Genomic DNA, 57671 nt, shown 5'->3' on the forward strand with positions numbered 1-57671 from the left:
AGTTCTCAAGGAACGGACGCTCACCTCAACCAGACCAACCGGCCTGCTCTCGGGGCAACCTCTCCAGCCTAACCGAACCAACCCCCGCTGTCCAACCCCGCCCTCCCGGACCGAGCCACACACCGAAGACCACCTCAGCGGCCACTTCCGACCCGAACCCCATCCGCTCATCCTCACGGACAACCGAACACCAGTTCGAACCAGAACCCCACACTACAACACCCGCGAACCACGTCCGCGCGCACCATCACCATGTGGGTACCAACCCCGGGACCAGCCACTTCGCCGGCTCGTAACGAGCTTCGCAGTGGTGTCTGTTCCTCCCAGTCGGGCTGACGTCCAGAACATTACGTCGACATGAACGCGATCGTCAAGCGAGGTCCCGGGTGATCCGCCCCGGCGCCGGGGCGGATCGCCGTCGGGCGGCGCTCCGCGCTCGGGCGCCAGCGACGAAGCGCTGGCGCACGCGCCCGGTCCTAAGCGCTCGTTATCCCGCCACGGCGACCGCGAGCGTGCGCTTTCCGCGTCGCAGCACGGCCCACCGACCATGCATGAGGTCCCCCGCCGCGACGGTAGCGTCCGCGTCCTCGACCTTGACGTTGTTGACGTACACGCCCCCCTCGGCCACGGCGCGCCGAGCCGCACCCTTGGAGGCCACGAGGCCGCTGGCGACCACCGCGTCGACCACGAGGTCTCCGACCTGCACAGGAGCTGACGGCAGCTCCGCGACCGCCGCACCGAGCGTGGCCTCGTCCAGCTCGGTGAGATCACCCCGACCGAAGAGCGCCTGGCTCGCCGCGATCGCGGCGTCCGTGGCCTCCTTGCCGTGGACGAGCTCGCACACGTCCCGCGCCAGGACGCGTTGCGCCTCCCGGGCAGCCGGGCGCTCGACGACAGACGCTGCGAGCGCCTCGATCTCCTCAGCTGAGCGGAACGTGAAGATCTTCAGCCACCCCACGACGTCGGCGTCGTCGGCGTTGACCCAGAACTGGTAGAAGGCGTACGGACTCATCATCTCGGGGTCGAGCCACACGGCTCCCCCCTCCGACTTGCCGAACTTCGTCCCGTCGGCCTTGGTGATGAGCGGGGTCGCGAGCGCGTGAACCGTGCGCTGCTCCGACTTGCGGATGAGCTCGACACCGGCGAGCAGGTTGCCCCACTGATCGTTCCCGCCGGTCTGCAGCGTGCAGCCGTGCCGCCGGTTGAGCTCGAGGAAGTCCATGCCCTGGAGGATCTGGTAGCTGAACTCGGTGAAGGAGATCCCCTGCTCGCTGTTGAGCCGCCGGGCGACCGTCTCCTTCGCGAGCATCGTGCCGAGACGGAAGTGCTTGCCGACGTCCCGGAGGAAGTCGATCGCCGACAGGGAACCCGTCCAGTCGAGATTGTTTGCCATGACCGCAGGGTTGTCACCCTCGAACGACAGGAACCGGGAGATCTGCGCCTGCAGGCGCCCGACCCACTCGGCCACGGTCTCGCGGGAGTTGAGCACACGTTCCCCCGACATCCGGGGGTCGCCGATCAGCCCCGTCGCGCCACCGACGAGGGCGATCGGGTGGTGCCCGGCGAGCTGGAGATGCCTGAGCACGACGAGCTGCACGAGGTGTCCGTGGTGCAGGCTCGGCGCCGTGGGGTCGAAACCGCAGTAGTACGTCACCGGCCCGGCCTCGAGAGACTCACGTAGCGCCTCAAGATCCGTGGTCTGACTGATCAGACCACGCCACGTCAGCTCGTCCAGCACGTTGCTCACTGCTTCTCCTTCGGTTCCCACGGCGCCATCTCGTGCGACGCACCCGCCTAGTCTGCCGTGCCGACCCGCTCCGGGAGAACGCGCGCCCTCAGGCGCCGCGCCCGGGGGCGGCCGGCCGTCGACCGCCGGGGCGGAAGACGGAGACCGTCGGGTCACCCGCGAGCCAGAAGCGCCACGGATAGACCGCACCGTCCCCACCCGGACCGGCGACACCGACCCGCGGGCCGGTGTCGATCGTCGAGCCGGGCAGGACCCGCCCGGCCCGCACCACCACGCTGCCGCGGGGATCCGTCACATCGACCCCGTCGAGCTCGTGGGAGATGCCCAGAGCCACCGTGAGGCGCGCTGGACCGCTCGCGAGCATCTCGGGCCGACGGACCACCCCGCGGCGGAGCCGACGTTCCGTCGCCACGTCGGCCCCCTCGACGATCTCGCCGGCACGCAGCAGGACCGCGGAAGCGGCGCCGACCTCTCCTGCCACGACGTTCATGCACGAGTGCAGACCCATGTGCCGGTAGACGTAGAGGCGTCCGGGCTCACCGAACATCGTCGCGTTGCGGGGCGTTCGACCGCGGAATGCGTGCGAACCCGGGTCCCGGTCGCCGCGGTACGCCTCCACCTCGGTGATCCGGGCCGTCACCGTGCCGTCGGGCCCCGTCGTCGTCACGAGCGCGCCGAGCAACGCGACAGCGAGCTCCAGGGCGTCGCGCTCGTACCAGGACCGGGGTAGGACACCGCTCATTCGCGCACCTCGGCGTCCGGCCAGCCGCAGACGGCCCCCGCACCGTCGAGACGCACATGTGCCCGCTGCGCGGTCGCGTTGGCGGCGTAGTGTGCTCGTTCGACGACCATGAAACGCTCCCAGTGGCTCCGCGCGGCGTCACCGTCACGGGCGAGCCCGCGCCGCAGGCGCAGGGCATCGTCCGCCTCCACCCAGACGATGAACGGCGCGAACACGTCGACGGCACGGGACGCCGATCCGCAGCCCTCGACGACGAGGTGCTCGGCGGGCAGCACGGTGTGGCGTTCGGCCCGCCGGCCGGTCGACCAGTCGTAGCGCGCGTAGGTCCCGGGCCGGTCGCGCGCGAGGGGCGCCAGCACCTCGTCGCACAGGATGCGGACACCCTCGTCCATGCCGGTCCATCCCTCGTAGAGGTCGTCCATGTGGACGACGGACGCGGGCAGCACCGCACCGAGCTGCGCGGCGAGGGTGGTCTTGCCTGAACCCGCCGGACCGTCGACGAGCACGAGCCGCGTCGAACCCAGGCCTGCCGGTACAGAGCGCAGGACCGCGACGAGCCGTTCGAGGACGCCGGAGGGGACGGTCACGCCGCAGCTCCGCGCGCCGTGCCCGCCCCCAGCAGCGACACCGCGGTCAGCTGTTCGCCCAGAACCGGAACTCTGCGGCGCGGACCTTCGCCTCGTCGAGCTGCTCGGCGACGCGCGCCGGTGCCGTCCCGCCGACGGCGTCCCGGGAGGCGAGCGACCCCTCGACCGTGAGCACGCTGCGCACAGCGGGCGTGAGGTGCTCCGAGATCGACGCGAGGTCGTCGTCGCTCAGGTCCCACAGCTCGATGCCGCGCTCCTCGCACACCCGGACGCACGCTCCGGCCACCTCGTGCGCGACGCGGAACGGGACACCGGAACGCACGAGCCACTCGGCGATGTCCGTCGCGAGGGAGAAGCCCTGGGGCGCCAGCGCAGCCATGCGCTCGGTGTCGAACGTCATCGTCTGCACCATCCCCGCGAACGCCGGCAGCAGCACGGTGAGGGTGTCGACCTGGTCGAAGACCGGCTCCTTGTCCTCCTGCAGGTCACGGTTGTATGCGAGCGGCAGGCCCTTGAGCGTGGCGAGCAACCCCGTGAGGTCGCCGATCACTCGTCCCGCCTTGCCGCGCGCGAGCTCTGCCACGTCCGGGTTCTTCTTCTGCGGCATGATCGAGGAGCCCGTCGAGAACGCGTCGTCGAGCCGGACGAAGCCGAACTCCTTCGTGTTCCAGATGATGATCTCCTCCGCGAACCGCGAGAGGTCCACGGCGAGCATCGCGGAGACGAACGCGAACTCCGCGACGACGTCCCGGCTGGCGGTCCCGTCGATCGAGTTCTCGACAGAACCGTCGAAGCCGAGCTCGGCCGCGACGGCCTCGGGGTCGAGCCCGAGCGACGATCCTGCGAGCGCACCCGATCCGTACGGCGACCGGGCGGCACGCACGTCCCAGTCGATGAAGCGGTCGACGTCGCGCAGCAACGGCCAGGCGTGAGCCAGCAGATGGTGCGCGAGCAGCACGGGCTGGGCATGCTGCAGGTGGGTGCGGCCCGGCATCGGTGCCCCGGGGTGCGCCTCGGCCTGTGCCACGAGTGCGTCGACGACGTCGAGCACGAGGCGCGCGATCGTCCGCGACTCCTCCCGCAGGTACATCCGCACGAGCGTCGCGATCTGGTCGTTGCGTGACCGCCCGGCGCGCAGCTTGCCCCCGAGATCTGCGCCGGCCCGCTCGATGAGCCCACGCTCGAGAGCCGTGTGCACGTCCTCGTCCGCGGGGACCGGGAGGAACGCGCCGGACTCCACGTCGGCGGACAGCACGTCGAGGGCGGCGAGCATGTCCGTCAGCTCAGCCTCGGTGAGCAACCCCGCTGCGTGCAGCACGCGGGCGTGCGCGCGGGATCCCGCGATGTCGTGCTGCGCGAGCCGCCAGTCGAAGTGCGTGGACAACGACAACGCCTGGAGGGCCTCGGCGGGGCCGCCGGCGAACCGGCCGCCCCACAGGCTCACCCGGGTCGCGTCCTGCTCAGGCACCGGTCGACCCGAGGTTGCCCGCACCGAGGTCGACACCGTTGCCGAACCTCACGTCGCGTGCCGCGGAGAGCTTCGCGGTGAGACCGAAGATCTCGATGAAGCCCTTCGCCTGGGACTGGTCGAACGAGTCTCCCTCGTCGTACGTCGCGAGGTTGAAGTCGTACAGGCTCGACTCGCTGCGTCGGCCCGAGACGGTCGCCCGGCCACCGTGGAGCACGAGGCGGATGTCGCCCGAGACGTACCGCTGCGTGTCGTCGATGAAGGTCTCGAGCGAACGCTTGAGCGGGGAGAACCACATGCCGTCGTAGACGAGCTCGGTCCAGCGCTGCTCGACCTGGCGCTTGAACCGCGCCTGCTCGCGCTCGACCGTGACGTTCTCGAGCTCCTGGTGCGCCGCGATGAGCGCGATCGCACCGGGCGCCTCGTAGATCTCCCGCGACTTGATGCCCACGAGACGGTCCTCGACGATGTCGATGCGCCCCACACCCTGCGCACCGGCACGCCGGTTCATCTCCTGGATGGCCTGCAACGGCGTCACGGCCACACCGTCGAGAGCGACCGGGATGCCCTTGTCGAACGTGATGATGACCTCGTCCGCGACCGGCGGGAACGTGGGGTCGTCCGTGTAGTTGTAGACGTCCTTCGTGGGCGCGTTCCAGATGTCCTCGAGGAAGCCCGTCTCGACAGCACGGCCCCAGACGTTCTGGTCGATCGAGAACGGGTTGTGCTTGGTCGTCGCGATCGGCAGGTTGTTCTGCTCGGCGTACGCGATGGCCTTCTCACGGGTCAGCGCGAGGTCACGGACAGGTGCGAGGCACTTGAGGTCCGGGGCGAGCGACGTGATGCCCACCTCGAAGCGGACCTGGTCGTTGCCCTTGCCGGTGCAGCCGTGCGCGACGGTCTGCGCGTCGAACTGCCGGGCGGCGCGGACGAGGTGCTTGACGATCGTCGGACGCGACAGCGCCGACACCAACGGGTACCGGTCGAGGTACAGCGCGTTGGCGCGCAGCGCCGGCATGCAGTACTCCTCCGCGAACTCGTCGCGGGCGTCCGCGACGTACGCCTCGACGGCGCCGCAGTCGAGGGCACGCTGGCGGATGACCTCGAGGTCCTCCCCGCCCTGGCCGACGTCGACGGCCACGGCGATGACCTCGGCGCCGGTGCGGTCGGCGATCCAGCCGATGGCAACGGAGGTGTCCAGGCCGCCCGAGTAGGCGAGCACGACGCGTTCAGTCATGGCACTTCTCTTTCTCAACGATTGTGTACTGGTCAAGTGTGTCATCCACCGGTGCGCCCTCGGCGCCCGGCGGTCGGTCGGGGAGGATCAGGGGGCGTCGCTGGCGAGGGCGACGAAACGGGCTGCGAGCTCGTCACCGCCGTCGACGGCGCGGGCGATCACGAGGACGGTGTCGTCCCCGGCGATCGTGCCGAGGACGCCGGCGAGGACCGAGTGGTCGATCGCCGACGCGAGGTACTGTGCGGCACCCGGCGGGGTGCGGAGCACGACGAGGTTGCCCGAGCTCTCGGCGGAGACGAGGAGCTCTCCGCACAGGCGCGCGAGCCGGGCGGCGAGGTACTCCGCGTCGGTCGTCGCCTGCACCGAGCGGTCGCCCCCCTCCCCCGGCACGGCGTACACGAGCACGCCTGACGACGTGCGCACCTTCTCGGCGCGGAGCTCGATGAGATCCCGGGAGAGCGTGGCCTGGGTGACGTGCAGGCCGTCCTCGGCGAGCGCCCGTGCCAGCTCCGCCTGGGAGTGGATCTGCTCGCGCAGGAGCAGGTGCACGATGCGCGCGTGGCGGGCGGCCTTGGTGGCGGGAAGCGAACGCACCGGGCCGGGGCCGAGGCTCACGACCGCTCCAGGAGCCACGAGAGCAACGCCTTCTGGGCGTGCAGGCGGTTCTCGGCCTCGTCCCAGACGGCTGACTGCGGGCCGTCGATGACCTCTGCGGTGATCTCCTTGCCACGGTATGCCGGCAGGCAGTGCAGGACGATCGCGTCCGGCGCCGCGAGCGCGAGGAGCGTGCCGTCGACCTGGAACGGCACGAACGGGGCGTTGCGGTCCGCAGCCTCGTCCTCGTCCCCCATCGAGATCCACGTATCCGTCGCCAGGGCGTGCGCGCCTCGTGACGCCTCGGCCGGGTCGTCGGTGACGAGCACCGAACCACCGGTGAGATCCGCGATGCGCTGGGCGTCGGCGACGACGGACGGGTCGGGGTGGAAGCCGACGGGCGCGCCGATACGCACGTGCATCCCCGCCACCGCGCACCCCAGGAGATAGGAGTGCGCCATGTTGTTCGCGCCGTCACCGAGGTAGGCGAGCGCCAGGCCGGGCAGCGCGCCGACACCGCCCCTGCGCTGGGCGAGGGTGAGAAGGTCAGCGAGGATCTGGCACGGGTGGAACTCGTCGGTGAGGGCGTTCACCACGGGGACGCTGCTCGCTGCGGCCATCGCCTCGACGCGCTCCTGCCCGAAGGTCCGCCAGACGATGGCGGCCACCTGCCGGTCGAGGACCCGCGCCGTGTCGGCGACCTCCTCGCCGCGACCCAGCTGGGACCCGACCCCGTCGATGACGAGGGGGTACCCGCCCATCTCGGCGATCCCCACGGAGAAGGACACCCGGGTCCGGGTCGACGGCTTGTCGAACAGCACGGCGACGGCGCGCGGGCCGCTGAGCGGAGTCCGGGCGAACCGGTCCCGGGAGAACTCGAGCGCGAGCTCGAGCACCTCGGCCTGCTCCGCCTGCGAGAGGTCGTCGTCGCGCAGGAAGTGGCGGGTCATGACGCTTCACCGGGGAGCAGCTCGGACGCGGTCGCGGGCAGCGAGCCGAGGAAGGCCACGAGGTCGTCGGCCTGTTCACGCGTGAGGATGAGGGGCGGGGCGAGACGCAGCGCCGTGGGGCTGACGGCATTGACGATGAAGCCGGCATCCAGGGCACGGGACGCGACGGCGGGCGCGACCGGGTCCGTCAGCTCGATCGCGACGAGCAGGCCGACCCCGCGCGCCGACGAGACGAGGGGGTGCCCGAGCGCGCCGACCGCTGTCCGCAGGTGCTCACCGACGGCCGTGACGCTCGCGAGCAGGTCGTCCCGCTCGATGACACCGATCGTGGCGAGCGCGGCAGCCGCTGCGACGGGGTTCCCGCCAAAGGTGGTGCCGTGCTGCCCACGCGCCAGGAGCGTCGCCGCGCGTTCGCCGAACGCGACGACGGCGCCGATGGGGAACCCGCCCCCGAGACCCTTGGCGAGCGTGACGACGTCAGGGACCACTCCCTCCCCGACGAGCGGGAGCTGGTGAGCGAACCAGGCACCGGTACGGCCCATACCCGTCTGCACCTCGTCGAGGACGAGGAGCGCACCGTGCTCGGCCGTGAGCTCCCGCGCACGGGCGAGGTAACCGGCGGGCAGCGAACGCACCCCGGCCTCACCCTGCACAGGCTCGATGAAGAACGCCGCGACGTCCGCACCGGTACCGTCGGCGAAGGCTGCCTCGAGAGCATCCAGGTCACCGAAGGGCAGGAACTCGACCCCACCCGGCAACGGCTCGAACGGCTCCCGGTACGCGACCTTCGAGGTGAGCGCGAGCGCCCCCATGGTCCGTCCGTGGAACGCACCCTCGAGGGCGAGGATGCGCGGACGTCCGGTGCGACGCGCCATCTTGAACGCTGCCTCGTTGGCTTCGGTACCGGAGTTGGTGAAGAAGACCCGGGAGCCCTCGGACGCGCCCGCCAGCTCCAGGAGCCGCTCAGCGAGCGCAACCTGTGTGGGCGTGGCGAAGAAGTTCGAGACGTGCCCGAGGGTGCCGAGCTGTGCGCTGATCGCGGCCGTGAGCGTCGGGTGCGCATGGCCCAGGGCGTTGACGGCGATGCCGGCGAGGAGGTCGAGGTAGCGCTTGCCGTCGGCGTCCCACACGTACGCACCCTCGCCGCGCACGAGGATCCGCTGCGGAGGACCGAAGGTGTCCATGACGGACGCGGTGTACCGCTGGGTCCACGCGGTGCTTGCCCCGCCGTCGGCCGCCAGGGTGGACGTGGTCGTCCGGATGGTCTCGGTCATGACGTCGTTCCGTCCGTGCTCGGTGGTGCGGGGGGTGCGGGGGGTGCAAGATGCTCGCCTGCGGGCGCAGGGACCGTGGTGCTCGGGGCGCGCACGACGTGTGCGGGGACGATCGGGATGGAGCTCGTCGTCGTCCCGGCGAGGCGCCCGTCGCTGTCCGGGACGACCATGGTGCCGATCCCCCGGGCCGTGAAGACCTCCATGAGGACGGCGTGGGCCACCCGACCGTCGATGACGTGCGCCTGGCGCACACCACCACGCACGGCCCGCAGGCACGCCTCCATCTTCGGCACCATCCCCGACTCGAGGCTCGGGAGGAGCTCCGCGAGCGCAGACACGGTGATCCGGCTGGCCAACGAGGACCTGTCCGGCCACGACGTGTACAGGCCCTCGACGTCCGTGAGCACGATGAGCTTCTTGGCCCGCAGCGCCACGGCGAGCGCCGCCGCCGCCGTGTCCGCGTTGACGTTGAGCACCTGGGTCGGGTCGGCGATGTCCGGGGCGATCGTCGAGACGACAGGGATGCGCCCGGCATCGAGCAGGTCCTGCACCGCACGGGGGTCGACCTCGACGACGTCGCCCACGAGACCGACGTCCACGGCCTCGCCGTCGACCGTCGCGTGCCGCCGGCGTGCGCGCAGCAGGCCGCCATCCTCGCCGGAGAGCCCCACCGCGTGGGGACCGTGGGCGTTGAGCAGCCCGACGAGCTCACGCGAGACCTTGCCCGTGAGCACCATCCGCACGACGTCCATCGCCTCAGGGGTGGTGACGCGCAGACCACCCTTGAACTCGCTCGCGATCCCGAGCCTGCTGAGCATCTCCGAGATCTGGGGACCGCCGCCGTGCACGATGACGGGGTGCAGCCCCACCTGGCGCAGGAAGACCATGTCCTGGGCGAACGCCGCCTTGAGGCGCTCGTCGATCATCGCGTTGCCGCCGTACTTGACGACGACGAGGGCACCGTTGAACTGCTGCAGCCATGGCAGGGCCTCGAGGAGGACCTCGGCCTTCTGCGCGGGGTCGAGGTCCGCGGTGTCGATGTGGCTGAGGTCGGTCGTGGATGTGCTCATGAGGAGTACGCGCTGTTCTCGTGGACGTAGTCGTGCGTGAGGTCGTTGGTCCAGACGGTCGCCTCGGCAGGTCCCGCGTGGAGGTCGACGAGGACGTGCACCTCGCGCCCCGCGGACAGGTCGACGAGGTCACGGTCGTCCCCGACTCCCCCTGCACGGCAGACCATGACGCCGTTGATCGACACGTCGAGCCGCGCAGCGTCGAACGCCGCCACGGACTCGGGAACGGTGCCGACCGCGGAGAGCACCCGGCCCCAGTTCGGGTCGTTGCCGAAGACGGCGGCCTTGAAGAGGTTCGAGCGGGTCACGGCGCGGGCGACCGCGACCGCGGCGTCCTCGTGCTCAGCACCCACGACGCGCACCGCGATGTCGTGGCTCGCACCCTCGGCGTCCGCGACGAGCTGACGTGCGAGGTCCGCGCAGACCTGGGTGACGGCGCGGGAGAGCTCCTCGAGGCCCACGGTCACGCCGCTCGCACCGGAGGCCAGCAGGATGACGGTGTCGTTCGTCGACATGCAGCCGTCGGAGTCGACGCGGTCGAACGTCGACCGTGTCGCTGACCGCAGCGCGGCGTCGACAGTCGCGGCATCGGCCACGGCGTCGGTCGTCAGGACGCTGAGCATGGTCGCGAGCCCGGGCGCGAGCATCCCCGCTCCCTTGGCCATCCCGCCGACCGTCCATGTCGCATCCCCGTCGCCCGCACTGACGACGGCGGTCTTGGGCACGCTGTCGGTCGTCATGATCGCCCGTGCGGCGTCGGCGCCACCGTCCACGGAGAGCGCGCCGACCGCGGCGTCGACCCCGGCGAGCAGCGCGTCCATGGGCAGCCGCGTGCCGATGAGTCCCGTGGAGCACACGAGCGTGTCACCCGCCGAGACGTCGAGCGCTCCGGCGAGATGCTCGGCGGTGCGGTGGGTGTCCCCGAAGCCCTCCGGGCCGGTGCACGCGTTGGCCCCGCCGGAGTTGAGGACGACGGCGCTGGCCCGGCCGTCGGCGACCACCTGGCGCGACCAGGCCACAGGGGCGGCGAAGACCCGGTTCGTGGTGAAGACGGCCGCGGCCGCGTCGAGAGGGCCGTCGTTGACGACGACCGCGACGTCCGGCAGCCCGGTCGACTTGAGCCCGGCCGCGACCCCTGCCGCCCGGAACCCCTGCGCTGCGGTGACACTCACGGGGCGACTCCCACCGTCGTCAGGCCGAGGGTCTGTGGCAGGCCCAGGGCGATGTTCATGGACTGCACGGCGGCACCCGCCGTGCCCTTGACGAGGTTGTCGATCGCCGTGACGGTGACGACGCGACCGGCACGCTGGTCGAGCGCGACCTGGACGAGGGCGGTGTTCGCGCCCGTGGTCGCCGCGGTCGTGGGCCACTGCCCCTCGGGCAGGAGCTCGACGAAGGGCTCCCCGTCGTAGGCCTGCTGCCAGGCGAGGCGCAGGTCGGCCGGACTGATCGCGTCGTGCTCGGGCAGCAGACGCGCCGTGGCGGTGGCGAGGATCCCGCGGGACGTCGGCACGAGGACGGGCGTGAAGGAGATGCTCACGCCGTCCCGGGCGCCGGCGGCGCGGAGGTTCTGCTCGATCTCCGGCACGTGCCGGTGCGAGCCACCGACCGCGTACGGCTGGAGAGAACCGAGCGCCTCGGATGCCAGGAGGTGCGGCTTGAGGGTGCGCCCCGCCCCGGAGTACCCGACCGCGAGGACGGCGACGAGGTCCTGGGGATCGAGGATCCCCGCAGCGACCCCGGGCTGCAGCCCGAGGGTGACGGCGGTGACGTTGCACCCGGGTACCGCGATGCGGCGCGCGCCGACGAGCAGCTCGCGCTGCTTGGTGTACGGCCCGTCGCCCGGGGCGACGTGGAGGAGCTCCGGGAGCCCGTACGGCCACGTGCCTGCGTGCTCCGACCCGTAGAAGTCCGCCCACGCGGCGGGGTCCACGAGCCGGTGGTCGGCTCCGAGGTCGATGACGAGGACGTCGTCGGGGAGCTGGGCGGCGATCTCACCGGACGCGCCGTGCGGCAGCGCGAGGACGACGACGTCGTGACCGGCGAGGTGCTCTGCGGTCGTGTCGAGGAGCACCCGGTCCGCGAGGGGCCGGAGGTGGGGCTGGTGCGCCCCGAGCGGGGTTCCCGCGTTGGAGTGGGCGGTGAGCGCCCCGATCTCTGCGTCGGGGTGCGCGAGCAGGAGCCGGAGCATCTCGCCCCCCGCGTACCCGCTGGCACCCGCCACCGCTACCCTGAACGTCATATGCATAACCATACACAGACCCGAGTTCTATACCAACAACAGGGGGCGGGCGTGCCGCTACCCTCGTGCCATGAACCACTCCTGGGCTGACGGCGGGTACGAGAACCAGGGACCGGGGCCGTCCCGAGGAGCTCGGGTCGCCCTGACCGTGCTCATCCTCGTCGTCTCCGCGCTGAGCGCCGTCGTGTACGCCAAGATCGGGATGGACCAGTCCAGGGCGCAGTGCTACGCGGACGCCCCTGCGGGCTCGCGGGTCGACGACGTCACGACGACCCTGCGATGGTTCCCACCCGGGTACGACTGCAGCTACACGGACTGACCGCTGCCGGCCACCGGAGGCTCCGCGGGCAGCAGGTGGTGGAAGTGGTCGATCGGCCCCCGGCCGCCGCCCACCTGCAACGCGTCCGCCGCGGCGAGCGCCCCCCCGAGCCAGTCCTTGGCGGCTCGGACACTGTCCTCCCACGTCGCGCGGCGCGGCCGCAGCGCGGCGACCGCCGCAGACAACGAGCATCCCGTGCCGTGCGTGTTCTCCGTGACGACCCGGGCGCCGTCGAGCTGCACGACGCCGTCCGCGCTGACGAGCGCGTCAGGGCTCGCGCCACCCTCGAGGTGCCCGCCCTTGACGAGGACCCTCGTCCCGCAGCGCTCGAGCAGCCGTCCCCCCTGCGCCACCGCCGCGTCCCACGTCGTGGCACAGGACTCACCCAGCAGCGCCGCGAGCTCGTCGAGGTTGGGTGTGACGAGATGGGCATGCCCCAGGAGTGCCCGGAGCGCGTCCTCACCGTCCGGGTCGAGCAGGCGATGTCCGCTCGTGGACACCATGACGGGGTCGACGACGACCACCGGAGGACCGACCTCACCGAGCCACTCGGCGATCACCCGTGCGTTCGCTGCCGTGGCGACCATGCCGATCTTCACGGCGTCGACGATGACGTCGTCGCTCACCGCGGTGAGCTGGTCCGCGAGCAGCTGTGCGGGCGGGACGTGCGAGGACCGCACACCTCGCGTGTTCTGCACGACGAGCGCCGTCACCACGGCCATGCCGTACGCACCATGGGCGGCGAACGACTTGAGATCAGCCTGGATCCCCGCGCCGCCCGTCGGGTCGGTGCCCGCGATGCTCAGCACCCGTGGCCGTGACCCGACGAACGACACCTCGGGGCCCTCAGGCCCGCAGCGTCGCGCCGACGCGACGGGCCGCTTCCGCGACCGCTGCGTCCCGGACCGCTGCTGTGTCCTGCGCCGTGAGCGTCCGGTCAGCCGCCCGCAGCCGGAGCGAGAACGCGAGCGACTTCTTGCCCTCGCCCACCTGCTCGCCGGTGAAGACGTCGAAGAGCCGAAGCTCCTCGAGCAGGTCTCCCGCACCGTCCCGGACGGCGTCGAAGACCGCACCCGCGGTGACGCTCTCGTCGACGACGAGCGCCAGGTCCTCCTTCGCGAGCGGGAACGTCGAGACCACCGCACCCTGGCGGGGCTCGAGCGGCGCTGCAGCGAGGAGCGCGTCCAGGTCCACCTCGAACGCGACGGTCCGGGCGGGGAGGTCGAGCTGCTCGACGACCTTCGGGTGCAGCTCCCCCGCGTGCCCGACGACGGTGCCGTCAGCGAGCGTGAGACGAGCACACCGCCCGGGGTGCCACGGCGCCCGCTCGGTGTCCCGCTCGACGGCGACGTCGACCCCCACGCGCTCGGCGACGAGCCTGGCTGCCGCGAGCGCGTCCGTCCAGTCGGCCTGACGCGCCGGGCCCCACCAGCTCGCCCGTTCGCGCTGGCCGGCGAGGACACCCGCGACGTGACGGGGCTGGGCGGGCACGGCGGCGTGCAGAGCAGCGAGCTCGGCGTCCGACGGGCGCGCGCCACCCGGCAGCTGAGGCGCCACGCTGGCCCCGTCCCGCGGGAGCGTGACGAGCCCGAGCTCGAAGACCGCAAGGTCGGTCGTACCGCGCGCGACGTTGCGCCGCGCTGTGTCGAGGAGCGTCACGAGGAGGTTCGTCCGCATGCGGGACCGCTCCGCCGACAGCGGGTTGGCGAGCGTCAGGGCACGGCGTCGCTCGTCCTGCGGAGGCAGGCCGAGCGCATCGTCCTGGTCGGTCCCCACGAACGGGTAGCTGAGGGTCTCGACGAACCCGTCCTCCGCGAGGGCGCGCGCGACCGAGCGTCGTGCCGTCTGGCCGCGGGTCAACCCGCGGCCGGGGGGTGCCACGGGCAGGATCGACGGGATCTGGTCGTACCCCGTGATCCGCGCCACCTCCTCCACGAGCTCAGCAGAGCCGACGAGGTCCGGGCGCCACGACGGCGGGACGACCTCGACGGTTCGCGTCGCCTCGTCGGTCACCGGACCCACGACGCAGCCGATCGTCTCGAGCGTCCCGACGACGACCTCCTCGGGGTACGGGACCCCGACGAGGCGCTCCGGGTCGGTGAGGGAGAAACGGATGGTGGACGCAGGCGTCACGGCGTCGAGATCGCTCACGGCATCGTCGACGACACCTCCACCGAGCTCGACGAGGAGCTCCACCGCGCGCTGCGCGGCCACGGCGGGCAGGCGCGGGTCGACACCCCGCTCGAACCGCTTGGCGGCCTCGCTCGGGAGCTTGTGCCTGCGCGCGGTGCGCGCGACGGACACCGGGTCGAAGTGGGCGGCCTCGACGAGGAGGTCGGTCGTCGTGGCCGAGACCTCCGTCTCGGCCCCACCCATGACGCCCGCGAGACCCAGCACGCGGGCACCGCGCCCCCCGGCGCTGTCCGTGATGAGGAGGTCCTCCTCGCTGAGCGACCGGTCGACGCCGTCGAGCGTCACGAGGTGCTCCCCCGGTGCGGCGCGCCGCACGACGAACGGCGCGACGAGCGTCGCGAGGTCGTATGCGTGGAGGGGCTGGCCGAGGTCGAGCATGACGTAGTTCGTCACGTCGACCGCGAGCGAGATGGGACGCATCCCCGCCTGGGTGAGACGGCGCTGCATCCAGGCCGGCGAGGGACGTGCGGCGTCGACACCACGGACGATCCGGGTGACGAACCGGTCGCACCCCACCTCACCGCGGACGGGAGCCGTGTCGTCGACCTCGACGACGAAGCCGGACGGCGTCGCCGTCGGGACGTCCGGACGTCGGCCATGATCGGTGAACGCCGCACCCGTCGAGTGGGAGAACTCGCGGGCCACACCGCGCATGGAGAAGCAGTACCCGCGGTCCGGGGTGACGTTGATCTCGAGGATCTCGTCGCCCAGCCCGAGGAGGGCGACCGCGTCCGCGCCCGGCTCCAGCTCGACCCCGCTCGCCGCGTACGCCGCCGGGTCCAGGACGAGGATGCCCTCGTGCCCCTCCCCGAGGCCGAGCTCGCGCTCCGAGCAGATCATGCCGTCCGAGACGTGCCCGTACGTCTTGCGTGCGGCGATCGGGAAGGGACCGGGCAGCACGGCGCCCGGCAGCGCGACGACGACGAGGTCACCCGCCACGAAGTTGTGCGCCCCACAGACGATGCCCCGCGGGACGGTCGGCGCCCCGGACTCGTCACGGTCGTTGTGCGTACCGACGTCGACCTGGCACCAGTTGATGACCTTGCCGTTCTTCTGCGGCTCACCCACGAGCGAGACCACCCGGCCCACGACGAGCGGGCCGGTCACGGCAGCACCGTGGACCGCTTCCTCCTCGAGCCCGACGCGGACGAGGTCGGCGGCAAGCTGCTCGGCGGTGAGGCCGTCCGGGAGCTCGACGTGCTCAGCGAGCCAGTCGAGGGCGATGTACGGCATCAGAGCTCCATTCCGAAGTGCTGGGAGAAGCGGACGTCGCCCTCCACCATGTCGTGCATGTCCGCGATGCCGTGCCGGAGCATGAGGGTCCGCTCGATGCCCATGCCGAACGCGAACCCGGAGTAGACCGTGGGGTCGATCCCGGCGGCGAGCAGCACGTTCGGGTTGACCATCCCGCAGCCGCCCCACTCGATCCAGCCGGCGCCACCCTTCTTCTGCGGGAACCACAGGTCCATCTCGGCGCTCGGCTCGGTGAACGGGAAGAAGGACGGACGCAGCCTCGTGCGCGCTTCGGGCCCGAACATCGCCCGCGCGAAGTGGTCGAGCGTGCCGAGGAGGTGCGCCATCGTCAGGCCCTTGTCGACGGCGAGGCCCTCCACCTGGTGGAAGACAGGGGTGTGTGTCGCGTCGAGCTCGTCCGTGCGGAACACCTTGCCGGGGCACGCGATGTACACCGGCAGCTCACGCTCGAGGAGTGTCCGGGCCTGGACCGGCGACGTGTGCGTGCGCAGGACGAGGTGCGGGTCCTGCGGCTGCGAGCCGTCGTCCCCCGGGGTACCGGCGACGAAGAAGGTGTCCTGCATCTGGCGGGCGGGGTGGTCCGGCCCGAAGTTCAGCGCATCGAAGTTGAACCACTCGGCCTCGACCTCGGGGCCCTCGGCGATCTCCCAGCCCATCGAGACGAAGAAGTCGCTCACGCGCTCCTGCAGCGCCTCGAGCGGGTGGCGCGCGCCCGCAGCCCGTCGTTCGACCGGCAGTGTCACGTCCACGGACTCCTCGACGAGCACCCGGGCGTCACGCTCCGCCTCGAGCTCGACCTGCCGGGCAGCGAGGGCCTTGCCGATCCGTCCGCGCGCGGGTCCGAGGAGCTTGCCGGCCGCCGCCTTGTCGGCCGGGGCGAGCCGGCCGATCTCGCGGTTGGCGAGGGCGAGGGCACTGCGATCGCCCGTGTGCGCGATCCTCGCGGCCTTGAGCGCATCGAGGTCCGCGGCGGCCGCGATCGCGGCGGTCGCCGCGTCCACCGCGGCGGCGACGGCGTCCGGGTCGAGCGGCGAGAGCGGCGCTCCGGACGTGGCGGACGGATCTGCGGGGGCAGGGGTAGACATACGTGCCTTCAGCTCCAGGCTTGTGCGGACGGGCGACCGAGCGGCCACGACGATTCTAGCCAGCGTGGCCCGCCGGTCCCCGACGCGCAGACCTAGCGCTGAGCGCGGGAGCTCGCGTACAGGCAGACCGTCGCTGCCGCCGCGAGGTTGAGCGACTCCGCACGTCCGCGCAGGGGCACCCGCACGACGGCGTCGGCGAGGGCGCGGTCCTCAGGACGCAGGCCCCACGCCTCGTTGCCGAAGACCCACGCAGTCGACGCGCCCAGGTCCGGGAGGGCGCCGGACGGTTGGGCGCCACCGACACCGTCGGGGCCCGGTCCGCCGGTCCGGCGGTCCACCGCGTCGAGCAGCTCGTCGAGGTCGAGCTGACCCGATCCGTCGGCCGCAAGGATCGTGATGCCGGCGCCGCGCAGCGCGGTGCACGCCTCGTCCAGCGTGACGCCCGCGACCACCGGCAGGTGGAAGAGCGAGCCCGCCGTCGACCGGACGACCTTCGGGTTGTGGATGTCGACGCTCTCGGACGTCACCACGACGAGGTCGGCGCCCGCTGCATCAGCCGCCCGGATGACTGTCCCCGCGTTCCCGGGGTCACGCACGTGTGCGAGCACCGCGACGAGCCGGGGCGCACCCACGAGCACGGCATCGAGCCCGGCCGCCCCGTGCCGGGCCACGTCGAGGACCGCGACGAGGCCCTGGGCGTCGTCGCTCATCGCGGACAGCACCTCGTCGGTCGCCTCGTGCACGGCGAGCCCGGCACCGCGTGCCTCGCGGACGATCTCCGCGTACCGGTCCCGTGCCGTCTGCCCGACGTACACCGCGCGGGTGCGGTCTGCGGCGAACCGCACGGCCTCGCGCACGCTCTGCGGTCCTTCGACGAGGAAGCGCCCGGCCCGGGCACGCGCAGAACGCCCGGCCAACGAGCGCACTGCACGGACCCGCTCACTGCGGGGGTTCGTCAGCTCGATCATCGTCCGGGCGTTCTGTGTGTGTCGTCGCGTCCCGCCGTACCACGGCGGTCCCGCTCGTCGTCCGACAGGGTCAGACCGCGACCCGGGGAGCGTTGACGTCCTCGGGCAGGGCAGCCTTGGCGACCTTGACGAGAACGTTGAACGCTGCGACATCGCTCACCGCGAGCTCCGCGAGCATGCGGCGGTCGGTCTCGACGCCGGCAGCCTTGAGGCCCTGGATGAAGCGGTTGTAGGTCATGCCCTCGGCGCGTGCCGCAGCGTTGATGCGCTGGATCCACAGCCGACGGAAGTCTCCCTTGCGCGCCTTGCGGTCACGGTAGGAGTAGACGAGGGAGTGGGTGACCTGCTCCTTCGCCTTCCGGTAGAGACGCGAGCGCTGGCCGCGGTAGCCGCTGGCGCGCTCGAGAGTTGTACGACGCTTCTTCTGGGCGTTGACCGCCCGCTTCACGCGTGCCACGTGATGCTCCTTGCAGTTGGGGTCGGAAGGTGAATCGGTCGGCGCAGGCCCTCACGGGCCCGGCCGGGACGAGTCACTTGCCGAGCATCTTCTTGATGTTCTTGACGTCTGCGGGGCTGACGACCTGGTCGGAGGACAGTCGGCGCGTGACCTTGCTCGACTTGTGCTCGAGCAGGTGGCGCTTGCCGGCCTGCTCGCGCATGATCTTGCCGGTGCCCGTGGTTCGGAATCGCTTCTTGGCGCCGGAGTGCGTCTTGTTCTTCGGCATGGCTGCCGTTTCTCCTCAGGTCGGGTCGGGTGTCGTGTCGACATCCGACGTCGTGCGGGCGGAGCCGGTGGGCTCCAACCGGTGAGGTCCAGGACCTCGTCAGGTGGTCGTTACTCGCTCGGCTTCGGAGCGGGCTTGGGTGCTGCCGGCCGTGGGGCTCCAGCAGGCTTCGCAGCAGCTCCCGGCTTGGCGGTCGGACGCGGCGTTGCAGGCTTGGGAGCCGCCGCCGGCTTCGCTGCCTCTGCCGGCTTCGCTGCCTCTGCGGGCTTCGCTGCCTCCACGGGCTTCGCGGGGTCAGCAGCAGCGGGTCGAGCAGCAGGCCTCGACGCAGGCGCAGGACGTGAGGCCGGCGCCGGACGCGAGGCAGGAGCGGGACGCGAAGCAGGTGCGGGACGCGAGGCCTGGGCCGGACGCGACGCGGGCGCGGGACGCGACGCAGCAGCGGGTGCTGCGGCTGGCGCCTCGGCGGGCGCGGCGCTGGCGACAGGCACCTCCGCCTGGGCGACGGCGACCTGTGCCTCGAAGTCCGACGGTCCGGACTCCTCGGCAGGCTCGGGCGCCGGACGCTCAGGACGCTCCGCCTTCGCGGGCTGCGCCTCCTGTGCGCGACGGCGCTGCTCGTTCTTGGCCTCGGCCTTCTTCTTCGTCGGGCCGAGCACCATGATCATGTTGCGCCCGTCCTGCTTGGGCATGGACTCGATGAAGCCGAGCTCCGAGACGTCCTCGGCCAGGCGCTGCAGGAGCCGGACACCCATCTCCGGACGCGACTGCTCACGCCCGCGGAACATGATCATGACCTTGACCTTGTCGCCGGCGCTGAGGAAGCGCTCGACGTGGCCCTTCTTCGTCCCGTAGTCGTGCGGGTCGATCTTCAGGCGGAACCGGATCTCCTTGAGGACGGTGTTCGCCTGGTTGCGGCGCGCCTCACGGGCCTTCATGTCCGACTCGTACTTGAACTTGCCGTAGTCCATGAGCTTGCACACCGGCGGGCGTGCGTCAGGGGCGACCTCGACGAGGTCCAGGTCCGCGTCCTGGGCAAGGCTCAGGGCGACCTCAATGCGGACGACGCCGACCTGCTCCCCTGCGGGGCCGACGAGCCGGACCTCGGGGACACGGATCCGATCGTTGATGCGAGGCTCGCTGATGTGATGCTCCTCAAGACTTGTGGGAGTTCCGTCGGGAATGAGAAAGGCCCCCATCCCTGAGCACAGGGTGGGGGCCAGCAATCCGATGCCCGAGCGTCCCGCACGCTCACGCGTACGTCGATGCTCGACGCGGTCGCTCGGACGCGCGAGCGTCCGGTCGACTCGGACCGGAACCCGGACTCTGTTGTCACCATGGGTGAGCGATCGAGACTCGGGTGGGATGGACTCCACTTGTGCACCGCTCATCCGTTCTGACGCCTTCCCGGGAACTTCCGGGCGGGCAGCAGGTGGTCGAGCGGTCGGTCGACTGCTGACTCTAGCACGACCGGCGGGTCGTCATCATCCTCATGCGGCACGGAGCAACGTCGAGAGCCTCGTCGGTGTCATGCCGTCGTCGAGAGGCGTGTAGACGACGATGTGCAGCTCGGGGTGGTCCGCCGGCGTGAGCGTGTGCTGCTCGAGGTGCAGGTGCCCCACGCGGGGGTGGTGGAACAGCCGCTCGCGCGAGGCGAAGCCCTCGATGTCGTGGCTGAGCCACCCCTCGCGGAACTCCGGGCTGGCGTCGTGCAGCCGCGCGACGAGCCGGGCCACCGCAGGGGCGCCGAGGTGAGGCCCCACCTCGGCACGGAACTCGGCGAGGAACCGTCGGCTGTCGACGTCCCAGGCGGGCAGGAGCTCACGGACGTACGGATCCGTGAACACGAGCCAGAGGAGGTTGCGCTCGCCCGGAGCCACGACCGCGACGTTCGGGTACAGCGCCGCGTAGGCAGGATTCCATGCGGCGATGCTCCAGTCCGGGGCGATCGCGAACGCGGGTGAGGAGTCGAGCGAGTCGAGGAGGCGCCGGACGTGGCCCGGCGCGGTCGCGTCCACGGCATCCGGCACCGCGGAGGGTGCGGCATACCCGGCGAGCGACAGCACGTACGTGTGCTCGGCCGCTGACAGGCGCAGGGTGCGCGCGACGGCGTCGAGCACCTGCCGGGAGGGACGGATGTCGCGGCCCTGCTCGAGCCAGGTGTACCAGGTGACCGAGACTCCGGAGAGGTAGGAGACCTCCTCGCGCCGCAGGCCCGAGGTGCGTCCGCGTCCGACCGCCGGCAACCCCAGGTCTGCCCGGGCGAGCTGCCCCCGCCGGGCCCGCAGCAGCGCTCCGAGCTCGTGGCGCTGCTCCTGGGTGGTCACGCGCTCATGCTAGTAGTGCCAGTACTAGCATCCGGACCGTCTTCCCGGGCATGCCCGCCGTCGGGGAGACTGCGAGCATGCCCACACTCCGCTCCCGCACAGTCACCCACGGCCGCAACATGGCCGGCGCCCGCGCCCTCCTGCGCGCTGCCGGCGTCGAGCGGGAGGACATCGGCAAGCCGATCATCGCCGTCGCGAACAGCTTCACCGAGTTCGTGCCCGGCCACACCCACCTGCAGCCCGTCGGACGCATCGTCTCGGACGCCATCAAGGCGGCGGGCGCGGTGCCGCGCGAGTTCAACACCATCGCCGTCGACGACGGCATCGCGATGGGCCACGACGGGATGCTCTACTCGCTCCCGTCGCGCGACCTCATCGCCGACTCCGTCGAGTACATGGTCGAGGCGCACCGCGCGGACGCGCTCATCTGCATCAGCAACTGCGACAAGATCACCCCCGGCATGCTCATGGCAGCGCTGCGGCTCAACATCCCGACGGTCTTCGTCTCGGGCGGGCCCATGGAGGGCGGCACGGCCGTCCTCGTCGACGGCTCCGTGCGGACCCGGCTCAACCTCGTCTCGGCGATCGCGGACGCGGTCGCCGACGACGTCTCGGACGCCGACATCGCCCGCATCGAGGAGGCGGCCTGCCCCACGTGCGGCTCGTGCTCCGGCATGTTCACCGCGAACTCGATGAACTGCCTCACCGAGGCCCTCGGCCTCGCGCTCCCCGGCAACGGCTCCGTCCTGGCGACGCACACCGCGCGGCGCGGCCTCTACGAGGACGCGGGACGGGCCGTCGTCGACATCACGCGCCGGTACTACGAGGACGGCGACGAGTCGGTGCTGCCCCGGAGCATCGCCTCGCGCGCCGCGTTCGACAACGCGATGTCCCTGGACATCGCGATGGGCGGCTCGACGAACACCGTCCTGCACCTGCTCGCAGCCGCCCAGGAGGCCGGGCTCGACTACACGCTCACCGACATCGAGGAGCGCTCCCGTGCGGTGCCGTGCCTGAGCAAGGTCGCACCCAACGGGATCTACCTCATGGAGGACGTGCACCGCGCCGGCGGTGTGCCCGCGATCCTCGGCGAGCTCTACCGTGCCGGGCTGCTCGACGAGGACGTGACGACCGTCCACTCGTCGTCGATGAAGGAGTGGCTGACCGCGTGGGACATCCGCAGCGGCTCCCCCTCCCCGGAGGCCGTCGAGCTCTTCCACGCCGCGCCCGGCTGCGTCCGCTCCGCGACCGCGTTCTCCCAGTCGGAGCGGTGGCACTCCCTCGACACCGACGCCGCGAACGGGTGCATCCGCGACGTCGCGCACGCCTACTCCGCGGACGGCGGGCTCGCCGTCCTGCGCGGGAACCTCGCGCCCGACGGCGCCGTCGTGAAGACCGCGGGCGTCGACGAGTCGATCTGGACGTTCAAGGGCCCGGCGGTCGTCGTGGAGTCCCAGGAGGACGCCGTCGAGGCGATCCTCTCCGGACGGATCGTGCCCGGAGACGTCGTCGTCATCCGGTACGAGGGCCCCCGTGGCGGACCGGGCATGCAGGAGATGCTCTACCCGACGTCCTACCTCAAGGGTCGGGGCCTCGGCGCAGCCTGCGCGCTCATCACCGACGGACGCTTCTCCGGCGGGACGTCGGGGCTGTCGATCGGCCACGTCTCCCCCGAGGCGGCGTCCGGCGGAGCGATCGCCCTCGTCGAGGACGGGGACACGATCGTCATCGACATCCCCTCGCGCACCATGCACCTCGACGTCCCGGACGCCGTGCTCGACGAGCGTCGAGCAGCGATCGAGGCGGGCGCTGGATACGTACCGCGGACCGTGCGGCCACGACGCGTCTCGACCGCACTGCGGGCGTACGCCGCGCTCGCGCTCTCCGCCGACAAGGGCGCCGTGCGCGACGTCACGCGGCTCGGCGGGTAGCCGCAGGTGTTCACGGTCGACCGCAGCACCCCGACTTTGTGACAATGGGGCCATGACCTCCGAGCAGACCGACCCCCGCCAGCCCGCACCCCACGAGCACAGCGCGCCGCAGGCGATCCGTGACATCGCGGACGTGGCGGCCGTCGAGGTCATCACGACCGCGGCCGTGCACCTCATGAGCGCCGCCGCGGTCAAGTGCGGGCTGGCCGACGAGGCGGACGCCGGACGGCATCTCGACCTCGACGAGGCACGCAAGCTCATCAACGCCCTCGCCGCGCTCGTCACGACAGCGGCGCCGGACATCGGCAGCCAGCACGCACGCTCGCTCCGCGACGGGCTGCGCTCGCTCCAGCTCGCGTTCCGTGAGGCGTCGATCTACCCGGACGCTCCGGGTGAGGGCCCGGGCGAGAAGTTCACCGGGGCCGTGAGTTGACCGACCCCTCGCCCTGGGCCGGCGAGCGCCCCGCCCGGGACCACGGCGACGACGGGGCGAGGGACGTCCCGGCGGACTATCCTCCTGCGGCGAGACCGAGCTTCGACATCCCGGTGTCCGCGCCCGTGAGCGTGCACCTCGGCGGGACCGACCCCGCCCTTCCCGTGCCTGTCCACGCTCCGCGGCCCGAGGATGCCGCACGTGCCGGGGCGGACGGACGCCGCGACGCCGGGGATCTCGGCGTCCGGGCGCGCCGCGTCCGGCGACGGCCAGGTGCACGTGCCGGGCTCTGGGTGCTGTCGGTCCTTCTCGTGCTCGCCCTCGCCGGCGGCGCCTACGTCGGATACCTCGCGGTCCGGTGGGCGGACCGCAGCGACGCGTGGGAGGCGGAGTCGCGGGCCCTCGGCGCCGAGGTCGCGGAGCTCACCGGCGACGTGAGCGGCATGACGGCGGAGCTCACGACGGTGCGGGACCAGCTTGCGACCGCGCAGACGAGGATCACCGAGCTCGCCGACGAGAAGGCCCAGGTCGGAGACGACCGGGAGAGCCAGAAGATCATCGCCGAGGACGTCCAGGAGGTCGCTGAGACCGCGCTCGACGTCTCGGCCGCCCTCGGTGACTGCATCACGGCCCAGAACACGCTCCTCAACCTCATGGCGGAGCCTGACGCGACGACCCCCGAGGCCGTCCAGACGGCCGTCGACCAGGCGGAGTCGGTGTGCTCAGCGGCGGTGGACGACTACAACTCGCTCCAGGACGACCTGGCGGAGCTGTGACAGTCACCGCGCGCCGTACCGGCGCCGCCGCTCTCCCCCGGGCCGTCCTCTCGCGTGCAGCAGCGGTCGTCGCACTGGCCGCCTGCACCGCGTGCGGCATCCTGCCCGACGCGCCGCCGCCGATGCCCGAGACCGTGGTGCCGAGCCTGGCCCCCGGGGCTCCTGAGGGCCAGGGCAACCTCTCGGCCGACGGGTTCGACGCTGCGCAGCAGATGGCCGTGCGGATCCGCAACGTCAGCTGTGACGGCGTCGTGCGCGGGACCGGCTTCGCGATCGACGCCCGCACCCTCATCACGAACAAGCACGTCGTGGAAGGCAGCACGCAGATCCAGCTGAGCACGTACGACGGGCGTGACGTCGACGTGACGAACTCCGGGACGGCTGATCTCGCCGATCTCGCGATCGTCCGCACGACCGAAGACCTGGACGCGTACCCCGACCTCGCGGTCGAGGACCCGCAGCCCGGTGACGACGTCACCGTCGTCGGCTATCCCAACGGGGGGCAGCTCACTGCGACCAAGGGCGCGGTCATCGCCTACACGTCGGACCCGCTCAACGCCAACCTCGGTCAGGTGCTCCTCACGGACGCGCCGGTGGAGCCAGGCAGCTCGGGTTCCGCGGCGCTCGACGAAGAGGGGCGGGTCATCGGAGTCGTCTACGCGAAGAACGGCCAGGGTCAGAGCTACGTCGTCCCCGTGAGCACCCTGCGCGGCCTGCTGGACGACGACGCCGGATTCGCAGCACAGACCCCACCGACCTGCTGAGGCAGCCGGTCAGGCGCGGTCGGCACGCCCGACGCGCAGCTCGAGCGAGTCGACCCGCTCGCTGATCACCGTGCTCGCGCCGAGCGCCTGGTTGACCTCGGCGAGCACGGCATCGAGCTGCCCCCGGGTGAGGCCCCCGTCGATCCCGAGCACCACCGCGACCTCGGCGCCCCGCCCGACGTCGGCACGCACGCGGACGACCGAGGGCACGGCACCGACGGCCTCGGCGATCGCGGCAGCGACCTCCGGGTCCACGACCCCTTCGGCGACGGCCGGCGTCCACCGCTGCCCCCGGGCGATGGCCCACACCGCCGGACGCGGCACGACCACGCTCACCGGCCCGCCCGGATCGAGGACGAGCAGCGCCCAGCCCTCCTCCACCGCGGACAGCGCGGCACGCGCGGCGTCCGCCGGAACGGGACGTGCCGCAGGGCTCCAGGCGGCCATCGAGGCGACGCTCGAGAACACCGGCAGCGCCTGACGACCGTCTGCGGACTGCAGCGCGACGACGCCCGCTGACGCCTCCTTGTCCACCTCGAAGCCGTGGTCACCGGCCCCGCTCGCCTCGAGCTCGGCCAGCACGGGGACGAGCACGCGGGCAGCAGCGAGCCGCGTCACCACCTCGGCGAGCGTCGCCTCGCCCCGCGCGTAGTGGTCGAGCGTCGCGGCGAGTGCGGGATCAGCCGACCCGTCGTCACCGGCGAACGGTGAGGCGCCGGGCAGCGCCCGGCCGGAGGGCTGTGCGTCGTCGGTCACGGACGCCCTGCGACGTCGAGCGCCTGCGGAAGGGTGAACGCGCCCGCGTAGAGCGCCTTGCCGACGATCGCGCCCTCGACCCCCGCGGGGACGAGCTCACGCAGCGCCTCGAGGTCGAGCAGGCTGGAGATCCCGCCGGACGCGACGACCGGGGAGCTCGTGCGGCTGCTGACGTCGCGGAGCAGGTCGATGTTGGGGCCGCGCAGGGTCCCGTCCTTCGTCACGTCGGTGACGACGTACCGGGGGCACCCCGCTGCCTCGAGGCGGTCGAGCACCTCCCAGAGGTCTCCACCCTCCTGGGTCCAACCACGGGCGGCAAGGGTCGTGCCGCGGACATCGAGACCCACGGCGATCGCGTCACCGTGCTCGGCGATGACCCGTGCGGTCCACTCCGGGTTCTCCAGCGCCGCCGTGCCGAGGTTCACGCGAGCGCATCCCGTCGCGAGTGCGCGCGCGAGCGACTCGTCGTCGCGGATACCGCCGGACAGCTCGACCTTGACGTCGAGCCGGCCGACGACCTCCGCGAGCTGCTCCGCGTTCGACCCACGGCCGAACGCGGCGTCGAGATCCACGAGGTGCACCCACTCCGCCCCGCCGTCCTGCCAGTCGAGCGCCGCGGTGAGCGGGTCGCCGTAGCAGGTCTCGGAGCCGGCCTCCCCCTGGACGAGCCGGACGGCCTGTCCGTCGGCGACGTCGACAGCAGGGAGCAGGATGAGGCGGTCTGACATGGTGGGTGGATCCTCTCGGGGACCGTGGGTACGGGCTGGACGGAGACGAGCGGTGGCGGCCCGAGGGGGCACACCGGGGGAAGAGCCGCGGGGCCGAGGACGGACGGTCGCCGGGCCGGGTGCGGCTCACGGTCGGGTCAGAGCGTGCGGATCCAGTTGCGGAGCAGCTGCGCGCCGGCGTCCCCCGACTTCTCGGGGTGGAACTGGGTCGCCGACAGCGGGCCGTTCTCGACGGCCGCGACGAACCGACCCCCGTGGTCGGACCACGTGACGAGCGGAGGGCGGAACCGGTCGTCGTGCGCGGCTCCGGCGCCCAGCGTGAAGTCGCGCGCCGCGTAGGAGTGGACGAAGTAGAACCGCTCCTCCTCGATGCCCTCGAAGAGGACCGAGCCCTCGGCCACGTCCACGGTGTCCCACCCCATGTGGGGCACCACGGGCGCTTCGAGGCGGTCGACGACCCCGGGCCACTGGGCGAGGCCGTCCGCGTGGACGCCGTGCTCCTCGCCCGCGTCGAACATGACCTGCATCCCGACGCAGATGCCGAGGACGGGACGTCCGCCAGCGAGCCTGCGCTCGATGATCTGCCCGCCCCTGACGGCATCGAGGCCCCGCATCACCGCCGCGAACGCCCCCACCCCGGGAACGACGAGGCCGTCGGCCTCCCCTGCGGCACGCGGGTCCGCGGTGAGCTCGACGGTCGCTCCGGCACGCTCGAGCGAACGGACAGCGGACCTGACGTTGCCGAAGCCGTAGTCGAGGACGACGACCTTCTTCCCTGTCACGTTCACCGCTTCCCCCGGGCTGCTCGTGCGGTGGCGGTCAAGGACCGCATCGCCTTCCAGCGGGACATCCCGACGCTCGACACGACACCCTCGACGTCGTGGACCGAGACGGCACCGAGGAGCAGGTCCTCGAACTCGTGGGGGGCGCCGTCGAGCACGAGTCCCGGCGCGAGGTCACCGGTCCGCGTGCCGTCGAGCCACTGGCCCGCACGGATCTGGCCGCCCTCGGCCTCGACGAGGAGGAGGGGGACGGATCGCGCCACGGTCGAGACAGCCGCCGCGATCGCGGGCGCGCTCTCCGGGTCCCGGCAGACCGCGTACGCGCCGATCGGGGACGTGACGGCATCCACCTGCGCCTTGTGCACGGCGCAGGCGGCAGCGAGCGCCTCGGCGGTCGCGATCTGGGTGAGCAGGATCGCGATGCGTGGGCTGGCCTCGGGCCGGTCCGGCGTCGGGGCGCTCATAGCGCGCCCTTCGTCGACGGGATGCCGACGACGCGTGCGTCGGGCTCCACCGCGGCGCGCAGAGCGCGCGCGAGGGCCTTGAACTGGGCCTCGACGATGTGGTGGGGGTCGCGGCCGGCGAGCACGCGCATGTGGATGCAGATCCCCGCGTGGTGCGCGATCGACTCGAGGACGTGCCGGGTGAGCGATCCCGTGAAGTGGCCGCCGATGAGGTGGTACTCCTGACCAGCCGGCTCGCCCGTGTGGACGAGGTAGGGGCGGCCCGAGACGTCGACGACCGCCTGCGCGAGGGCCTCGTCGAGCGGGACGGTGGCGTCGCCGAAGCGTCCGATGCCGCTCTTGTCCCCGAGGGCGACACGGAGCGCCTCGCCGAGCGCGATGGCGACGTCCTCCACCGTGTGGTGGGCGTCGATGTGCGTGTCGCCCGTGGCGCGGACCGTGAGGTCGACGAGGGAGTGCTTGCCCAGCGCGGTGAGCATGTGGTCGTAGAACGGGACCGACGTGGAGATCTCCGTGCGACCCGTCCCGTCGAGGTCGATCTCGACGAGGACGCTCGACTCGCTCGTCGTGCGCTCGATGCGCGCAGCGCGCCGGGCCGTCTGGTCAGCGGTCACAGTCCTGCTACCTCCACGAGTGCTTCCTTGAATGCGGTCATGTCCTGCGGGGTTCCGACAGAGACGCGGAGCCAGCCCTCGGGCCCGGTCTCACGGACGAGCACGCCGCGGTCGAGAAGACCCTGCCACACGGCGTGACGGTCGTCGAACCTGCCGAAGAGCACGAAGTTCGCGTCGGTGTCCGCCACGACGAGCGGCTGCCCGCCGCGGCGCTGGGCCCGCAGCCACGCGACGGTCTCGTCGCGCTCGACCCGCAACGCGTCGACCTGGGCGAGCAGTGCCCCGGAGTGCTTGAGTGCCGCCCGCGCCACCGCCTGGGTCACCGCGGACAGGTGGTACGGCAACCGGACCACGCGCAGGGCGTCGACAAGGTCCGTGGACGCCGCCAGGTACCCCAGGCGCGCACCCGCCAGCGCGAAGGCCTTGGACATCGTGCGGCTCACGGCGAGGTTGGGGTAACGGTCGAGGAGCTCGAGCGCCGACGGCACGCCCGAGCGACGGAACTCGGCGTACGCCTCGTCGACGACGACGACCGCTGCCGCCCCGTCGAGGTCCACGGCGAGCGCCGCCTCGCAGACCGCCTCGACCGTGGACAGCGGCAGCGTGGTTCCCGTGGGGTTGTTGGGGCTCGTGAGAAGGATCACGGCGGGCTGGTGCTCGGCGATCGTGGCGACGGCGACCTCGGGGTCGACCGTGAAGTCGGGCTCGCGCGGGCCCGCAACCCACGCCGTGAGGGAGTCTCGTGCATACTCCGGGTACATCGAGTAGGTCGGCGCGAACGACAGCGCCGTACGTCCCGGACCCCCGAACGCCTGCATGAGGTGCAGCATGACCTCGTTGGACCCGTTGGCCGCCCACACCTGCTCCGGCGCCACCCGGACGCCGGACTCGGTCGCGAGGAAGTCGGCCAGGTCGCCGCGCAACCCCAGGAACTCGCGGTCCGGGTAGCGATTGAGGGTGCCGGCCGCGACGGCGACGTCGCGCGCGATGGTCTCGATGACGTCGGGCGCCGGCGGGTACGGGTTCTCGTTGACGTTGAGCAGGTGCGCGACGTCCAGCTGCGGGGCTCCGTAGGGCTCCATGCCGGCGATGCCGTCACGGACGGGCAGCCGGAAGGGTCGCTCGGCTGCAGGACGCGCGGAGGCGGCTGACGAGAGGGAGGGCGGGGTCACCGTCCCAGTCTACTGAGCGTGTCGAGGCGATAGCTGCGTCCACAGCCTGCGCGGCGGGGTCGTCGACCAGGGCGCACGCTCCGTAGGCTGGAGACCATGACCTCACCCGGTGAACCGACCCCTGCGGACGACGCCGAGACTCCCCCGGCCGCCTCGTCGCCGCGGCAGCGCGGGCCGAAGCGGTGGGGGATCGAGCCCGACTGGTCGAAGCTCCCGTCGACCCCCCGGCGCCGGCCCATGATCGACGACGGGCCGGGGTGGGGGGCGTCGTCGTTCGACGCCCGGGCCTCGGACGACGAGGCGCAGCACAGGGCGTCGCCGGCGCCCGCCTGGCAGACGCCGGGCTTTGTCACCCCCGAGCCCACCGAGCCTGCGCCGAGCACACCAGCACCCGCAGCAGACCCGGCTCCGCGCCGGGAGCCGGCCGCCCCCACGACTCGTCCGGAGACAGACATGACGGCACGACCGACCCACGCCCCCGACCCGGCGACGGACCGACGACGGACGACGGCCTCCGACGACCCGTACGCGGACGTCCCGTACTTCGACGAGCCCGCTCTCGAGGACCCCGACGACCACCGTCCGGGGGACGTGTCCGGCCAGGCACGCACCACCGGACCGTCCACGCCCGGGACAGATCGACCGACGGTGCGAGCGACAGCCGCCCGCCCCCGGGTCACGGTGGGTCCGGACGAGGACCTGCGGGGCGAGGCCGAGGCTGCCCTGCAGCGCCTCGTGGGGCGCAGCGACGCAGTGCTGCGGGACGACCAGTGGACCGCGATCGACGCCCTCGTGCGAGAGCAGCGACGAGCGCTCGTCGTCCAACGCACAGGGTGGGGCAAGTCCGCCGTGTACTTCGTCGCCACCGCGCTCCTGCGCGCTCGCGGCGCAGGGCCGACGATCATCGTCTCGCCCCTCCTCGCGCTCATGCGGGACCAGATCGCGGCGGCGGAGCGGGCGGGTATCCGCGCCGCGACGATCAACTCAGCGAACGTCACCGAGTGGGACGAGATCCACGAGCGGATCGCCGCGGGTCAGATCGACGTCCTGCTCTGCTCCCCGGAGCGGTTGAACAACCCCGCCTTCCGCGACGAGGTCCTTCCACGCCTCGCGGCCGACGCCGGTCTCGTCGTCATCGACGAGGCGCACTGCGTCTCGGACTGGGGGCACGACTTCCGCCCCGACTACCGCCGCATCCGCACGCTGCTCGCCGAGCTGCCGGAAGGCATCCCGGTGCTGGCCACGACCGCCACGGCCAACGCACGCGTCACCCAGGACGTCGCCGAGCAGCTCGAGATCGCCGGCGACGACGCCCGGACCGAGGTCCTCGTGCTGCGAGGCGGTCTCGACCGCGAGTCGTTGCACCTTGCCGTCCTGCGGCTGCCGGACCAACCCAGCCGCGTCGCGTGGCTCATGGAGCTGCTGAGCTCGACGACGGGCTCCGGGATCGTCTACTGCCTCACCGTGTCCGTCGCCGAGCAGGTGGCGTCCCAGCTCAAGGAGGCAGGCATCCCGGTGGCGGCCTACACCGGCCGGACGGACCCGACGGAGCGCGAGGCGCTCGAGGCCGACCTCAAGGCGAACCGGGTGAAGGCGCTCGTCGCCACCTCCGCGCTCGGGATGGGTTTCGACAAGCCGGACCTCGCGTTCGTCGTGCACATGGGGGCACCGAGCTCCCCCATCGCCTACTACCAGCAGGTCGGGCGCGCCGGCCGTGGCGTCGACGAGGCACTCGTCGTGCTGCTGCCCGGCGAGGAGGACCGGCGGATCTGGGAGTACTTCGGGTCCCTCGCGTTCCCCCGCGAGGACCAGGTCCGCGCGACCCTCGACGCACTGGCCCGCGGCGGCACCCTGTCGGCACCGTTCCTCGAGACCCAGGTCGACCTCACACGTTCCCGCCTGGAGATGATGCTCAAGGTCCTCGACGTCGACGGGGCGGTCAAGCGCGTCAAGGGGGGGTGGGAGTCCACCGGCCGGGGATGGACGTACGACGCGGAGCGGTACCGCAGGGTCGAGCAGGCGCGGCTCGCCGAGCAGGCCACGATGGTCGACTACGTGACGACGGACGAGTGCCGCATGGCGTTCCTGCGGGCCACCCTCGACGACCCGGAGCTCGTCCCGGGCACCCGGTGCGGGCGGTGCGACACCTGTGGTGGGGTGACCCTGCCCGCTGCTCCCTCGACCGACCACGTCGCACAGGCCCGCAGGGCCATGGACACGCCCGGCGTCGTCGTGGAGCCGCGCAAGATGTGGCCGTCCGGGATGGCCTCTCTCGGCATCGAGCTCCAGGGGAAGATCCCGCCCGCCGCCCAGCACGCAGCCGGTCGCGCGGTCGCGCGCCTCGACGGGCTCGGCTGGTCGCAGCCCCTGCGCGAGCTCTTCGCTCCCGAGCGCGCGGACGGCGAGGTCCCGGTGGCGCTGCGCAGGGCCGCCGTCCAGGTGCTCGACGCCTGGCCCGAGGGCACCGCCGTCGACGGGGTGGTCGCCCTGCGGTCCGTCACCCGGCCCGTGCTCGTCATACACCTCGCGCAGGGCCTCGCGAAATACCTCGGCAAACCGTTCGTCGGGACGGTGGGACCCGTTCCGGCGCACCAGGATCCTCCACGGCACGACGTGAACTCCGCCATGCGCCTCGCAGCGGTGCACCAGCGCCTCGCGCTCGAGCTCGCCCCCGCCGCGCTCGCCGGGCTCGCGGGCCGCTCGATCCTGCTCGTCGACGACTACGTGGACTCCGGATGGACGCTCGCCGTCGCGACGCGACTGCTGCGCGACGCCGGTGCCGCGAAGGTCGTCCCGCTCGTGCTGGCGCAACGGTGACCCGCGGCGCACCATAGCAGGGGGGCAGCACCCGACCGTCCGACGGGAGCCACGGCATGACCGAGCACAAGATCCGTCTGCCCGACGGGCGCGTCCTGCGGGCGCACGCCGCGGGGCCGCAGGATGCGACAGCAACCATCCTCTGGCATCACGGCTCGCCCCAGACGGGTGCCCTGCTGCCGCCCGTGGTGGCCGCGGCCGAGGCCCTCGACGCGCGGGTCGTGTCGTACGGGCGACCGAGCTACGGGGGCTCCACACCGTCCCCCGGACGTGATGTCGCCTCCGCGGCCCTGGACGTCCTCGCCGTGCTCGACGCTCTCGACGTCCGCACGTGCGTGACGCTCGGAGCGTCCGGGGGCGGTCCACACGCACTCGCGTGCGCCGCGCTGCTCACGGACCGGGTGCGCGCCACCGTCTGCCTCGCCGGGCTCGCGCCGATCACGGCGTCCATCGACTGGTTCGCCGGGATGCACTCCGACGCCGCGCTCCGGGCGGCGTGCGCCGGGCGCGAGGCGCGTGCTGCGCTGGCCGCGGAGGAGGAGTTCGACCCGCGCTCCTTCACGGACGCGGACTGGGCGATGCTCGGGAGCACCTGGGCGTCCCTGGGGCAGGACTCCGGACGTGCCGAGGAGGCTGGCGTGGACGGGCTCGTCGACGACGACGTGGCGTTCGTCCGCGACTGGGGGTTCGACCTCGCGACTCTCCGCACACCCGTGCTTCTCGTGCACGGCATGCGGGACCGGGTGGTGCCCGTGTCGCACTCCCGCTGGCTCGCGCGGACGCTGCCGACAGCCGAGCTGTGGCAGCGTCCGGACGACGGGCACGTCTCCGTGCTCGCGGCGCTCCCTGCCGCGGCAGCCTGGGCGGTCGCCCGGATCAGCTGAAGCGCGCCTGCACGGCCTCGCCGTGGGCGGGGAGGTCTTCCGCGCGCGAGAACGCGACGATCTTCGAGGCGATCTCCGCCAGGCCCTCACGCGAGTACTCGATGACCTGCACCGCCTTGATGAAGCTGTGCACACCGAGCCCGGACGCGAAGTGCGCGCATCCCCCGGTCGGCAGCACGTGGTTCGAGCCCGCCATGTAGTCACCGAGGGACACGGGCGAGTACGGACCGACGAAGATCGCCCCGGCGCTCGTGATCCGGTCAGCGACGGCCGAGGCGTCGACCGTCTGGATCTCGAGGTGCTCGGCCCCGTACGCGTTGACGACCTCGATGCCGTGGTCGACGCTGTCGACGATGACGATCCCCGACTGCGGGCCGGACAGGGCCTGCAGGATCCGCGCCGAGTGGGCCGCGACGCCGGCGCGCCCGTCCAGGCGGGCCTCGACCGCACCGGCCAGCTCGACGCTCGGCGTGACGAGCACCGATGCGGCCGACGGGTCGTGCTCGGCCTGGCTGATGAGGTCCGCCGCCACGTGGTCCGGGTCGGCGGTGCCGTCGGCGAGCACCGCGATCTCGGTGGTTCCTGCCTCCGAGTCGATCCCGACGACGCCCCGCACCGCACGCTTGGCTGCCGTGACGTAGACGTTGCCGGGACCGGTGACCACGTCGACCGGCTCGCACAGCACCGCGCCGTCCTGGGGTTCGCTGCCGCTCGCGCCGTACGCGAACATGGCGACCGCCTGCGCACCGCCGACGGCGTACACCTCGTCGACGCCCAGGAGTGCACACGCGGCGAGGATGGTGGGGTGCGGGAGACCGTCGTTCTCCTTCTGCGGCGGGGACGCCACCGCGAGGGAGGGCACACCGGCCTCCTGAGCAGCGACGACGTTCATGACGACCGACGAGGCGAGCGCGGCAAGCCCACCGGGGACGTAGAGCCCCACCCGACCGACCGGCACCCACCGCTGCCGGACCCGGGCGCCGGGGGCGAGGTCGACGGTGAAGCCAGCGGGCTTCTGCGCCGCGTGCACGGTCCGGACGCGGGAGATGGACTCCTCGATCGCGCTGCGGACCTCGGGGTCGAGGCCCGCGAGCGCTGCCTCGAGGGCAGCCGACGGGACGCGCAGGTGCTCCGGACGGACCCCGTCGAACCGCTCCGCGAGATCACGGAGCTCAGCCGCACCACGGGCACGCACGCCGGCGATGATCGGTGCCACGCGCTCGGCGGCGTCCGCGACACGCAGCTGGGGGCGCGGGAGCACGGCGACGAGCTGACGGGCTGACAGGGAGCGACCGCGCAGGTCGAGTCGGTTGATCACCCCTCCATCCTAGGCGGCGGCAGGGCGGCTGCCGAGGAATTTTCGCGCATGCTCCCCGGGGACGACAATGGTCTCCATGAGCACCGTTCCCATCAGCGACGACGTCATCCGCCTCGGGCAGTTCCTCAAGCTCGCGAGCCTCGCCGAGTCCGGTGCGCAGGCGAGGGACCTCATCGCCGACGGTGAGGTGAGCGTCAACGGTGAGGTCGACACCCGGCGGGGCCGCCAGCTGCGCAAGGGTGACGTCGTCGAGGTCGACTCCCCGACGGGCAGGGCGAGCGCCACGGTCGGCTGAACCGGTCCTCAGCGCTGCATGTAGCTCGAGCTCATGACCCGGTCGGCGGTGATCTCGATGACGACGCGGCGCGGGTTGACGGACGGTTCCTTGTACCGGCGCGCGTAGCGGCGCTCGGCGTCGAGGACGCGGTCAGGGTCGTCCGAGACCCGCGTGGGCCCTTCGAGCGTGATCCAGCGGCCGCCGTCGACCTGGCAGACCGCGGCCCGCGGCGCCGTCCCGCCCGGTCCGGGCCGAGCGGCGTTGCGGGCCTTGACCGACGGGCCGCTCGTGATGATCCGGACGAGGCCCGTCTCCGGGTCCCACGTGAAGCCCACGGGCACGACGTGCGGGCTGCCGTCGGCGCGCAGGGTCGTCAGGGTGGCGAGGTGCCGTTCGATGAGGAACACGTGCTGCTCTGGGGTCAGGTGGATCACGAGGTCCGAGTCTAGGCGTGACGTGGCCGGGCGGCCTCGCGGTGCGGGCGCGGGCCGTCGACCTCCTGCGGAGCCGCGAAGCCGAAGGACATGAACGACGGTGGCGTCCCCACGGCCAGGGCGTCGAGCACCGCGCGCTCGTGCGGGACCACCGGGTCGGGGAGTGCGTCGAGGGGGAACCACCGCAGGTCTGCCGCCTTGTCGTGCTCGCGGAGGCGCGGCTCTCCGTCCCACTCCCTGCACGCGAAGAAGAAGTCGACCCGTTCCTCGTCCGGCCCGATGCCGGCATTCGTCCGGTGCATGACGGTCACCGGTGCGAGACGGTCCGGGCTCAGGTGGAGGCCGAGCTCCTCGAACGCCTCGCGGCATGCGGCCGCGTCCGCGGGTTCGCCCTCCTCGACGTGCCCAGCGGCGCCCGCCGCCCAGTGCCCGTCCATGTAGCCCGTGCCGCGGCGCAGCTGCAGCAGCACCGATGGTCCGGGCTCGTCCCTGACAAGGAACACGTAGGCCGCTGGCACCACACGGAACCGCCGAGCGGGCGTCACGGGGCGAGACACCCCGGCCCGAGCAGAGCCTTGAGGTCACCGAGCAGGGACGGCGTGCGCTCCACCCGGAGGTTGTCGTCCAGGCGGAGCACCTTGGCGCGGCCCGGTGTCGTGAGCTTGAGGTGCACCTCGGTGACCCCGGGGTGGGTCCGCAGGATCTCCCGGATCCCCTCGACGACCGGCTGGGTGCACCGGGACTCCGCGAGCGTGACGAGCACGGGTGCGTCCGCCACGGCCGAGACGTCGGGCAGCGACACCTCCATGGCCTGGAGCTGCATCGTCTCGTCGCGTCGTCGGACACGTCCCCGCAGCACGACGACCTGGTCCTCCGCGAGGATCGTCGAGTACGCGAGATACGTCTCACCGAAGAACATCACCTCGACACCGCCGTCGAGGTCCTCGATCGTCACCGCCGCCCACGGGTTCCCCTGCTTGGACATCTTGCGCTGCAGCGAGGTGATGAGCCCCGCGATGACGACCGTGGAGCCGTCGGGCCGGGCGTCGTCGGCGAGCAGCGTGGCGATCGACACCTCGGCGGCCTGCTGGAGCACGTGCTCGAGGCCGGAGAGCGGGTGGTCGGAGACGTAGAGCCCGAGCATGTCCCGCTCGAACGCGAGCAGCTGTTTCTTGTCCCAGTCCGGCAGGTCGGGGATGTCGACGCTGAACGACATCCCGTCGTCGGCGCCGTCGTCCCCGCCGAACCCGGCGAAGAGGTCGAACTGCCCCTCTGCCTCCTTGCGCTTGACCCCGATGACCGAGTCGACCGCCTGCTCGTGCACGACCTGCAGCGCCCGCCGCGTGTGCCCGAGAGAGTCGAACGCTCCTGCCTTGATGAGGGACTCGACGGTCCGCTTGTTGCACACGACGGCCGGGACCTTGTCGAGGAAGTCCGTGAACGACGTGAAGTCGCCCTTGGCCTCGCGCGTCGCGACGACGGCGTCGACGACGTTCGCGCCGACGTTGCGCACCGCGGTGAGTCCGAACCGGATGTCGGTGCCGACGGCGGTGAAGTTCGCCGAGGACGAGTTGACGTCCGGCGGCAGGACCGTGATGCCCATGCGCCGGCACTCGTTGAGGTAGAGCGCCGACTTGTCCTTGTCGTCGCGGACGCTCGTGAGCAGCGCCGCCATGTACTCGGTGGGGTAGTTCGCCTTGAGGAACGCCGTCCAGTAGGACACGACCCCGTACGCGGCGGAGTGCGCCTTGTTGAACGCGTAGTCCGAGAACGGCAGGAGGATGTCCCACAGCGCCTTCACGGCGGCCATCGAGTACCCGCGCTCGACCATCCCGCCGGAGAAGCCCTCGAACTGCTTGTCGAGCTCGGACTTCTTCTTCTTGCCCATCGCGCGACGCAGGATGTCCGCCTGACCGAGCGTGAAGCCGGCGACCTTCTGCGCGATCGCCATGACCTGCTCCTGGTACACGATCAGGCCGTGCGTCGTGCCGAGGATCTCCTGGAGCGGCTCCTCCAGCTCCGGGTGGATCGGCACCACCGGCTGCGCGCCGTTCTTGCGCAGCGCGTAGTTCGTGTGGGAGTTGGCGCCCATGGGGCCTGGTCGGTACAGCGCACCGACGGCGGAGATGTCCTCGAAGTTGTCGGGACGCATGAGCTTGAGCAGCGTCCGCATGCCGCCGCCGTCGAGCTGGAACACCCCGAGCGTGTCTCCACGTCCGAGCAGCGCGTACGTCGCGGGGTCGTCGAGCGTGAGCGTCTCGAGCTCGACCGGCTCCTTGCCGTTCATGACGATGTTCTCGAGGGCGTCGTCGAGGATCGTGAGGTTCCGCAACCCCAGGAAGTCCATCTTGATGAGCCCGAGCTCTTCGCACTTGGGGTAGTCGAACTGCGTGATGACGGCGCCGTCCTGCGGACGGCGCATGATGGGGATGATGTCGATGAGCGGGTCGCTCGACATGATGACGCCCGCCGCGTGGACACCCCACTGGCGCTTCAGCCCCTCGATGCCCTTGGCGAGCTCGACGACGCGCTGCGCATCGGGGTCCGTGGCGTGGACCTGGCGGAACTCCTCCGCCTCGTTGTAGCGCTTGTCCGCCGGGTCGAAGATCCCGGTGAGCGAGATGTCCTTGCCCATGATGGCCGGGGGCATGGCCTTCGTGAGCTTCTCGCCCATCGCGTAGGGCAGCCCGAGCAGCCGGCTCGAGTCCTTGAGAGCCTGCTTGGCCTTGATCGTGCCGTAGGTGACGATCTGCGCGACGCGGTCCTCGCCGTACTTCTCCGTGACGTACCGGATGACCTCGCCGCGCCGGCGCTCGTCGAAGTCGACGTCGAAGTCGGGCATCGAGACGCGGTCAGGGTTGAGGAACCGCTCGAACAGCAGACCGTGCTGGATGGGGTCGAGGTCCGTGATGCGCATCGCGTACGCGACCATCGAACCGGCACCGGAGCCACGCCCCGGACCGACCCGGATGCCGTTGTTCTTCGACCAGTTGATGAAGTCGGCGACGACGAGGAAGTACCCCTCGAACCCCATCTGCGAGATGACCCGCGTCTCGTAGTCCGCCCGCTCGCGCACCTCGGTCGAGATCCCGTCCGGGTAGCGGTACCGCAGCCCGGCCTCGACCTCCTTGATGAACCACGAGGTCTCGTCCTCGCCCGGCGGGCAGGGGTAGTTCGGCATGTAGTTGGCGGAGGTGTTGAACGACACCTCGCACTGCTCGGCGACGAGCAGCGTGTTGTCGCAGGCCTCGGGCAGCTCCGCCCACGTGCGCCGCATCTCCGCGGCCGACTTCACGTAGTAGCCGTCGCCGTCGAACGTGAACCGGTCCGGGTCCGCGAGGGTGGAGCCGGAGTTGATGCACAGGAGTGCGTCGTGCGCGTCGCTGTCCTCCTGCTTGACGTAGTGCAGGTCGTTCGTCGCGAGCAGCGGCGCACCGATGTCCTGCGACAGGCGCATGAGGTCCTTGAACACGCGCGTCTCGATGTCGAGACCGTGGTCCATGAGCTCGACGTAGAAGTACTCCTTGCCGAAGATGTCCTGCAGCTCGCCAGCCGCCCGGACGGCCTCGTCGTACTGGCCCAGGCGCAACCGGGTCTGCACCTCGCCGGAGGGGCACCCGGTCGAGGCGACCATGCCCGAGCCGTACCGCGAGAGCAGGTCGCGGTCCATCCGGGGCCACTTGCCGAGCTGCCCCTCGAGCGAGGCGAGGGAGCTCATGCGGAACAGGTTGTGCAGCCCGTCGTTGTTCCGTGCCCACATCGTCAGGTGGGTGTAGGCGCCGCGCGCCGAGACGTCGTCGGCCTCCTGGCCCTTCTCGCCGAAGCGGACCCGCGTCTGGTCGAACCTGCTCGTCCCGGGTGTGACGTACGCCTCGACGCCGATGATGGGCTTCACGCCCGCGTCGGTCGCCTGCTTCCAGAAGTCGTAGGCACCGAAGAGGTACCCATGGTCCGTCGTGGCGATGGCCCGCTGACCGAGGCGCTTCGTCTCCTCGAAGAGGTCTCCGAGCCGCGCGGCCCCGTCGAGCATCGAGTACTCGGTGTGCACGTGCAGGTGGACGAAGTCCTCGGACGTCGAGGAGACAGCAGACGGCATGCGACGAGTCTAAGTCGCGCGGACGACCTTCCAGGCGTCCCGGTGCCAGATGTTCGCGTCGAGGTAACGGTCGTCACCGATGACGTACCCGAGGCGGCGGTAGAACCCCGCGGCCGACTCCTGGGCGCTGAGCTCGATCCTGACCGACCCGTCGACGGCGTGCTGGGCGAGCGCGACGCGCTCGAGCTCGGTCATGAGCCGCGCACCCGTCCCCGTGCCCCGCCACGGCGCACGGACGGCCACCCGACCGATGTGCACGACACCCGGGTGAGCGGGATCCCACAGGACCCGCCCCGTCGCGACCGCCGCTTGGCCAGGCGCCTCCGCGCCGCCGGGCGCGTCTGCCCCGCGGAGCTCCCCCGCAGCGGCGACCTGGTCGCGTGCCACCAGGAGCACGTGCGTGGTCGTCGGATCGGTGTCGGCCGCGTCGATCTCCTCCTCCACGGGTACCCGCTGCTCGACGACGAACACCTCGGTCCGCACGTGCCACGCAGCCTCGAGCTGCTCGCGCGTCGCCACCCGGACGACGTCGAGGGCCTCCGTGCGCGCCGGAGGCTGCCCGTCAGCGATAGACATCGCGCACGACCTCGAGGGCGTCCGCAAGGTCCTGCGGGTACTCGCTCGTCACCTCGACCCAGGCGCCCGTGGCCGGGTGCTCGAAGCCGAGCCGGTGCGCGTGCAACCACTGCCGGGAGAGCCCGACCCGCGCGGCGAGCCTCGGGTCAGCGCCGTACGTGAGGTCGCCGACGCACGGGTGGCGCAGCGCCGAGAAGTGCACCCGGATCTGGTGGGTGCGGCCGGTCTCGAGGTGCACCTCGACGAGCGACGCGGCAGAGAGCATCTCGAGCACCTCGTAGTGCGTCACCGAGGGCTTGCCCGACGCTGTGACCGCGAACTTGTAGTCGGCGCTCGGGTGCCGACCGATCGGCGCGTCGATGGTGCCCGTCGTCGGCTCGGGATGACCCTGGACGAGCGCGTGGTAGACCTTCTCCACCGTCCGCTCCTTGAAGGCCCGCTTGAGCACGGAGTACGCGTGCTCGCTCTTGGCGACCACCATGAGCCCGGAGGTCCCGACGTCGAGCCGGTGGACGATCCCCTGCCGCTCCTGGGCACCCGAGGTCGAGACCCGGTAGCCCGCAGCCACGAGCGCGCCGACCACGGTCGGGCCGGTCCACCCCACGGACGGATGGGCAGCGACGCCGACGGGCTTGTCGACGACGACGATGTCGTCGTCGTCATACATGATCGACATCCCCGGCACGGGCTCGGCGACGACCTCGGGGCCCGGCCGCGCGTCCGGCCCCGGGAGCTCGACCTCGAGCCAGCCGCCGGCGTGCAGACGATCCGACTTGCCGACGGTCGCGCCGTCGAGGCGGACGCCGCCCTCGGCGGCGACCTGCGCCGCGACGGTCCGGGAGAGTCCGAGCATGCGCGCCAGGGCGGCATCCACCCGCTCCCCCGCGAGCCCGTCAGGCACCGGGAGCGCGCGCAGCTCTCCCATCAGTCCTCGTCCTCCACCCCGTCACCGGCACCGGCACCGGCACCGGCGCGGTTCCGCGGACCACCGTCCAGCGGCACGTTGAGGAGGGTGAGCACAGCGATCCCCACGGCGGCAGCAACGATGGCGATGTCGGCGACGTTCCCGACGAAGGGGCCGTAGTCGATGAAGTCCACGACATGACCCTCGGGGAAGCCCGGGGCCCGGAACAGCCGGTCCACGAGGTTGCCGACTGCCCCGCCGAGGACGAGTCCGAGGGCGACACCCCACGGCACGGATCGCACCGACCGCGCCATGATGACGACGGCGACGACGACCACCGCGGCGACGAGTGTCAGCAGCCACGTCATCCCGCTGCCGAGCGACAGCGCCGCACCGGAGTTGTAGATGAGCCGGAGCTGGACGAGCTCGCCGAGGAGAGGCTCTGCCGCGGCTCCGGACGTGAGCGTCGACTCGGCCCACATCTTCGTCAGCTGGTCGACGACGAGCACCACGACGGCGAGAGCGCCGATCCGCAGGAGCGGGCCAGCACCACGCCCCCCCGACCCGGACGTCGGCGCGCCGCCGTCCTCGTTCGAGGTGGTCCGGCTCGGCGCCGCGGCGGGATCCGCAGGGGTGTCCTCGTGGCCGAGGGCGGGGTCGTCAGCAGTCTCAGACATCACCGTTGAAGTCTCGCACGTCCGAGCAGCGACCTCTGTCACGGCCGTCTCCATCGTCCGGTCGTCCGCCTGGAGGACCGGACGGCTCCCCCGGTCTGGTGGGACCGTCAGCGACGCTCCTCGCGCTGCTTGCACACGACGCACAGCGTTGCCCGCGGGAAAGCCTGCAACCGCGCTTTGCCGATGGCCTGCCCGCACGACTCGCACGCCGCGTAGGTGCCCGCACCGATTCGCGCCAGCGCACGCGAATTCTGGTCGAGCAGGTCGCGCGTGTTGTTCACGAGCGTCAGCTCCTGCTCGCGCTCGAGCGCCGACGAGCCTGAGTCTGCCTGGTCGTCACCCGCCCCGTCGCCGGAGTTGCGCAGCAGGTCGGAGAGCTCATGGTCAGCGCTCACGAGCTCGTTCTCGAGCCTGCCGTGCTCGGCGATGAGCTCGTCAGCAAGGGCTTCGATCTCCGCCACCTCCCACGAGGTCTCGCCGTCCCGCACGACGAAGTGACGGACGTCCTGCGCCAGGTTGGGGAACCGCTCCTTCGCTGGAGCGGTGCTCATTGCGTCACGAGTCGACATCGCGGCTTCTTTCATCAGATGTGGCAGAGGTGGATACACCGGAGCCGGTGCGCACAGGTCCGCGGAACCGCGTGCAGCGGCTGCGCTCGTGTTCGCACCGGCTCCGGCAGTCGGCGTACGACCGCCAGTCCAGCTGTGGCTCAGATGCCTTGCTTGCCCTGGCCGTCCGGGCGAGCGTTGGGAAGGGCGCTCCCGCGGTTGTCCAGGTCTCCGAGCAGGTTCTGCAGGTAGCTCTTCAGGCGGGTCCGGTAGTCGCGCTCGAAGATTCGCAGCTCGTCGATCTTGCGCTCGAGCAGCGAACGCTCCTGCTCCAGCTGGGACAGCGTGCGCTTCGAGGTCTCCTCGGCCTCGCGAACGATGCGCGATCCTTCGGCCTTCGCCTCGGAGATCAGCCGGTCGCCCTCCTCCTGGCCGGCGCGCACGTGGTCGTCGTGCAGCTTCTGGGCCATCTGGATGATGCCCGTGGCCATCTCCGGCTCGCGCGGCGCGGCTGCGGTCGCGGTGACGGGTGCGGCGACCGGCGCCGGAGCCACGACGGGAGCCGGCGTCGGCTCCTCGGGCGCCTTCTGCACCGGTGCAGCCGGGGCCTGCTGCTGCTGCGCGTTCGCGCGGCTGAGCTCCGCGACACGACGCTCGGAGGCCTCCAGCTTTGCCTTCAGGTCGTCGTTCTCCGCATAGAGCTCCCGCAGAGTGTTGAGCACCTCGTCGAGGAAGTCGTCCACCTCGACGACGTCGTAGCCCTCCCGGAACTTGGTCGCCGGGAACTTCTTGGTCAGGACGTCATCTGCTGTGAGCAGTGCCACCATCGTTTTCACCTCGAATACTTGCGCTGGTCTCTTCGGTCATGAACACCGACCGCCACGGGTCACGCTAGCGGATGTTCGCAGGTCCGCGCGCCCGGGAGGGGTCGGTGAGGTGTCGACGCTCGTCGACATCAGGGGACGGCCGACTCCTCGCTCATAGTGTCGCCAGGGCACGGAACAACCCCATGACGAAGCTCGTGGCCACGATGAGCACGAGGAACGCGAGGTCGAGCCGCACCGGTCCGATGCTCAACGGCGGGATGACCCGCCGCAGGAACCGCAGCGGCGGGTCGGTCACGGTGTAGATCGCCTCGACGACGACGAGCATCGCGCCCCTCGGACGCCAGTCGCGCGAGAAGACCTGGACCCACTCGAACACCGCGCGCCCGAGGAGCGTGATGATGAAGACGAGGCACAGGAATGCGAGAAACTCCCAGATCACGCGTCAGCTCTGGTTGTAGAAGCCGGCACGCGGCACGCTCGACTTCTCGGCGGCCTGCTCCTCGCCCGAGACCTCGACGTGCTCGGGCGAGAGCAGGAAGACCTTGCTCGTCACCCGCTCGATGGCACCGTGCAGGCCGAAGATCAGACCGGCGGAGAAGTCGACGAGCCGCTTTGCGTCGGCGTCGTCCATGTCGGAGAGGTTGATGATGACGGGGGTCCCGGCGCGGAAGGCCTCGCCGATGACCCGTGCGTCGTTGTACGACCGCGGGTGCACCGTGGTGATCCGGCGCAGCTCCAGGGGCGGCACGGGAGCGACAGGCGCCTCGCGACGCGACATCGACCGGTTGATGGGCGTGACCTGGGCCTCGTACTCCTGCGGCACGTCAGCTCCTACCTCGTCGTAGTCGTCATAGTCGTCGTAGCTGTCATTCACGACCTCGCCTCGATCGTCAGCGAGGCCTAGGTACAGCATGGTCTTGCGCAGCGCTCCGGCCATCGCCATTTCTCCGTTCCTGCTCGGGATCGTCAGCGGACTCGCCCGGCTGCCCGGCTGCTGACGCGTTGCCCACGCTAGCCCAGCGGTGCGGAACCCACCGGTCGACACGCCCGGCGCCCGTGGCTGATCCGGCAGACGCCCGTCCACCATGCGTCATCCGTCGCGGCCGGGCGGAAGGACGATGATGCCCGCGAAGCGGCCGGTGGTCCGTCCGGCCGCTGTGGCCCGGCGGTGCGAGAAGAGGTCCTCATCCGTCATCGTGCACCTGGGGACGTCGCGCACGTCGCGCACGCCGGCCTCCCGCGCCTGGGCGCGGACCGCGGCCGGGAGGTCCAGCCCGGGCGTCCCCGCCCTCGTGCGGGAGCGCGCAGCCGGGACGCGCGCCACGACGGAGTCGGCCATGTCCTGCGGCACCTCGTAGCAGGAGCCGCAGACGGACGGGCCGACGACGGCGACGATCTCGTCGAGCTGCGCTCCCCGGTCGACCATCGTCGCCACCACGGCTCCGACGACCCCGCTGACGACCCCGGCGCGTCCGGCGTGCGCGACCGCCACGACTCCGGCCGCCGCGTCGGCGAGGAGCACGGGCACGCAGTCCGCGACGAGCACCCCGAGTGGCACGCCGCGGCGTGACGTGACCATCCCGTCGGCATCACCGCGCGCTCCCGCCGACGTCGGCGGTGGCTCGTCGACACGGAGGACGGCCGCACCGTGCACCTGCGTCGCATACGAGACAGGTGCACCGGCCCAGACATCGACCCGCTCCCGGTTCCGCGCGACGGCTGCCGGGTCGTCCCCCACGTTCGTCCCGAGGTTGAGCGAGCACCACGGGTGGCTCGACACGCCGCCGTGGCGGGTGGTGAAGAAGGCGCGGACACCCGGCCCGAGGTCGATGTCGATGACCTCGGACCGGGCGTCCTCACGACCGTCACCCATCCGACCTACTTGAGGAAGTCCGGGATGTCGAGCTCCTCCGCACGACGGCGGGGCGGCTCCTCGTCGAAGATCCGAGGAACTTCGAGCTGTCCGGTCCGCTGCACGGCGTCGGGATCGGTCGACAGGAATGCTGGCGTCGCCTGCTGCTGCGCCGTCGCCGTGCCCTGCTGGTGCTCGACGTACACCGGCTGCCCCGCCGGGTCCACGGGCCCGGCGTCATGCGTGTCGTAGCCGGAGTCCAGGGGGACGACGGGCCGGGCCAGCGCGTGCGCGCCCGTGGTCGTCGGGACCGGCGCCTGGGGAGCCCTGCTCGCGGGCACCGGGACCGGTGCGGGCGCGGGAGGAGCGGGCGCCTCAGGAGCGCTCGCGACGCGACCGGTGCCCCGCGAGTCCTTGCGGGTGAGCGGCGCTCCCCCGTCGAACCCGGCGGCGATGACGGTGACGCGCACCTCGTCGCCCAGGGCATCGTCGATGACGGCTCCGAAGATGATGTTCGCCTCGGGGTGGGCTGCTTCGTGGACGAGGCGCGCTGCCTCGTTGATCTCGAACAGACCGAGGTCCGAGCCACCCTGGATGCTCAGGAGCACGCCGTGCGCACCGTCGATGCTCGCCTCGAGCAGCGGTGAGGAGATGGCGAGCTCGGCAGCCTGCACCGCGCGGTCGTCTCCGCGGGCGGAGCCGATGCCCATGAGCGCACTGCCCGCACCCTGCATGACGGACTTGACGTCGGCGAAGTCGAGGTTGATGAGTCCGGGTGTCGTGATGAGGTCCGTGATCCCCTGGACACCTGAGAGCAGGACCTGGTCCGCCGAGTGGAAGGCGTCAAGCGCGGACACGTTACGGTCCGACATCGACAGCAGCCGGTCGTTCGGGATGATGATGAGGGTGTCGACCTCGTTGCGCAGCGCCTCGATCCCTGCGTCCGCCTGGGTGGCGCGCCGACGCCCCTCGAAGGTGAACGGCCGGGTCACGACCCCCACGGTCAGGGCGCCGAGCGAACGGGCGATCCGCGCGACGACGGGTGCGCCCCCCGTCCCTGTCCCGCCGCCCTCACCGGCGGTGACGAATACCATGTCCGCGCCGCGCAGGACGTCCTCGATCTCCTCCTCGTGGTCCTCGGCGGCCTTCTTGCCCACCTCGGGGTCGGCGCCGGCGCCGAGCCCACGGGTCAGCTCACGTCCGACGTCGAGCTTGACGTCGGCGTCCGACATCAGCAGCGCCTGGGCGTCGGTGTTGATCGCGATGAACTCGACACCCTTGAGGCCGACCTCGATCATCCGGTTGACGGCGTTCACCCCGCCGCCGCCGATGCCGACCACCTTGATCACTGCTAGGTAGTTCTGCGGAGTTGTCACGTCCGTGCCTCTCGATCTCGGGACCCTGGACCCTCACCCTCAAGTAGAGGGTTATAGTTATGTCAGGCTGTCTGTGCGTGACGCTATGCGGGCAACCGTCTCCTATCAACGACCTCCGCCGCGTGTCGGCGAACGAGTTCCCCAGGCTGTCCTCCCCCGACGGCGGGCCGCGCGCTCCGAGCGGCCCGGACCGCCGTCACCGGGTGATGGGGAACGTCGGAGCCGACAGGTCGAACACCTGCGCGCCAGCTGTCTGCTCCGCCCCACGCAACGTCTGCAGGACACGGATCTTCAGCGCAGAGTCCTGGGAGCTCCCCCACTCGACGACGACGCCGTCGCGAAGAGTCAGGGTGACCGCATCCTGCGTCGTCGCCGTGATCCCCCCGACCTCTGCGCTGAGCTCAGGCGGCAGGGCACGCAGGATCGCCAGCGCAGCATCGAGCGTCCGACGGTCGTCACCCGTGAGCGGGATGCTGATGACCGGAAGCTCAGGCGGCGCCTCAGCAACCCGGTCGACCTCGACCGCCTCCTCGTCGAGCAGTGCGACGCCCCCGTCGACCGGGACCGCTGCGACCGGCTCACGGGCGACGATCGTCACGGCAAGGCCCGCAGGCCACTGTCGTCGTACCGTGACGTCTCGCACGTTGGGCACAGCGAGCAGCTCGTCGCGCAGGCCGCCGGTGCTCACCAACGCCAGAGCCGTCCCGTCCTGCGCTGCCACGACGTCCGCCACCGCAGCGGCATCCACCGACGTACCGGTCCCGCTCACCGTCACGCGCGATGCATCGAACCTCAGGAACTCGGAGTAGAAGACCGCCCAGACCGCGCCCGCGAGGAGCAGGACCGCGACAAGGGCGAGCAGCACCCGCCGGACGAGCCTGTGCCGCCGCATGGACCGTTGCTCCGCGAGGCGTTCAGCCATCCCGGTGGAGAGCACGGAGATCTTGCCGCTGGCAGGTACCGCACCCGCAGGGGGCGGCACCACGAGAGCACGCGAGCCGCGCGGAGCGGTCGTCGACGTCGCACCCGTCGGGGGCCCAGGAACTGGGCGCGCGGTGCGCGCAGCGGTGGACCGCGGCGTCGCCGGACGGCGCTCGGCCGGCACCGGCGCAGCGCCCGGAACCGAGCCCGACGCCGTGCCGCCCCGCCCCCCGTCGGGCGCGGCACCCGGCCGAGGCGATCTCTGGCGGGGCGCAGGTGGGCGCGGTACGGGCGGGCGCGGCGCGGGCGGACGGGGCGCGGGCGGACGTTGGCGCGATGACGGCTCGGACCCGCTCGTGTCGCCGCGGCGCACACCCTCCTCGGCGCCCTGTGTCGCCGGAGCGGCCGGGCGCGGTCGCGGCGGCACCGGCCTGCGGGGTGCGACGGGAGGCTTCACGAGGCCGGCCCCCCAGCCAGTGCGCCCGGCGCAGCGCCATCCGCCCGCACCCTGAGCACGTCGAGGACGACGTCGCCGAGCTCCGTCACGTCACCGGCCCCGACCGTGAGGACGAGGTCGCCCGGGCGGGCGCGCGCAGCCAGGTACTGGGCGGCGGCGACGCGGTCGGCGACCACGTGCCCGCGCCCCGGGGTCCGCATCCGGTCGACGACGAGCTCCGGTCCCACCGCCGGGTCCGGGTCCTCGCGCGCGCCGTACACGTCGCACACCACGACGTCGTCAGCCAGCTCGAGGGCCTCGGCGAACTCGGTCGCGAAGATCCTCGTCCGGGAGTACAGGTGGGGCTGGAAGAGCACGAGGATCCGGCCGTCGCCCGCGATCCCCCGTGCAGCGCGCAGAAGCGCAGCCACCTCCGTCGGATGGTGCGCGTAGTCGTCGACGACCCGCACCCCCGCAGCCTCGCCCCTCGCTTCGAAGCGTCGACCTGTGCCCCGGAACGCCCCGAGCGCGTGTGCCGCGGCCGCAGGCTCCACACCCAGCGCGATCGCCGCCAGCAGGGCAGCGGTCGCGTTGCGTGCGTTGTGCTCACCCGGTGCACGCAGACGGACCGTGACCTCATCGCCGTCGGCGCACGACGGCAGGCCCGGCGCCAGGGTCACCGTGAAGCTCGAGCCACCTCCGGCGGTCACCGTGTAGCCGGAGATCCGCGCTACGGCGTCGGCCGCGGTCCCATAGGTGAGGACGCTGCGGCCCTGGCGCGCGCACGACGCGGCGAGCGCTGCGGAGCCGGCGTCGTCGGCACACGCCACGAGGTGTCCGCCGGGCTCGATGTTCCCGGCGAAGGACTCGAAGGCGCGCTCGAACGCCTCGGTCGTGCCGTAGTGGTCGAGGTGGTCCGGTTCGACGTTCGTCACGATCGCGACGGTCGGGCGGTAGGCGAGGAACGAGCCGTCGGACTCGTCGGCCTCCGCGACGAGCGTGTCTCCCCGGCCCAGGTGCCCACCGGGCAGCGGACCGTCCTCGGTGAGCACCGACCCGCCGATCGCGAACGACGGGTCGAGACCGCACTCCCGCAGGACGACCGCCGTCATCGCAGACGTCGTCGTCTTGCCGTGGGCGCCCGCCACGGCGACCGAGCGTCGTCCTGCCATGAGCAGGGCGAGCGCGTCCGACCGGTGCAGCACCCGCACCCCCGCCGCACGTGCGGCGACGAGCTCAGGGTTGGACTCCCGCACCGCGCTCGAGACGACGAGAGTCGTGGCGCCGGCGACGTTGCGCGCATCGTGCCCGATGAACACATCGATACCACTCGATCCCAGGGTGGCCGTGACGGCACTGGCCCGGGCATCCGAGCCCTGCACCGGCACCCCCTCGGCGGCCAGGAGCTGAGCGACGACCGACATGCCCGCTCCCCCGATCCCCACGAGGTGCACCCGGCCGAGATCCTCGAGCGCGAGGCCGTCCACCGACGCGGCCGTCCTCATGCCCGCCCCCGTCCGGCAGAGCGCTCGACGAGGTCCGCGACCCGCGCAGCTGCATCGGGGACCCCCACGCCGAGGGCTGCGGCGGACATGGCAGCCAACGCGTCAGGGTCCGCGAGGAGGGGCAGGACCGTCGCCTCGAACCACTGGGGTGTGAAGTCGTCGTCGCTCACGAGCACCCCCCCGCCCGCCCCGACGAGGGGCTCCGCGTTGAGCCGCTGCTCCCCGTTGCCCACCGGCAGGGGGACAAAGACACCCGGCAGACCGAGGACAGCGAGCTCGCAGACCGTCCCGGCGCCCGATCGGCACACCACGAGGTCCGCGGCCGCGTACGCGAGGTGCATCTGCGAGAGGTACTCCTGGACGTGGTAGAGCGCAGCCTGCTCGGCAGGCAGCCCTTCCAGCGATGCGCGCACCGGAGCGGACTTGCCGCGACCTGTGAGGTGCAGCACCTGGATGCCGGCCCCCGTCACTCGCGCCGCGACGGCGGCCAGCGTCTCGTTGAGCCGCTGCGCACCGAGCGACCCCCCGGTGACGACGAGCACCCGCCGAGCCGGGTCGAGGCCGAGCTGCTCAGCAGCGTCGACCCGCGCCGCGTGGCCGTCGAGGGCACGCGCGGCGACGAGGTCCGCGATCTCCCGCCGCAACGGCAGGCCGGTGACCGTCGCGCCCCGGAGAGGCGTCCCGGGGAACGTCGCCGCGACCTCGGCAGCCCAGCGGGCACCGAGCCTGTTCGCCAACCCGGGCCGGGCATTCTGCTCCTGGACGACGATGGGCACACCCCGCCGCCGCGCGGCGAGGTACGCGGGCGTCGAGACATACCCTCCGAACCCCACGACGACACGCACGTCGTTGTCGTCGATGGCTGCGCCGGCGGCACGCACGGCGGCACGGAGCCGACCAGGGAGGTGGAGCCACGCACCGCTCGGTCGTCGGGGCAGCGGGACGCGGGGCACGAACCGCAGCGCATAACCGCGCTCCGGCACGAGCTCGGCCTCGAGGCCCTCGCGTGTCCCGAGCACGGTGATCGTGCGCTCGGGGTCACGGCGCCGCAGCTCGTCGGCGACCGCGAGGAGCGGGTTCACGTGGCCTGCGGAGCCGCCACCGGCGAGCAGGACAGAGTTGGTCACGTCGATCATCCTCGTTCTGTGGTGCGGTTCGGGCCGGTGCGCGCCTTCTGCGTGGCGCGCCCGACGACGGCGATCGACCGGCGCACGACGCTCGGTCGCGTCGCGAGGGCCTCCCGGGCGCCGGGCTCGTCCCGCGCGAACGCGATGACGATGCCGAGTGCGAGCATCGTCGCCACGAGGGCGGACCCGCCGGCGGAGACGAGCGGGAGCGGGACGCCGATGACGGGGATGAGCCCGGTCACGACACCGATGTTGATGAGCGCCTGACCGACGATCCAGCAGGCCAGCGCAGCGGTGGTCACCTTGACCATGGGGTCGGGGTGCCGCTGCACGACGCGCACCATCCCGACGCCGAGGATCGCGAACAGCGCGAGGACGAGGAGCCCTCCGAGCAGCCCGAGCTCTTCCCCGATCACCGCGAAGATGAAGTCGTTGTGCGCCTCCGGCAGGTACGACCACTTCTCTCGACCCGCACCCAGCCCGACACCGGTCACGCCGCCCGTGCCCAGCCCCTCGAGCCCCCGCTGGACCTGGTAGCAGGCGCTCGTCACGTCGCACTCCCCGCTGAACGTCGCGAGGATCCGGGAGATGCGGTTCTTCGAGCTGAGCACGAGGGCCGCGACGGCGAGCACGACGCCGCCGGCAGCCACCGCGAACATCCGGCCCGGCACTCCCGCCACGAACATCGCGCCGGCGACGAGGAGCATGAGCACCATCGCCGTGCCGAGGTCGTTCCCGCCGAGCACGAGCGCGATGACGAGCCCTGCCATCGGCACCGCCGGGACGAAGGCATGCTTCCAGTTCCCGAGCAGCGGCGTCTTGCGGCCGAGCACGACCCCGAGCCAGACCGCGAGCGCGACCTTGGCGAGCTCTGACGGCTGGATCGTGATCCCACCGCCCAGGTACACCCAGTTGGTGTTGCCCATCACGCCTCGGGCCATCGGGGTGAAGATGAGCAGCTGGAGACCGATCGCACCGAAGAGGCCGAGCCATGCGACACGCTTGAAGAAGAACGGACGCAGGTGTGCCGCGGCGATCATGAACGGCAGGCCGATGAGCGCGAACTTCGTCTGGTCGAGGAACACGGAGTACGCGGACTCGCCCTCCTGCAGAGCATCGACCGCGGAGCTCGAGAGCACCATGACGAGGCCGAGCACGAGCAGGAGCGTCGTGGCCCCGATCATGAGGTAGTAGCTCGTGACCGCGCTGTCCCACTGGGCCGTCCACGCCTCGCGGAGACCCACCCGCTCACGCCCACGCGCCGCGGCCGTGCCCTTCTCGCGGGAGGGCACGGGTGGCGGCGCGGTCCGTGGAGTCCTCACCGTCGACCCGGCCACGCTCAGGACCTGCCCTGCGTGCCCGCCAGCCGGCGGGCCTCGCGCGCGAACATCTCACCACGCTCGGCATACGACCGGAACTGGTCCATCGACGCGCACGCGGGCGCGAGCAGCACCGTGTCACCGGCCCGGGCCAGGTGGGAGGCCGTCTCGACGGCACGCTGCATCACCGTCCCAGTGTCGCCAGGATCGACCTCGACGACGGGGACGTGCGCCGCGTGTCGGGAGAGCGCCTCACGCAGCTCGCTGTGGTCCACGCCGATGAGCACGACGGCCCGGAGCCTGTCGGCCCGCTCGGTCACGAGCTCGTCGAACGTCGCCCCCTTGGGCAGACCGCCGGCGATCCAGACGACGGACCCCGCAGGGAACGCCGCGAGGGACGCGGACGCCGCGTGCGCGTTGGTCGCCTTGGAGTCGTCGACGTACGCGACCGTCGTGCCGTCACCCGTGTCCCGGACGGCGATCGTCTCGATGCGGTGTCCACCCGGGGAGAACGCCCGCAGCCCGTCCCGGACGGCGCGCGCCTCGACCCCGTAGGCACGGGCGAGCGCCGCGGCCGCCAGCGCGTTCTCGACGACGTGCGACGGCACCCGGCCGTCGGGCCCGGCCAGGTGCCCGAGGTCGTCGAGGGTAGCCAGCTCAGCGGCGCTGCGGTGCCGCGCCGGGTCATCCTGCGCCGCGTGGAACGCGCGATCGCACAGGATGCCGTCGACGACGCCGAGCTGTCCCCGGGCAGGAGCGCCCCGGGTGAAGCCGACGGCTCGTGCCCCCTCGACGACGTCCGCCTCACGGACGAGCTGCTCGGTCCGCGCATCGGCGACGTTGTAGATGCATGCGACCTGCGCGTTCCGGTACACGACCCCCTTGGCCTCGGCGTAGGCGTCGAGGGAACCGTGCCAGTCCAGATGGTCGGGCGCGACGTTGAGGACCGCCCCGGCGAGCGCGGACATCGAGTGCGTGTAGTGCAGCTGGAAGCTGGAGAGCTCGACCGCCAGGACGTCGAGGGTCGCATCGAGGGCCGCCTCGACGAGCGGGCGCCCGATGTTGCCGACAGCGGCCGTGGCGCGCCCGTCCGCGCGCAGGATCGACGCGAGCATCTCGACCGTCGTCGTCTTGCCGTTCGTCCCGGTGACGGCCAACCATGGCGCCGGCTCCCCCTTCGCCGCCGGGACGCGCAGCTGCCAGGCGAGCTCGATCTCGCTCCACACGGGGATCCCCGCCCGGGACGCGGCGTCGAGGACGGGCGAGGAGGGCGCCCACCCGGGAGAGGCGATCACGAGGTCGACGTCCGCGAGGTCGACCTCGCTCGGGTCCGCGAGGTCCGCGTCGGGCGCCTGGGCGTCCACGGTCCGCACGTGGGCGGCCCGCCCGTCCAGCGCAGCCACGACGGCGCGACCGGTGACACCGAGACCGAGGACGAGGACGCGGGACCGGGCGAGGTCTGTCACAGCCGGGTGATCCATTCCGCGTAGAAGATGCCCATGCCCAGCGCGACGAACAGCCCTGCGATGATCCAGAACCGGATGACGATCGTCACCTCGCCCCACCCGGACAGCTCGAAGTGGTGGTGCAGCGGCGCCATCTTGAACACCCGCTTGCCGGTCATCTTGAAGAAGCCGATCTGGATGACGTCGGAGAGCACGACGAGCACGAACAGGCCACCGATGATCACGGCGAGCAGCTCGGTCCGGGAGAGGATCGAGAGACCGGCGAGGGCTCCGCCGAGCGCGAGCGACCCGGTGTCCCCCATGAAGATCTTCGCGGGAGACGCGTTCCACCACAGGAACCCGAACAGCGCACCGACGATCGCTGCCGCGACGATCGCCAGGTCGAGCGGATCACGCACCTCGTAGCAGCGGGGCCCCGCCGAGCTGAGGAACTGGCAGTTCTGGTTGTACTGCCAGATGCCCATGATCACGTAGGCACCGAAGACGATGAGGGAGACGCCGGTCGCCAGGCCGTCGAGCCCGTCGGTGAGGTTCACGGCGTTGGACCACGCGGTGATGATGAGGTTGGCCCACAGCACGAAGAGGATGAGCCCGACGGTCGTGCCCGCGAAGGCGAGGTCGAGGTTCGTGTCCCGGATGAACGAGATCTTCGTCGAGGCCGGCGTCCGGAAGTTCTCGTTGGGGAACTGCAGGGCGAGCACCGCGAAGGTGATGCCGACCACCCCCTGCCCGACGATCTTCCACCGTGCGGAGAGGCCGAGACTGCGCTGGCGCGAGATCTTGATGTAGTCGTCGAGGAAGCCCACGAGGCCGAGGCCGGTCATGAGGAAGATGACGAGGATCGCAGACATCGACGGCACGTCGCCGCGCACGATGGCCGAGGCCGCCCATCCTGCGAGGGTCGCGCCGATGATGACGACGCCGCCCATCGTCGGCGTACCGCGCTTCGTGTAGTGCGCCGTCGGACCGTCCTGCCGGATGAACTGGCCGTAGTTGCGCCGGACGAGCAGCCGGATGAACAGGGGGGTACCGAGCAGCGCGACGAGCAGCGCGACTCCGGCGGCGACGAGGACGGCGATCACGGGGCGACCGACTCCCCCGCGAGCTCGTCCCCGAGGCGCCAGAGACCGGATCCGTTCGACGACTTCACGAGCACGACGTCCCCTGGACGCAGCTCCTCCGCGAGCAGCGCGGAGGCTGCGGCGACGTCGGCGACCTCGACGACCTCGTCGCCCCAGGACCCCTCCTGCAGAGCGCCGTCCGCGATCCCCGACGCGCCGGGACCGACGACGACGAGCCGCTTGATGTTCAGTCGCACGGCGAGCCGGCCGATCTCGTCGTGCTGCTCGCGCGAGTCCTCCCCGAGCTCGAGCATCTCGCCCAGCACGGCGACGGAGCGCCGCTCGCGTCCAGCGACCACCGCGAGCGCCTTGAGCGCGGCGCGCATGGAGTCAGGGTTGGCGTTGTAGGAGTCGTCGATGACGGTGATGCCGTCGGCACGCTCGGTGACGGCCATCCGGTGCGGGCTCGCCGGCGTCGCGCGGCTCAGCCCCTCGGCCACGACGTGGACGGGGAGCCCGAGCTCGATCGATGCGGCCGCCGTGGCCAACGCGTTGGTGAGGTGGTGCTCGCCGACGAGGCGCATCCGCACGGGTGCGGCCGATCCGCCCGCCCGGAGCTCGAACGAGACGCATCCATGGGGATCGATGCGTACGTCGTGAGCAGCCACGGCCGCGTCGCGGACCGTCCCGAAGGTCACGACCCGCCCGGGCGCGAGGTCACGCATCGCCACCACACGGAAGTCGTCTGCGTTGAGCACGGCGACGCCGCCCGGCGCGAGCCCTGTGACGATCTCCGACTTCGCGCGCGCGACTGCCTCGATCCCGCCGAAGCCGCCCAGGTGCGCGCTGCCCACGACGAGGACGATCGACACGTCCGGGGGCGCGATGCCCGTGAGGTACGTGAGCTCGCCCGGCGCGGCCGCGCCCATCTCGAGCACGAGGAAGCGCGTGTCGCGGTCCGCCCGGAGCACGGTGAGCGGCAGGCCGATCTCGTTGTTGAACGACGCTTCAGGGGTCACCGTGGCGCCGGAACCTCCGAGCACCTGCCCGAGCAGGTCCTTCGTCGTCGTCTTGCCGACCGAACCCGTCACGGCAACGACGCGCAGGTCGCCGCCCTCCCGCAGCTGCCGCAGGTGCTCCGCCGCAAGTCGGCCGAGCGCCGCCGGGACGTCGTCGACGACGACGCAGGGCACCCCGTCGATCTCGTGCGCCGCGAGCACGAGGGCTGCACCGGCAGCCACCGCGGCGCCGGCGTGCTCGTGGCCGTCAGACTTCTCACCGCGGATCGCGACGAACAGCGAGCCCGGCACCACCTTGCGCGAGTCGACCACGACAGGCCCATGGACCCGGACGTCGTCCGCGGCCGAGAGCCGACCATCCGTGGCGTGGGCCACCTGTGCTGCAGTCAGATCGATCACTCAACGCTCCGTCACTTGTCGTTCTCGTGCCCACGCCGGGAGAGCTCCCGGCGGGCGGCCCACGCCTCCAGGACCGCGTCGCGGTCGTTGTACCGGTGGAACACGCCAGCGATCTCCTGGACAGGCTCATGGCCCTTGCCGGTGATGATCACGGTGTCGCCCGCGCCTGCCAGCGACACACCGTACGCCACCGCTGCGCGGCGCGGCTCCACCTCGTGGACGTCCGCTCCGCCGGGCCGCTGGGCCCTGGCACCGTCGAGTATGGACGACCTGATCGAGGCGGGCACCTCCGAGCGAGGGTTCTCGTCCGTGATGATGAGCACGTCCGCGAGCCGGGCGGCGATCTCGCCCATGAGCGGCCGCTTTCCGCGGTCACGATCGCCGTCCGATCCGAACACGATGATGAGCCGGCCGGGGGTGATGGACCGCACACCGGTGAGCGCGAGCTCGAGAGCGTCCGGGGTGTGCGCATAGTCGACGAGCACGAGCGGTCCGTCCGGTGTGCGCTCGACCACCCGTTCCATCCGCCCGGGGATCGCGGCGCAGCCAGCGATCCCTGCGGCGGCCTCGTCGAGAGGAACCCCGGCCCTGTGTGCGACGACGAGCGCGACCGCAGCGTTCGAGACGTTGACGGTGCCGGGCAACGGACTGCGCGCCTCCACCCGCTCGCCGGCAGGACCGGTGAGCACGAAACCCGAGCCCACACCGTCGAGCCCGACGTTCGCCTGGGTCACCGTCCAGTCCGCTGCCTCGTAGCCGGGCGAGCCCGGACGCGACGCGACCGTGTCGACGGGGATCATCGCGTCCTGCGCCAGCCGGACACCCCACTCGTCGTCCACGCAGACGACGCCACGGGCGGCAAGGCCCGGTGCGAAGAGACGGGACTTGTCCCGGAAGTAGCCTTCCATGTCCCCGTGGAAGTCGAGGTGGTCACGCTGCAGGTTCGTGAAGGCCACGACGTCGAACGTCATCCCGGCGACGCGCTCCAGCGCGAGGGCGTGCGAGGAGACCTCCATCGAGGCGGCACTGACGCCCTTCTCGAGGGCGAGCGCGAGGATGCCGTGCAGGACGGGCGCCTCGACCGTCGTGCGGGGGCTCTCGATGGACTCGTCGCCGATCCGCAGCTCGATCGTGCCGACGATCGCCGTCGTGCCGTGCAGCCGGCCCAGCGCCGCGTCGACGAAGTAGCACGTCGTCGTCTTGCCGTTGGTCCCGGTCACACCCACCGTGACCAGCCGTGATGCCGGCTCGTCGTAGAACCACGCGGACAGCGCCCCCAGGGCCCGACGGGCGTCCGCCTCCTCGGGCAGCACGAGGACGGGCGTCTCGGGGATCCGCCCTTCCGCGACGGCGGCACGGACGAGCTCGGCCCCCTCGGCGTCCGTGAGGACGGCGACGGCTCCCGCGGCGACGGCGGCCGCGGCATACCTCGCGCCGTGCGCCGTCAGGCCGCGCAGACCGACGAAGAGGTCGCCCGGGAGGACGTCGGCGCTGCCCACCGCGAGACCGCTCGCACGGACGTCGGGGACGGCCTCCCCTACGGCGATCTGGAGAGCCTCCGCGATCTCAGCGAGGGTACGGGAAGGGCGTGCGGTGGGTCGCAGGCGACCCTGCTCGGACGTCATAGGGCCAATCTATCGCGGGTCTTCGGGCACGCCGCGCGCGCTCCGGTGGCGGAGTCGTGGACGCCCGTGAGGTCGTGGACGCCCGTGAGCGCCGTCACCACGTCGCCGGGAAGAGGTCAGGAGCGGTCCCGGTCGGGGCGACCCCACGCTGCTGCAGCCCGAACGCCATGAGCTCGGAGAAGACCGGAGCAGCGGCGGTGCCACCGAAGATCGTGACCGTCGGATTGTCGATGAAGACCCCGATGGCCAGCTGGGGGTCGTCGACGGGAGCGACGCCGATGAACGACGCGAGGTACCTGTCGAGCCCTCCGGCACCGTCGGGCATCTGCGCGGTACCGGTCTTTCCTGCGACGCGGTACCCGCTGATCGCCCCGTTGGACCCGGTGCCCTCGACGACGGCGGACTCCATCATCTTGAGCACCTGGTCGGCGGTGCTCTCCGAGACGACGGGGACGGGATCCGGCACCTCCTTCGGGGTGAACTGACCGTCCGGCGACGACGTCCCTGCGACGAGGTGCGGCGTCGTGCGGACACCCCCGTTGGCGATCGTCGCGAAGACGTTCGTCGCCTGGAGCGCCGTCACCGACAGCCCCTGGCCGAACAGCACGTTGTACTGCGTCCGTCCGTCCCACTCGGCGGCGTCGCGCAGGAGGCCCTTCTCCTCCCCCGCGAGCTCGATGCCGGTCCGCGCACCGAACCCGAACTTCGTCAGGTAGTCGTGGCGCACCTGCACGGGTATGTCCTGCCCGGCCATGACCGTGCCGGCGTTGGACGAGTCGGCGAGGATGCCCGTCAGCGTCCAGTTCTCCACCGGGTGCGGGTGCGAGTCGTTGATGAGCTGGCCGTTGGGGGTCGTGTACTTGTCCCCCACCTGGTACTGCGTCGTGGGAGTCGCGAGCCCGGTCTCGATGAGCGCGGCCATCGTGATGACCTTCGCGGTCGACCCCGGGTCGAAGATCGTCGAGGTCGCCTTGCTGCCACCGAAGCCGACGGGCGCGTTGGGGT

At 71.7% G+C, this 57671-nt stretch carries 55 protein-coding genes (1 of these 55 running past the window's edge); 8 read left to right on the plus strand and 47 right to left on the minus strand.

Annotation, left to right across the window (positions count from 1 at the left end; translation table 11 throughout):
* Nucleotides 1–487 precede the first annotated feature (487 nt).
* The 11 genes from tyrS to argC form a co-directional block, all read right to left on the minus strand.
* Nucleotides 488–1747 (minus strand): tyrosine--tRNA ligase, encoded by a 1260-nt coding sequence (gene tyrS / locus AC54T1_RS07590; protein ID WP_484345395.1) that lies wholly within the window; start codon nt 1745–1747, stop codon nt 488–490.
* 88 nt (nt 1748–1835) lie between these two features.
* Nucleotides 1836–2489 (minus strand): DNA-3-methyladenine glycosylase, encoded by a 654-nt coding sequence (locus tag AC54T1_RS07595; RefSeq protein WP_496911569.1) that lies wholly within the window; start codon nt 2487–2489, stop codon nt 1836–1838.
* Nucleotides 2486–3076: an AAA family ATPase gene (locus tag AC54T1_RS07600; protein WP_496911570.1), complete on the minus strand. Its 591-nt coding sequence runs from the start codon at nt 3074–3076 to the stop codon at nt 2486–2488. The genes AC54T1_RS07595 and AC54T1_RS07600 overlap by 4 nt, the downstream gene beginning before the upstream one ends.
* Nucleotides 3077–3122: 46 nt before the next feature.
* Entirely contained in the window at nt 3123–4544 is a 1422-nt protein-coding gene (gene argH / locus AC54T1_RS07605; protein ID WP_496911571.1) for an argininosuccinate lyase, read from the minus strand.
* Nucleotides 4537–5781 (minus strand): argininosuccinate synthase, encoded by a 1245-nt coding sequence (locus AC54T1_RS07610; protein ID WP_496911572.1) that lies wholly within the window; start codon nt 5779–5781, stop codon nt 4537–4539. Before AC54T1_RS07610 ends, argH begins: the two co-directional genes overlap by 8 nt.
* 87 nt (nt 5782–5868) lie before the next feature.
* Complete coding sequence (locus tag AC54T1_RS07615; RefSeq protein ID WP_484345390.1) at nt 5869–6414, minus strand: arginine repressor; 546 nt, start codon at nt 6412–6414, stop codon at nt 5869–5871.
* Entirely contained in the window at nt 6393–7325 is a 933-nt protein-coding gene (gene argF / locus AC54T1_RS07620) for an ornithine carbamoyltransferase (protein WP_484345389.1), read from the minus strand. The genes AC54T1_RS07615 and argF overlap by 22 nt, the downstream gene beginning before the upstream one ends.
* A complete protein-coding gene (locus tag AC54T1_RS07625; RefSeq protein ID WP_484345388.1) occupies nt 7322–8599 on the minus strand; it encodes an acetylornithine transaminase in 1278 nt (425 codons plus the stop codon). Before AC54T1_RS07625 ends, argF begins: the two co-directional genes overlap by 4 nt.
* Nucleotides 8596–9669, minus strand: coding sequence for an acetylglutamate kinase (gene argB / locus AC54T1_RS07630; protein WP_484345387.1), 1074 nt, complete (start codon nt 9667–9669; stop codon nt 8596–8598). The genes AC54T1_RS07625 and argB overlap by 4 nt, the downstream gene beginning before the upstream one ends.
* Complete coding sequence (gene argJ, locus AC54T1_RS07635; protein ID WP_484345386.1) at nt 9666–10841, minus strand: bifunctional glutamate N-acetyltransferase/amino-acid acetyltransferase ArgJ; 1176 nt, start codon at nt 10839–10841, stop codon at nt 9666–9668. The genes argB and argJ overlap by 4 nt, the downstream gene beginning before the upstream one ends.
* Nucleotides 10838–11917, minus strand: coding sequence for an N-acetyl-gamma-glutamyl-phosphate reductase (argC, locus tag AC54T1_RS07640; protein ID WP_484345385.1), 1080 nt, complete (start codon nt 11915–11917; stop codon nt 10838–10840). Before argC ends, argJ begins: the two co-directional genes overlap by 4 nt.
* Nucleotides 11918–11981: 64 nt before the next feature.
* Between argC and AC54T1_RS07645 the strand changes: the two genes are divergently transcribed.
* On the plus strand, nt 11982–12230 hold the full coding sequence (locus tag AC54T1_RS07645) for a hypothetical protein (RefSeq protein ID WP_484345384.1): 249 nt from the start codon (nt 11982–11984) through the stop codon (nt 12228–12230).
* Here AC54T1_RS07645 and thiD read toward each other — a convergent pair.
* The 8 genes from thiD to AC54T1_RS07685 all read right to left on the minus strand — a co-directional run bounded on the left by thiD (nt 12218) and on the right by AC54T1_RS07685 (nt 20782).
* Nucleotides 12218–13066, minus strand: coding sequence for a bifunctional hydroxymethylpyrimidine kinase/phosphomethylpyrimidine kinase (thiD, locus tag AC54T1_RS07650; protein WP_496911573.1), 849 nt, complete (start codon nt 13064–13066; stop codon nt 12218–12220). The two genes, AC54T1_RS07645 and thiD, sit on opposite strands and share 13 nt — an antisense overlap.
* 10 nt (nt 13067–13076) lie before the next feature.
* A complete protein-coding gene (gene pheT, locus AC54T1_RS07655; RefSeq protein ID WP_496911574.1) occupies nt 13077–15656 on the minus strand; it encodes a phenylalanine--tRNA ligase subunit beta in 2580 nt (859 codons plus the stop codon).
* Nucleotides 15656–16762, minus strand: coding sequence for a phenylalanine--tRNA ligase subunit alpha (gene pheS, locus AC54T1_RS07660; RefSeq protein WP_496911575.1), 1107 nt, complete (start codon nt 16760–16762; stop codon nt 15656–15658). The genes pheT and pheS overlap by 1 nt, the downstream gene beginning before the upstream one ends.
* Nucleotides 16763–16854: 92 nt before the next feature.
* The gene (locus AC54T1_RS07665) at nt 16855–17730 is read right to left on the minus strand and encodes a TrmH family RNA methyltransferase (protein WP_496911576.1); all 876 of its coding nucleotides are present in this window, start codon (nt 17728–17730) and stop codon (nt 16855–16857) included.
* Nucleotides 17731–17800: 70 nt separating this feature from the next.
* Nucleotides 17801–18187, minus strand: a complete 387-nt coding sequence (rplT, locus tag AC54T1_RS07670) for a 50S ribosomal protein L20 (protein WP_484345379.1) — start codon at nt 18185–18187, stop codon at nt 17801–17803.
* A gap of 73 nt (nt 18188–18260) precedes the next feature.
* The gene (rpmI, locus tag AC54T1_RS07675) at nt 18261–18455 is read right to left on the minus strand and encodes a 50S ribosomal protein L35 (protein WP_484345378.1); all 195 of its coding nucleotides are present in this window, start codon (nt 18453–18455) and stop codon (nt 18261–18263) included.
* Nucleotides 18456–18565: 110 nt separating this feature from the next.
* Entirely contained in the window at nt 18566–19654 is a 1089-nt protein-coding gene (gene infC, locus AC54T1_RS07680; protein ID WP_496911577.1) for a translation initiation factor IF-3, read from the minus strand.
* A 291-nt stretch (nt 19655–19945) separates the two neighbouring features.
* The gene (locus tag AC54T1_RS07685; protein WP_496911578.1) at nt 19946–20782 is read right to left on the minus strand and encodes a helix-turn-helix transcriptional regulator; all 837 of its coding nucleotides are present in this window, start codon (nt 20780–20782) and stop codon (nt 19946–19948) included.
* Between the two features lie 77 nt (nt 20783–20859).
* On the opposite strand from AC54T1_RS07685, the gene ilvD reads away from it, so the two are divergent.
* The 4 genes from ilvD to AC54T1_RS07705 are packed head-to-tail and all read left to right on the plus strand — an operon-like array spanning nt 20860 to nt 24686.
* A complete protein-coding gene (gene ilvD, locus AC54T1_RS07690; RefSeq protein WP_496911579.1) occupies nt 20860–22713 on the plus strand; it encodes a dihydroxy-acid dehydratase in 1854 nt (617 codons plus the stop codon).
* A 52-nt stretch (nt 22714–22765) separates the two neighbouring features.
* Nucleotides 22766–23146: a DUF1844 domain-containing protein gene (locus tag AC54T1_RS07695; protein ID WP_484345374.1), complete on the plus strand. Its 381-nt coding sequence runs from the start codon at nt 22766–22768 to the stop codon at nt 23144–23146.
* Nucleotides 23143–23922 carry a hypothetical protein gene (locus AC54T1_RS07700; RefSeq protein WP_496911580.1) on the plus strand — a complete coding sequence of 260 codons (780 nt, stop codon included), beginning with the start codon at nt 23143–23145 and terminating at the stop codon, nt 23920–23922. The genes AC54T1_RS07695 and AC54T1_RS07700 overlap by 4 nt, the downstream gene beginning before the upstream one ends.
* On the plus strand, nt 23919–24686 hold the full coding sequence (locus AC54T1_RS07705; protein ID WP_496911581.1) for a S1C family serine protease: 768 nt from the start codon (nt 23919–23921) through the stop codon (nt 24684–24686). Before AC54T1_RS07700 ends, AC54T1_RS07705 begins: the two co-directional genes overlap by 4 nt.
* A 9-nt stretch (nt 24687–24695) precedes the next feature.
* Here AC54T1_RS07705 and AC54T1_RS07710 read toward each other — a convergent pair whose 3' ends face one another.
* The 6 genes from AC54T1_RS07710 to AC54T1_RS07735 all read right to left on the minus strand — a co-directional run bounded on the left by AC54T1_RS07710 (nt 24696) and on the right by AC54T1_RS07735 (nt 29202).
* On the minus strand, nt 24696–25442 hold the full coding sequence (locus AC54T1_RS07710) for an SseB family protein (RefSeq protein ID WP_496911582.1): 747 nt from the start codon (nt 25440–25442) through the stop codon (nt 24696–24698).
* A complete protein-coding gene (gene priA, locus AC54T1_RS07715) occupies nt 25439–26170 on the minus strand; it encodes a bifunctional 1-(5-phosphoribosyl)-5-((5-phosphoribosylamino)methylideneamino)imidazole-4-carboxamide isomerase/phosphoribosylanthranilate isomerase PriA (RefSeq protein ID WP_496911583.1) in 732 nt (243 codons plus the stop codon). The genes AC54T1_RS07710 and priA overlap by 4 nt, the downstream gene beginning before the upstream one ends.
* Nucleotides 26171–26307: 137 nt before the next feature.
* Nucleotides 26308–26952 (minus strand): imidazole glycerol phosphate synthase subunit HisH, encoded by a 645-nt coding sequence (gene hisH / locus AC54T1_RS07720; RefSeq protein ID WP_496911584.1) that lies wholly within the window; start codon nt 26950–26952, stop codon nt 26308–26310.
* 2 nt (nt 26953–26954) lie between these two features.
* On the minus strand, nt 26955–27416 hold the full coding sequence (locus AC54T1_RS07725) for a hypothetical protein (RefSeq protein WP_496911585.1): 462 nt from the start codon (nt 27414–27416) through the stop codon (nt 26955–26957).
* Entirely contained in the window at nt 27413–28030 is a 618-nt protein-coding gene (hisB, locus tag AC54T1_RS07730; RefSeq protein WP_484345367.1) for an imidazoleglycerol-phosphate dehydratase HisB, read from the minus strand. The genes AC54T1_RS07725 and hisB overlap by 4 nt, the downstream gene beginning before the upstream one ends.
* Nucleotides 28027–29202 (minus strand): histidinol-phosphate transaminase, encoded by a 1176-nt coding sequence (locus AC54T1_RS07735; protein WP_496911586.1) that lies wholly within the window; start codon nt 29200–29202, stop codon nt 28027–28029. The genes hisB and AC54T1_RS07735 overlap by 4 nt, the downstream gene beginning before the upstream one ends.
* 96 nt (nt 29203–29298) lie before the next feature.
* On the opposite strand from AC54T1_RS07735, the gene AC54T1_RS07740 reads away from it, so the two are divergent.
* Both AC54T1_RS07740 and AC54T1_RS07745 read left to right on the plus strand, forming a co-directional pair.
* A complete protein-coding gene (locus AC54T1_RS07740) occupies nt 29299–32019 on the plus strand; it encodes a RecQ family ATP-dependent DNA helicase (protein WP_496911587.1) in 2721 nt (906 codons plus the stop codon).
* Between the two features lie 56 nt (nt 32020–32075).
* On the plus strand, nt 32076–32903 hold the full coding sequence (locus AC54T1_RS07745; protein WP_496911588.1) for an alpha/beta fold hydrolase: 828 nt from the start codon (nt 32076–32078) through the stop codon (nt 32901–32903).
* Here AC54T1_RS07745 and hisD read toward each other — a convergent pair.
* Nucleotides 32896–34221, minus strand: coding sequence for a histidinol dehydrogenase (gene hisD / locus AC54T1_RS07750; protein ID WP_496911589.1), 1326 nt, complete (start codon nt 34219–34221; stop codon nt 32896–32898). The two genes, AC54T1_RS07745 and hisD, sit on opposite strands and share 8 nt — an antisense overlap.
* 76 nt (nt 34222–34297) lie before the next feature.
* Between hisD and AC54T1_RS07755 the strand changes: the two genes are divergently transcribed.
* A complete protein-coding gene (locus AC54T1_RS07755) occupies nt 34298–34516 on the plus strand; it encodes an RNA-binding S4 domain-containing protein (RefSeq protein ID WP_484345362.1) in 219 nt (72 codons plus the stop codon).
* A gap of 8 nt (nt 34517–34524) precedes the next feature.
* Here the strand turns inward: AC54T1_RS07755 and AC54T1_RS07760 are convergent, their stop codons facing one another.
* The 21 genes from AC54T1_RS07760 to AC54T1_RS07860 form a co-directional block, all read right to left on the minus strand.
* Nucleotides 34525–34932: a PPOX class F420-dependent oxidoreductase gene (locus AC54T1_RS07760; RefSeq protein WP_484345361.1), complete on the minus strand. Its 408-nt coding sequence runs from the start codon at nt 34930–34932 to the stop codon at nt 34525–34527.
* 11 nt (nt 34933–34943) lie between these two features.
* Nucleotides 34944–35477, minus strand: coding sequence for an NUDIX hydrolase (locus tag AC54T1_RS07765; protein WP_496911590.1), 534 nt, complete (start codon nt 35475–35477; stop codon nt 34944–34946).
* Nucleotides 35474–39028: a DNA polymerase III subunit alpha gene (dnaE, locus tag AC54T1_RS07770; RefSeq protein ID WP_484345359.1), complete on the minus strand. Its 3555-nt coding sequence runs from the start codon at nt 39026–39028 to the stop codon at nt 35474–35476. The genes AC54T1_RS07765 and dnaE overlap by 4 nt, the downstream gene beginning before the upstream one ends.
* A gap of 9 nt (nt 39029–39037) precedes the next feature.
* The gene (locus AC54T1_RS07775) at nt 39038–39604 is read right to left on the minus strand and encodes a GNAT family N-acetyltransferase (RefSeq protein ID WP_496911591.1); all 567 of its coding nucleotides are present in this window, start codon (nt 39602–39604) and stop codon (nt 39038–39040) included.
* Nucleotides 39591–40529, minus strand: coding sequence for an RluA family pseudouridine synthase (locus tag AC54T1_RS07780; RefSeq protein ID WP_484345357.1), 939 nt, complete (start codon nt 40527–40529; stop codon nt 39591–39593). Before AC54T1_RS07780 ends, AC54T1_RS07775 begins: the two co-directional genes overlap by 14 nt.
* Nucleotides 40529–41185: a signal peptidase II gene (locus AC54T1_RS07785; RefSeq protein WP_496911856.1), complete on the minus strand. Its 657-nt coding sequence runs from the start codon at nt 41183–41185 to the stop codon at nt 40529–40531. The genes AC54T1_RS07780 and AC54T1_RS07785 overlap by 1 nt, the downstream gene beginning before the upstream one ends.
* Nucleotides 41186–41292: 107 nt before the next feature.
* A complete protein-coding gene (locus AC54T1_RS07790) occupies nt 41293–41736 on the minus strand; it encodes a TraR/DksA family transcriptional regulator (protein WP_484345355.1) in 444 nt (147 codons plus the stop codon).
* A 158-nt stretch (nt 41737–41894) separates the two neighbouring features.
* Nucleotides 41895–42557, minus strand: a complete 663-nt coding sequence (locus AC54T1_RS07795; RefSeq protein WP_484345417.1) for a DivIVA domain-containing protein — start codon at nt 42555–42557, stop codon at nt 41895–41897.
* Nucleotides 42558–42711: 154 nt separating this feature from the next.
* Nucleotides 42712–42999 (minus strand): YggT family protein, encoded by a 288-nt coding sequence (locus AC54T1_RS07800; RefSeq protein ID WP_484345354.1) that lies wholly within the window; start codon nt 42997–42999, stop codon nt 42712–42714.
* 3 nt (nt 43000–43002) lie between these two features.
* On the minus strand, nt 43003–43497 hold the full coding sequence (locus AC54T1_RS07805; protein WP_484345416.1) for a cell division protein SepF: 495 nt from the start codon (nt 43495–43497) through the stop codon (nt 43003–43005).
* Between the two features lie 153 nt (nt 43498–43650).
* A complete protein-coding gene (gene pgeF / locus AC54T1_RS07810) occupies nt 43651–44433 on the minus strand; it encodes a peptidoglycan editing factor PgeF (protein WP_496911592.1) in 783 nt (260 codons plus the stop codon).
* A gap of 5 nt (nt 44434–44438) precedes the next feature.
* The gene (ftsZ, locus tag AC54T1_RS07815; RefSeq protein ID WP_484345352.1) at nt 44439–45788 is read right to left on the minus strand and encodes a cell division protein FtsZ; all 1350 of its coding nucleotides are present in this window, start codon (nt 45786–45788) and stop codon (nt 44439–44441) included.
* Nucleotides 45789–45984: 196 nt separating this feature from the next.
* The gene (locus AC54T1_RS07820) at nt 45985–46773 is read right to left on the minus strand and encodes a cell division protein FtsQ/DivIB (RefSeq protein WP_484345351.1); all 789 of its coding nucleotides are present in this window, start codon (nt 46771–46773) and stop codon (nt 45985–45987) included.
* A gap of 389 nt (nt 46774–47162) precedes the next feature.
* A complete protein-coding gene (murC, locus tag AC54T1_RS07825) occupies nt 47163–48650 on the minus strand; it encodes a UDP-N-acetylmuramate--L-alanine ligase (protein WP_496911593.1) in 1488 nt (495 codons plus the stop codon).
* Nucleotides 48647–49786, minus strand: a complete 1140-nt coding sequence (gene murG / locus AC54T1_RS07830; RefSeq protein ID WP_484345349.1) for an undecaprenyldiphospho-muramoylpentapeptide beta-N-acetylglucosaminyltransferase — start codon at nt 49784–49786, stop codon at nt 48647–48649. The genes murC and murG overlap by 4 nt, the downstream gene beginning before the upstream one ends.
* Nucleotides 49783–51099: an FtsW/RodA/SpoVE family cell cycle protein gene (locus tag AC54T1_RS07835; protein ID WP_496911594.1), complete on the minus strand. Its 1317-nt coding sequence runs from the start codon at nt 51097–51099 to the stop codon at nt 49783–49785. Before AC54T1_RS07835 ends, murG begins: the two co-directional genes overlap by 4 nt.
* Nucleotides 51100–51116: 17 nt before the next feature.
* Complete coding sequence (murD, locus tag AC54T1_RS07840) at nt 51117–52577, minus strand: UDP-N-acetylmuramoyl-L-alanine--D-glutamate ligase (protein WP_496911595.1); 1461 nt, start codon at nt 52575–52577, stop codon at nt 51117–51119.
* Nucleotides 52559–53644, minus strand: coding sequence for a phospho-N-acetylmuramoyl-pentapeptide-transferase (gene mraY, locus AC54T1_RS07845; protein ID WP_484345346.1), 1086 nt, complete (start codon nt 53642–53644; stop codon nt 52559–52561). Before mraY ends, murD begins: the two co-directional genes overlap by 19 nt.
* Nucleotides 53641–55041, minus strand: a complete 1401-nt coding sequence (locus AC54T1_RS07850) for a UDP-N-acetylmuramoyl-tripeptide--D-alanyl-D-alanine ligase (protein WP_496911596.1) — start codon at nt 55039–55041, stop codon at nt 53641–53643. Before AC54T1_RS07850 ends, mraY begins: the two co-directional genes overlap by 4 nt.
* 11 nt (nt 55042–55052) lie before the next feature.
* Complete coding sequence (locus AC54T1_RS07855) at nt 55053–56666, minus strand: UDP-N-acetylmuramoyl-L-alanyl-D-glutamate--2,6-diaminopimelate ligase (RefSeq protein WP_496911597.1); 1614 nt, start codon at nt 56664–56666, stop codon at nt 55053–55055.
* Between the two features lie 94 nt (nt 56667–56760).
* Nucleotides 56761–57671, minus strand: the 3' portion of a protein-coding gene (locus AC54T1_RS07860) for a peptidoglycan D,D-transpeptidase FtsI family protein (protein ID WP_496911598.1). Its footprint extends 772 nt past the window's final position; 911 of the gene's 1683 nt are visible here — the last part of the coding sequence; the start codon falls outside the window, past its right edge; it ends in the stop codon at nt 56761–56763.

It is taken from the genome of Sanguibacter sp. Z41_6, assembly GCF_059621145.1.

Bases quoted from the DNA above. Each gene is read 5' to 3' on its own strand.
- AC54T1_RS07595 (WP_496911569.1), bottom strand. From the start codon at position 2,489: ATGAGCGGTGTCCTACCCCGGTCCTGGTACGAGCGCGACGCCCTGGAG.
- AC54T1_RS07610 (WP_496911572.1), bottom strand. From the start codon at position 5,781: ATGACTGAACGCGTCGTGCTCGCCTACTCGGGCGGCCTGGACACCTCC.
- argF (WP_484345389.1), bottom strand. From the start codon at position 7,325: ATGACCCGCCACTTCCTGCGCGACGACGACCTCTCGCAGGCGGAGCAG.
- AC54T1_RS07625 (WP_484345388.1), bottom strand. From the start codon at position 8,599: ATGACCGAGACCATCCGGACGACCACGTCCACCCTGGCGGCCGACGGC.
- argB (WP_484345387.1), bottom strand. From the start codon at position 9,669: ATGAGCACATCCACGACCGACCTCAGCCACATCGACACCGCGGACCTC.
- argC (WP_484345385.1), bottom strand. From the start codon at position 11,917: ATGCATATGACGTTCAGGGTAGCGGTGGCGGGTGCCAGCGGGTACGCG.
- AC54T1_RS07645 (WP_484345384.1), top strand. From the start codon at position 11,982: ATGAACCACTCCTGGGCTGACGGCGGGTACGAGAACCAGGGACCGGGG.
- pheT (WP_496911574.1), bottom strand. From the start codon at position 15,656: ATGCCGTACATCGCCCTCGACTGGCTCGCTGAGCACGTCGAGCTCCCG.
- pheS (WP_496911575.1), bottom strand. From the start codon at position 16,762: ATGTCTACCCCTGCCCCCGCAGATCCGTCCGCCACGTCCGGAGCGCCG.
- AC54T1_RS07665 (WP_496911576.1), bottom strand. From the start codon at position 17,730: ATGATCGAGCTGACGAACCCCCGCAGTGAGCGGGTCCGTGCAGTGCGC.
- rpmI (WP_484345378.1), bottom strand. From the start codon at position 18,455: ATGCCGAAGAACAAGACGCACTCCGGCGCCAAGAAGCGATTCCGAACC.
- infC (WP_496911577.1), bottom strand. From the start codon at position 19,654: ATGGGGGCCTTTCTCATTCCCGACGGAACTCCCACAAGTCTTGAGGAG.
- ilvD (WP_496911579.1), top strand. From the start codon at position 20,860: ATGCCCACACTCCGCTCCCGCACAGTCACCCACGGCCGCAACATGGCC.
- AC54T1_RS07695 (WP_484345374.1), top strand. From the start codon at position 22,766: ATGACCTCCGAGCAGACCGACCCCCGCCAGCCCGCACCCCACGAGCAC.
- priA (WP_496911583.1), bottom strand. From the start codon at position 26,170: ATGTCAGACCGCCTCATCCTGCTCCCTGCTGTCGACGTCGCCGACGGA.
- AC54T1_RS07725 (WP_496911585.1), bottom strand. From the start codon at position 27,416: ATGAGCGCCCCGACGCCGGACCGGCCCGAGGCCAGCCCACGCATCGCG.
- AC54T1_RS07740 (WP_496911587.1), top strand. From the start codon at position 29,299: ATGACCTCACCCGGTGAACCGACCCCTGCGGACGACGCCGAGACTCCC.
- AC54T1_RS07745 (WP_496911588.1), top strand. From the start codon at position 32,076: ATGACCGAGCACAAGATCCGTCTGCCCGACGGGCGCGTCCTGCGGGCG.
- AC54T1_RS07755 (WP_484345362.1), top strand. From the start codon at position 34,298: ATGAGCACCGTTCCCATCAGCGACGACGTCATCCGCCTCGGGCAGTTC.
- dnaE (WP_484345359.1), bottom strand. From the start codon at position 39,028: ATGCCGTCTGCTGTCTCCTCGACGTCCGAGGACTTCGTCCACCTGCAC.
- AC54T1_RS07775 (WP_496911591.1), bottom strand. From the start codon at position 39,604: ATGTCTATCGCTGACGGGCAGCCTCCGGCGCGCACGGAGGCCCTCGAC.
- AC54T1_RS07780 (WP_484345357.1), bottom strand. From the start codon at position 40,529: ATGGGAGAGCTGCGCGCGCTCCCGGTGCCTGACGGGCTCGCGGGGGAG.
- AC54T1_RS07785 (WP_496911856.1), bottom strand. From the start codon at position 41,185: ATGTCTGAGACTGCTGACGACCCCGCCCTCGGCCACGAGGACACCCCT.
- AC54T1_RS07790 (WP_484345355.1), bottom strand. From the start codon at position 41,736: ATGAGCACCGCTCCAGCGAAGGAGCGGTTCCCCAACCTGGCGCAGGAC.
- AC54T1_RS07805 (WP_484345416.1), bottom strand. From the start codon at position 43,497: ATGGCCGGAGCGCTGCGCAAGACCATGCTGTACCTAGGCCTCGCTGAC.
- pgeF (WP_496911592.1), bottom strand. From the start codon at position 44,433: ATGGGTGACGGTCGTGAGGACGCCCGGTCCGAGGTCATCGACATCGAC.
- murC (WP_496911593.1), bottom strand. From the start codon at position 48,650: ATGAGGACGGCCGCGTCGGTGGACGGCCTCGCGCTCGAGGATCTCGGC.
- murG (WP_484345349.1), bottom strand. From the start codon at position 49,786: ATGATCGACGTGACCAACTCTGTCCTGCTCGCCGGTGGCGGCTCCGCA.
- murD (WP_496911595.1), bottom strand. From the start codon at position 52,577: ATGGATCACCCGGCTGTGACAGACCTCGCCCGGTCCCGCGTCCTCGTC.
- AC54T1_RS07855 (WP_496911597.1), bottom strand. From the start codon at position 56,666: ATGACGTCCGAGCAGGGTCGCCTGCGACCCACCGCACGCCCTTCCCGT.